At 70.6% G+C, this 49,029-nt stretch carries 40 protein-coding genes and 4 pseudogenes; 34 read left to right on the top strand and 10 right to left on the bottom strand.

Annotation, left to right across the window (positions count from 1 at the left end; genetic code table 11):
• Positions 1-23: 23 nt before the first annotated feature.
• The gene (locus O145_RS10630) at positions 24-347 is read right to left on the bottom strand and encodes a transposase (protein WP_169740348.1); all 324 of its coding nucleotides are present in this window, start codon (positions 345-347) and stop codon (positions 24-26) included.
• A 160-nt stretch (positions 348-507) separates the two neighbouring features.
• Between O145_RS10630 and O145_RS10625 the strand changes: the two genes are divergently transcribed.
• The 4 genes from O145_RS10625 (at position 508) to O145_RS10610 (ending at position 10,501) form a co-directional block, all read left to right on the top strand.
• Positions 508-756, top strand: a complete 249-nt coding sequence (locus tag O145_RS10625) for a hypothetical protein (protein ID WP_052375003.1) — start codon at positions 508-510, stop codon at positions 754-756.
• Positions 757-1,140: 384 nt separating this feature from the next.
• Positions 1,141-4,212, top strand: a complete 3,072-nt coding sequence (locus O145_RS10620; RefSeq protein ID WP_084682545.1) for a DEAD/DEAH box helicase — start codon at positions 1,141-1,143, stop codon at positions 4,210-4,212.
• Entirely contained in the window at positions 4,212-9,560 is a 5,349-nt protein-coding gene (locus O145_RS10615) for a hypothetical protein (protein ID WP_052375001.1), read from the top strand. Before O145_RS10620 ends, O145_RS10615 begins: the two co-directional genes overlap by 1 nt.
• Positions 9,561-9,613: 53 nt before the next feature.
• Entirely contained in the window at positions 9,614-10,501 is an 888-nt protein-coding gene (locus O145_RS10610) for a DNA processing protein DprA (RefSeq protein ID WP_043562813.1), read from the top strand.
• 360 nt (positions 10,502-10,861) lie between these two features.
• On the opposite strand, the gene O145_RS10605 is transcribed toward O145_RS10610, so the two are convergent.
• The gene (locus O145_RS10605; RefSeq protein ID WP_043562812.1) at positions 10,862-11,050 is read right to left on the bottom strand and encodes a hypothetical protein; all 189 of its coding nucleotides are present in this window, start codon (positions 11,048-11,050) and stop codon (positions 10,862-10,864) included.
• A 242-nt stretch (positions 11,051-11,292) separates the two neighbouring features.
• On the opposite strand from O145_RS10605, the gene O145_RS19600 reads away from it, so the two are divergent.
• Together O145_RS19600 and O145_RS10595 are read left to right on the top strand one after the other, a co-directional pair.
• The gene (locus tag O145_RS19600; RefSeq protein ID WP_052374998.1) at positions 11,293-17,829 is read left to right on the top strand and encodes a DEAD/DEAH box helicase; all 6,537 of its coding nucleotides are present in this window, start codon (positions 11,293-11,295) and stop codon (positions 17,827-17,829) included.
• Complete coding sequence (locus O145_RS10595) at positions 17,829-20,009, top strand: UvrD-helicase domain-containing protein (protein ID WP_052374996.1); 2,181 nt, start codon at positions 17,829-17,831, stop codon at positions 20,007-20,009. Before O145_RS19600 ends, O145_RS10595 begins: the two co-directional genes overlap by 1 nt.
• Positions 20,010-20,087: 78 nt before the next feature.
• Here O145_RS10595 and O145_RS18215 read toward each other — a convergent pair whose 3' ends face one another.
• Positions 20,088-20,840, bottom strand: coding sequence for a hypothetical protein (locus O145_RS18215; protein WP_156966720.1), 753 nt, complete (start codon positions 20,838-20,840; stop codon positions 20,088-20,090).
• Between the two features lie 278 nt (positions 20,841-21,118).
• Here O145_RS18215 and O145_RS17405 point away from each other — a divergent pair, with 278 nt between their 5' ends.
• The 3 genes from O145_RS17405 (at position 21,119) to O145_RS10575 (ending at position 24,438) form a co-directional block, all read left to right on the top strand.
• Entirely contained in the window at positions 21,119-21,415 is a 297-nt protein-coding gene (locus O145_RS17405) for a phospholipase D-like domain-containing protein (protein WP_229118501.1), read from the top strand.
• Between the two features lie 96 nt (positions 21,416-21,511).
• A complete protein-coding gene (locus tag O145_RS16580) occupies positions 21,512-22,042 on the top strand; it encodes a helix-turn-helix transcriptional regulator (protein WP_052374993.1) in 531 nt (176 codons plus the stop codon).
• A gap of 428 nt (positions 22,043-22,470) precedes the next feature.
• A complete protein-coding gene (locus tag O145_RS10575) occupies positions 22,471-24,438 on the top strand; it encodes a cation:proton antiporter (RefSeq protein ID WP_043562808.1) in 1,968 nt (655 codons plus the stop codon).
• Positions 24,439-24,510: 72 nt separating this feature from the next.
• Here O145_RS10575 and amrS read toward each other — a convergent pair whose 3' ends face one another.
• The 3 genes from amrS to amrB all read right to left on the bottom strand — a co-directional run bounded on the left by amrS (position 24,511) and on the right by amrB (position 27,815).
• On the bottom strand, positions 24,511-25,617 hold the full coding sequence (gene amrS / locus O145_RS10570) for an AmmeMemoRadiSam system radical SAM enzyme (protein WP_043562806.1): 1,107 nt from the start codon (positions 25,615-25,617) through the stop codon (positions 24,511-24,513).
• Entirely contained in the window at positions 25,614-26,228 is a 615-nt protein-coding gene (amrA, locus tag O145_RS10565) for an AmmeMemoRadiSam system protein A (RefSeq protein WP_043562804.1), read from the bottom strand. The genes amrS and amrA overlap by 4 nt, the downstream gene beginning before the upstream one ends.
• A gap of 750 nt (positions 26,229-26,978) precedes the next feature.
• The gene (gene amrB / locus O145_RS10560; RefSeq protein ID WP_043562802.1) at positions 26,979-27,815 is read right to left on the bottom strand and encodes an AmmeMemoRadiSam system protein B; all 837 of its coding nucleotides are present in this window, start codon (positions 27,813-27,815) and stop codon (positions 26,979-26,981) included.
• Positions 27,816-27,995: 180 nt separating this feature from the next.
• Here amrB and O145_RS10555 point away from each other — a divergent pair, with 180 nt between their 5' ends.
• From O145_RS10555 to O145_RS19235, 4 genes are all read left to right on the top strand, one after another.
• Complete coding sequence (locus tag O145_RS10555; protein ID WP_043562800.1) at positions 27,996-28,295, top strand: substrate-binding domain-containing protein; 300 nt, start codon at positions 27,996-27,998, stop codon at positions 28,293-28,295.
• 79 nt (positions 28,296-28,374) lie between these two features.
• Entirely contained in the window at positions 28,375-29,592 is a 1,218-nt protein-coding gene (locus O145_RS10550; RefSeq protein ID WP_084682544.1) for a histidinol-phosphate transaminase, read from the top strand.
• Entirely contained in the window at positions 29,589-30,188 is a 600-nt protein-coding gene (gene hisB, locus O145_RS10545) for an imidazoleglycerol-phosphate dehydratase HisB (protein WP_043562798.1), read from the top strand. The genes O145_RS10550 and hisB overlap by 4 nt, the downstream gene beginning before the upstream one ends.
• On the top strand, positions 30,188-31,102 hold the full coding sequence (locus O145_RS19235; protein ID WP_043562796.1) for a hypothetical protein: 915 nt from the start codon (positions 30,188-30,190) through the stop codon (positions 31,100-31,102). The genes hisB and O145_RS19235 overlap by 1 nt, the downstream gene beginning before the upstream one ends.
• A 42-nt stretch (positions 31,103-31,144) precedes the next feature.
• Here the strand turns inward: O145_RS19235 and O145_RS10535 are convergent, their stop codons facing one another.
• Positions 31,145-32,074, bottom strand: a complete 930-nt coding sequence (locus O145_RS10535; protein WP_043562794.1) for a polysaccharide deacetylase family protein — start codon at positions 32,072-32,074, stop codon at positions 31,145-31,147.
• 115 nt (positions 32,075-32,189) lie between these two features.
• Here O145_RS10535 and hisH point away from each other — a divergent pair, with 115 nt between their 5' ends.
• The 17 genes and pseudogenes from hisH to O145_RS10470 all read left to right on the top strand — a co-directional run bounded on the left by hisH (position 32,190) and on the right by O145_RS10470 (position 45,062).
• Positions 32,190-32,828, top strand: a complete 639-nt coding sequence (gene hisH / locus O145_RS10530; RefSeq protein ID WP_043562792.1) for an imidazole glycerol phosphate synthase subunit HisH — start codon at positions 32,190-32,192, stop codon at positions 32,826-32,828.
• A gap of 66 nt (positions 32,829-32,894) precedes the next feature.
• Positions 32,895-33,638, top strand: a complete 744-nt coding sequence (gene priA / locus O145_RS10525; RefSeq protein WP_043562790.1) for a bifunctional 1-(5-phosphoribosyl)-5-((5-phosphoribosylamino)methylideneamino)imidazole-4-carboxamide isomerase/phosphoribosylanthranilate isomerase PriA — start codon at positions 32,895-32,897, stop codon at positions 33,636-33,638.
• Between the two features lie 542 nt (positions 33,639-34,180).
• On the top strand, positions 34,181-34,945 hold the full coding sequence (locus O145_RS10520) for an SseB family protein (protein ID WP_229118500.1): 765 nt from the start codon (positions 34,181-34,183) through the stop codon (positions 34,943-34,945).
• A gap of 361 nt (positions 34,946-35,306) precedes the next feature.
• Positions 35,307-35,915, top strand: coding sequence for a translation initiation factor IF-3 (infC, locus tag O145_RS10515; RefSeq protein WP_043562787.1), 609 nt, complete (start codon positions 35,307-35,309; stop codon positions 35,913-35,915).
• An 87-nt stretch (positions 35,916-36,002) separates the two neighbouring features.
• Positions 36,003-36,197, top strand: coding sequence for a 50S ribosomal protein L35 (rpmI, locus tag O145_RS10510; protein ID WP_043562785.1), 195 nt, complete (start codon positions 36,003-36,005; stop codon positions 36,195-36,197).
• A 30-nt stretch (positions 36,198-36,227) separates the two neighbouring features.
• Positions 36,228-36,608 carry a 50S ribosomal protein L20 gene (gene rplT / locus O145_RS10505; RefSeq protein ID WP_043562783.1) on the top strand — a complete coding sequence of 127 codons (381 nt, stop codon included), beginning with the start codon at positions 36,228-36,230 and terminating at the stop codon, positions 36,606-36,608.
• A 273-nt stretch (positions 36,609-36,881) separates the two neighbouring features.
• The gene (locus O145_RS18210) at positions 36,882-37,037 is read left to right on the top strand and encodes a hypothetical protein (RefSeq protein WP_156966718.1); all 156 of its coding nucleotides are present in this window, start codon (positions 36,882-36,884) and stop codon (positions 37,035-37,037) included.
• 244 nt (positions 37,038-37,281) lie between these two features.
• Positions 37,282-38,304 carry a DUF4839 domain-containing protein gene (locus tag O145_RS18205; protein WP_454930648.1) on the top strand — a complete coding sequence of 341 codons (1,023 nt, stop codon included), beginning with the start codon at positions 37,282-37,284 and terminating at the stop codon, positions 38,302-38,304.
• A gap of 139 nt (positions 38,305-38,443) precedes the next feature.
• Entirely contained in the window at positions 38,444-39,355 is a 912-nt protein-coding gene (locus O145_RS10500; RefSeq protein ID WP_043562781.1) for a TrmH family RNA methyltransferase, read from the top strand.
• A 10-nt stretch (positions 39,356-39,365) separates the two neighbouring features.
• A complete protein-coding gene (locus O145_RS19230; RefSeq protein WP_052374991.1) occupies positions 39,366-39,767 on the top strand; it encodes a hypothetical protein in 402 nt (133 codons plus the stop codon).
• 274 nt (positions 39,768-40,041) lie between these two features.
• Positions 40,042-40,209: pseudogene (locus tag O145_RS19755) on the top strand (ATP-binding protein); the annotation flags it as partial.
• Positions 40,210-40,321: 112 nt separating this feature from the next.
• A pseudogene (locus O145_RS19225) lies at positions 40,322-40,396 on the top strand (DNA-binding response regulator); the annotation flags it as partial.
• A gap of 171 nt (positions 40,397-40,567) precedes the next feature.
• Positions 40,568-41,260, top strand: a complete 693-nt coding sequence (locus O145_RS10490; protein ID WP_043562814.1) for a DUF418 domain-containing protein — start codon at positions 40,568-40,570, stop codon at positions 41,258-41,260.
• Positions 41,261-41,577: 317 nt separating this feature from the next.
• Positions 41,578-42,387: an amino acid ABC transporter ATP-binding protein gene (locus tag O145_RS10485; protein ID WP_043562779.1), complete on the top strand. Its 810-nt coding sequence runs from the start codon at positions 41,578-41,580 to the stop codon at positions 42,385-42,387.
• Positions 42,388-42,499: 112 nt separating this feature from the next.
• Entirely contained in the window at positions 42,500-43,480 is a 981-nt protein-coding gene (locus O145_RS10480; protein ID WP_043562777.1) for a glutamate ABC transporter substrate-binding protein, read from the top strand.
• 65 nt (positions 43,481-43,545) lie between these two features.
• On the top strand, positions 43,546-44,199 hold the full coding sequence (locus tag O145_RS10475; RefSeq protein ID WP_043562775.1) for an amino acid ABC transporter permease: 654 nt from the start codon (positions 43,546-43,548) through the stop codon (positions 44,197-44,199).
• On the top strand, positions 44,196-45,062 hold the full coding sequence (locus O145_RS10470; protein ID WP_043562773.1) for an amino acid ABC transporter permease: 867 nt from the start codon (positions 44,196-44,198) through the stop codon (positions 45,060-45,062). Before O145_RS10475 ends, O145_RS10470 begins: the two co-directional genes overlap by 4 nt.
• 113 nt (positions 45,063-45,175) lie before the next feature.
• On the opposite strand, the gene O145_RS19220 is transcribed toward O145_RS10470, so the two are convergent.
• Positions 45,176-45,631 carry an MFS transporter gene (locus tag O145_RS19220; protein WP_052374987.1) on the bottom strand — a complete coding sequence of 152 codons (456 nt, stop codon included), beginning with the start codon at positions 45,629-45,631 and terminating at the stop codon, positions 45,176-45,178.
• A gap of 152 nt (positions 45,632-45,783) precedes the next feature.
• On the opposite strand from O145_RS19220, the gene O145_RS18200 reads away from it, so the two are divergent.
• Both O145_RS18200 and O145_RS10460 read left to right on the top strand, forming a co-directional pair.
• Positions 45,784-46,005 (top strand): hypothetical protein, encoded by a 222-nt coding sequence (locus O145_RS18200; RefSeq protein ID WP_169740345.1) that lies wholly within the window; start codon positions 45,784-45,786, stop codon positions 46,003-46,005.
• A gap of 10 nt (positions 46,006-46,015) precedes the next feature.
• Positions 46,016-47,230 carry an ATP-grasp domain-containing protein gene (locus O145_RS10460; protein ID WP_043562771.1) on the top strand — a complete coding sequence of 405 codons (1,215 nt, stop codon included), beginning with the start codon at positions 46,016-46,018 and terminating at the stop codon, positions 47,228-47,230.
• Here O145_RS10460 and O145_RS19900 read toward each other — a convergent pair.
• Both O145_RS19900 and O145_RS10455 read right to left on the bottom strand, forming a co-directional pair.
• Positions 47,196-47,441 (bottom strand): GrpB family protein, encoded by a 246-nt coding sequence (locus O145_RS19900; protein WP_169740346.1) that lies wholly within the window; start codon positions 47,439-47,441, stop codon positions 47,196-47,198. The two genes, O145_RS10460 and O145_RS19900, sit on opposite strands and share 35 nt — an antisense overlap.
• Positions 47,442-47,609: 168 nt before the next feature.
• Positions 47,610-47,975: pseudogene (locus O145_RS10455) on the bottom strand (Tat pathway signal protein); the annotation flags it as partial.
• Here O145_RS10455 and O145_RS17380 point away from each other — a divergent pair.
• Together O145_RS17380 and O145_RS10450 are read left to right on the top strand one after the other, a co-directional pair.
• A pseudogene (locus O145_RS17380) lies at positions 47,964-48,104 on the top strand (TrmH family RNA methyltransferase); the annotation flags it as partial. The pseudogenes O145_RS10455 and O145_RS17380 sit on opposite strands and share 12 nt — an antisense overlap.
• A 325-nt stretch (positions 48,105-48,429) precedes the next feature.
• Positions 48,430-48,900, top strand: coding sequence for a hypothetical protein (locus O145_RS10450; RefSeq protein WP_043562767.1), 471 nt, complete (start codon positions 48,430-48,432; stop codon positions 48,898-48,900).
• Positions 48,901-49,029: the final 129 nt, after the last annotated feature.

Raw genomic sequence — 49,029 nt, 5'->3', positions numbered from 1 at the left:
ATGGTGATCGGGTAGCTTCCTGTCTACCGCGGTGGACGCAGCGCGTACCGGGCGCCTACCGGGACCCTCTGGGCGAAGGTAAGGAAGCCGCTTTTCTCGGAGCTCGCTTCCCAGCTCCTGGCCTCTCGCAGCCAGGCGCGCAGCCTCCTGCTCTCCGCCGACTGCTCCGCACCGACCTCGGAGTCCACGGACTCCGGGTGGTCCTTCCGCCATTTCTTGACCCAGTTTCCCACCGTCTGAGGAACCAGCCCGTAGGACCTCGCCACCTCGGCTATTGTCCGGTCCTTCTCGACTACCTCAAGGACCACCTGCTCCCCGAGCTCACTACTGAGTCCCTGTGCCGACATAATCAGATTATACCTCATCTCTCAAAACAGTACTCTTTCCACCACTGTCCAAGAAACACCAGGCACCTCACTCCTGCACGCCATGTACGTCTCGGACAGGGCGTGCTCACGACCGGCTCAGAGGAAGGACCTCGATCCCGCTTCTCCGCGTGGCCTTCAGATGATCCACTTCCCTCTCGGAGGGGCCCGGTTCCGCCCCTGCCTGGAGGACGTCATCGAGCTCCTCATCAATGAGTTCGGAGTCGACGCGCAGCCTGGGTGGCAGAACGCGATCAGATGCGGGCGCATTGCGTGGAGGCACATCCAGCTCGCCGCTGCGGTGCGCGATGATCCAGAAACAGCCCGTAGCGCGCTGCAGGAGCTCACTCAGGACGCGCCGACCGCTGAGGACCGGCTGGCTCGGATCTGAACGACCGTGCCGAGCGCGGGATCGCCTGCAGGGCAACCCATCCGGTCACAGGCGGTCCGAACAGAGTCCGACGCTTCCCAACGATGGGACGAAGAGGGCGCCGCGGGGCGGGTGTGAGCCGTGGGGCGGGGCCCCGACCCGGGCCTCCCGAGCGCACTGCACGGTCATCCGCGAACGCACAACACGGGCCCTGTGCCGGGGCGACCCGTCTCCCGACGGCGCCCCGCCCGAGCCCCGTCACTCCGCACCTTAGCCCACCCGCGGTTGTGCGCATCGCGGTATGGTCACGGGCGATGCAGGCGCTGACTGTGGCGCTGGGGCAGTCGAGGCGCGCTGGTAGGGTTCTGCCAGCTGTCACGGCCGGAGCTGGTGGAGGAGCGGGCGATGGAACTTTCGGGCACGGTCCCGGACCCACTCGGCGGACCGTCCGGCCACCCGGCCGCCCGGGCCGACGACGGGCTCTCCTCCTACGCCACCGGCGAGCGGGTGGTCATCCGCGACGAGGAGTGGATCGTCCGTACGGTCTCACCGGCCACCCCGGGCGTGCGGCTGGAGGTCACGGGCGCCTCCGAGCTCGTGCGGGACCACGAGGCCACCTTCTTCTCCGCCATCGACGAGGTCCGGCGCCTCGACCCGCGTCAGGTCCGCCTGGTACCGGACACCTCCGGGGCGTTCCTGAGTACGCGCCTGTGGCTGGACGCCGTCATGCGCCGCAGCCCGGTCCCGGTGGCGGACACCCGCGTGGTCGCCGGTCACCGCGCCCTCCTGGACCACCTGGACTACCAGCTGCGCCCGGCCCGGACCATGCTGTCCAACCTGCGCCCGCGCCTGCTGATCGGCGACGCGGTGGGCCTGGGCAAGACCCTGGAGATCGGCATCGCCCTGTCCGAGCTCATTGCCCGCGGCCGCGGGGACCGCGTCCTCGTGGTCACGCCGCGCGCGGTCCTCAAGCAGTTCCAGTACGAGATGTTCACGCGCTTCGGCATCCCCCTGGTGCGCCTGGACTCCGCCGGCATCCAGCGCGTCCAGCGGGACCTGCCCGCCGGACGCAACCCCTTCGCCTACTTCCACCGGGTGATCGTCTCCATCGACACCTTGAAGAACCCGCACCTGTACCGCCACCACCTGCGCTCCCACCGCTGGGACGCCGTCGTCATCGACGAGTGCCACAACCTCATCAACCGCGGCACCCAGAACAACGAGCTGGCCCGGATCCTGGCGGCGAACTCCGACGCCCTCGTCCTGGCCTCGGCCACGCCCCACAACGGCAGCGCGGAGTCCTTCGCCGAGCTCGTCTCCTTGCTGGACCCCACGGCGATCGCCGACCCCCGCTCCTACTCCTCGGCTGACATCGCCCACCTCTACGTGCGCCGCCACCGCGGCAGCCCGGAGGTGCGCTCCGAGATCGCTGACCGCTGGCGTGAGCGCCTCCAGCCGACCGTCCACCCGGTGGCCCCCGGCGCCGCCGAGCGTGAGGTCATGGCCGAGCTGGACTCCGTGTGGCTCCACCCCGCGGGCGGGTCCGCCCCCGTGACCGGCCGGGGCCGCACGCTCTTCCCCTGGACCCTGTTCAAGGCCTTCCTGTCCTCCCCGCATGCCCTGCGCTCCACCATCGCCAACCGCCTGCGCACCCTGTCGGGCGCCAACGGCGCCGCCCAGACCGCTGAGCGGCGCGCCCTGACCCGTCTGGACTCCCTGACCGCCCAAGTGACTGCCCCGGCCAAGACCAGGGCGCTCACCTCCCTCCTGAAGGAGCTCGGCGTGGGCCGGGACAGCGACACCCGTGTCGTCGTCTTCTCCGAACGCATTGACACCATTGAGATGCTGGCGCGTGAGCTCCCCGGCCGCCTGCACATGCCCAAGGACGCGGTCCGCACCCTCTACGCCAGCCAGTCCGACGACACCATCCAGTCCACTGTGGAGTCCTTCGGCCAGAAGCGCTCCCCGATCCGGGTGCTCCTGGCCTCGGACATGGCCTCCGAGGGCCTCAACCTGCACAAGCAGTGCCACCTGCTCGTGCACTACGACGTCCCCTGGTCCTTTATCCGCCTCCAGCAGCGCAACGGGCGCATCGACCGCTACGGGCAGCGCCACGCCCCCGCGATCCACGCCCTGGCCCTGGCTGACGAGGACGCCACGAGCGAGGTCCGCGTGGTCACCTCCCTGCTCACCAAGGAGCACGAGGCCAACCGCGCACTAGGAGACGCCGGGGTGCTCATGGACCTGGACGTCACCGAGTACGACGGCGGCCTGGAGGAGCGCGCGGTCATGGACGCCCTGGCGCGCGGGCGCACCGTCGAGGACGTCTCCGCGGCCCCCGCCCGGGTCGTCGCCGACAACCCGTTCCTGCGCGTCGCCCTGGGGCTGGCCGGAGACGCGCCCGGTGGCAACGCACCGGCGGGTACACGGCCCCCGGACGCGCAGTCCCCGGACGTGCAGCCCCCGGTGGCGCGCACAGACCACCACCACGACGGCGCACCGAGCGGCACCGCTGAGGTGGCACGCCTCTTCGCCGATGACGACGACTACGTCGCCGCGGTCCTGCGCGGGACGATGACCCCTGCTGAGCGCGAGGAGTTCCAGGTGCGCCGGGACAGCAAGCACGACCTCCTGGAGCTGCGCACGGACTCCGCGGTGGCGCTCCGCTCAGGCCTGCGCACCCGTCTGCGCAACCTGCCACGGGAGCTCGTGCGCGGCGAGGACTCGGTCCTGGACGCCATCGCGGTGACCGGCTCGGGCCCGCTGGCCGAGAGGCGCCTGCAGGCCGCCCAGGAGTCCACCAGCTCCGGTGACGCCTGGCCGGACGTCCAGTTCCTCACCCCCGCCCACCCGGTGGCCGAGTGGGCGGCCGACCGGGGCCTGGGCGTCACCGAGCGCGGCACCGCCCTGGTGGTGACCGGCGAGGTCGACCAGCCCACCTACCTGACGCAGGCGACCTGGGCCAACGGCGCCGGGCAGGTGGTCATTGCGAGCCTGGACGCCGTGGGCGTGGCACTGCCGGACACCGGGCAAGGCTCCCGGGGATCCGGCGTCGAGGACGCGGGGCGCACCAGCTCGGCCGGTCCGTCCGTGGTCGGGATCGAGGACATGGTGACCCTCCTGCGCCGTGCGGGCCTGGACGACCGCGCCATTAACACGGGCGCGCTGGAGGAGGAGCTCCTGGAGCGGCTGCGCCCGGGCGTTCCCGTGGCACTGGAAGCCGCCACCACCGCCTTGCGCAGGCGCCGTGCGGAGTTCGAGGGCGACTTCGACGCGCGCCTGGCGGCCGACCGCGAACGCCTGTCCGTCTGGCACCAGGAGAGCCTGGACCACCTGACCCTGCCATCGGTCTCCCGCGCGAGACGGGAGCGCATTGAACGCACGGCCCAGGGCATTGACGACCTCATCACCTCCATGCAGGTGACAGGGGAGCCCCATGTCCGGTTGCTGGCCGTCATCGTCCCCAGGAGCATGTGATGGACGACGTCATTGTCAACGACACCGAGTTCCTCTCCGCCCACTGGCTCGCCGAGGGCTTCCCGGCACGACTCTCCGGCCTGGTCAAGGGCTGGCGCGCACAGGCCAAGGCAGGCGGCGCCGACCCCCTTCACGGGCTGCTCTCAGTGTCGGGGGACTACCTGCGTGCCGTCCACCAGGCCCTGGACGCCACCGAGGGGACTGGCGGCGCGGTGGCCGGCGGTGTGCGTGACGACGCGGCCAGGCAGACCTCCGCCCGCCTCCTGGCCCCCGCCCACGACCGCCTCCTGGAGGCTCTCGGCCTCCTCCCTGATCCGCCCGGTACCGCCGGTTCCGAGGAGGCCGCTGCCGTCCTGGAGACGAGCCACCGCACCGAGCTGGTCACCCTCCAGGGCGAGCGCGAGCTCGTGGTCCCGGTGCTGCTGGACGTGCGCGGCCCCGGGGGCCACGCCCTCGTGGTGCTGGAGGCCTGCGCGACGGACGGGATCGGGGACCTGCTGGCCGAGGAGCGGGCGCCAGGCGGGGCGGCGGACCAGGCGCCGCCCGGAACCGGGGAGCTCGTGACGCCCCTGAGCCGCACGAGTGCGAGCGGGAAGCCGGAGCCCGTCTTCACCGTGGCCCGGGCCCTGTCCGAGCTCTTCGCCTCCGACGCCGCTGCCCGCTACGCCCTGGTGCTGGCAGGCCGCTGGGCCCTGCTCACCGACGCCCCGCGCTGGTCCGAGGGCCGCTACCTGGCCCTGGACCTGGTGACCGCCATGGAGCGCCGGGAGGCGACGACGTCAGGCGGCCTGGCCCGCGTGGCCGGGCTCATGAGCGGCGAGGTCCTCCTGCCCACACCCGAGGGCACCACCGTCATGGACTCCCTGACCCAGGACTCCACCAACCACGCCGTGGGGGTCTCCGCCGAGCTGCGCGACGGCCTGCGCCGCAGCGTGGAGATCGTCGCCGGCGACGTGGTGCGCTCCATGCGCGAGGCCGGGGAGGACGAGGACCTCCTGGACCCGGACCTTCCGGGCGAGCTGGCCCGCCAGTCCCTGCGCTTCCTGTACCGGCTGCTCTTCCTCCTGTTCGCCGAGGCCCACCCGGAGCTGGGCGTCCTGCCCACGGCGTCGGACGACTACGCCTCGGGCTACGGCCTGGACCGGCTGCGCGACCTGTGCCTGGAGGAGCTGCCCGCCTCCGCCGCGCGCACCCACCACATCCACGCCTCCCTCGACGTCCTCTTCCGCCTGGTGTCCGGTGACGTCCCCGGCGTGCAGGAGATGCCGGTGGAGGACCTGCGCGCGGACCTGTTCGCCCGCTCCCGCACCTCGCTCATTGACGGCACGGACGGCCGGGTGCGCCACTGGCTCTCCGACGCCGCCCTCCACCGGGTGCTCCGCCTCCTGCTGCTGTCCACCCCCACGGGCAAAGGATCACGCGGGGCGCGCAGGCGCGGCGGGTGGATCTCGTACGCGAACCTGGGCATTAACCAGCTCGGCGCCGTCTACGAGGGTCTCATGTCCTACTCCGGGGTCCTCACCACCCAGCCGATGGTGGAGGTCGCCAAGGGCGGGGACGCCTCCAAGGGCTCCTGGCTCGTGCCCGAGGCGAGCTCGGGCCGCTACGCGGACTCCGACATTGTGAGGGTGACGGACCCGACGACGGGGGAGAGACGCATCCGCCGTTACGGCGCGGGGGAGTTCGCCTACCGCCTGTCAGGACGCGACCGTGAGCGCTCCGCCTCCTACTACACCCCCGAGGTCCTCACCCAGTGCGTGGTGCGCCATTCCCTGGCCGAGCTCTTCACTGAGGACACGACCGCCGCAGAGGTCCTGGGCGTGCGCGTGTGCGAACCCGCCCTGGGATCAGGGGCCTTCGCCAACGAGGCCGTCAACCAGCTCGCCGAGGCCTACCTGGAGCGCAGGCAGAAGGAGCTCGGGCAGACGATCGACGCCGACCGGCTGCCCTCCGAGCGGCGCCGCGTCAAGGCATGGATCGCCCTGCACCGGGTCTACGGCGTGGACCTCAACGCCACCGCCGTGGAGCTGGCCGAGGTCTCCATGTGGCTCAACGTCATGCAGCCCCACCTGGCCGCCCCCTGGTTCGGCCTCCACCTCAGGCGCGGCAACTCCCTCATCGGAGCCCGCCGCGCCACCTACGACCTGGTCGCCCTGCGCAAGGCCAGGACCCTGCACAGCAAGGAGGTCCCCACGGACCAGGGACTGGCCGCCGTGCCCCTGGGGACCCTGGGCACCGGGCAGGTCCACCACTTCCTCCTGCCCTCGGCCACCTGGGGCGCCGTGGCCGACGCCAAGCAGGCCAAGGAACTCGACCCGGCGGGTGCCAAGGCCATGAGGACCTGGCGCAAGACCATGCTGAAGCGGCCCGACCACCGCCGCGATGACGTGCTGCGCCGCGACGCCAACGCCGCCCTGGTCGAGGCATTCCTGGAGAACGAAGCTGCTGATCAGCAGACGGCCTGCGCCCCGGTGGCATCGGTCGGCTCAGCCGGTGCCGGGACGGCCATTACCGAGGCGCTCTTCGGCGGCGAGATCCAGCAGATCGACCTGGCCGAGCAGGCACGCAGGGCCGATGAGGACAGACGCCGCAAGGCGGAGAAGGAGCTGCGCAGGCGCACGGTCAGGCGAGCCAGCCAGGAGGAGCGCCTGATCGCCCTGGCCGGGCGTGTGGAGAGGCTCTGGGCTATCGCGGCACGACGCCTGGAGGTCAGTGAGCAGGAGGCCTCCCGCCGCATTGAGGTCTGGGGGGTGCCCGACGCCTTGCAGGCCCCGCCCTCCACAGTGACCCGTGAGCGCATTGAGAACGCGCTCGCGGACCCCGACTCCATGTACCAGCGCCTGCGCACCGTCATGAACGCCTGGTGCGCCCTGTCCTTCTGGCCGCTGGACAGGCGGCACGAACTGCCCGACTGGAGCGAGTGGCTGGCCACCCTGGAGGACATCCTGGGCCTGGACTCTGTGCAGACGGTTGACAGCGAGCGCCTGGTGGATCAGGCGGGGTTCGACGACCTCGACCTCATTGAGCGCACCGAGCGCGCCGAGACCGGTATGCGCTCCTCCGTCGAGTTCCAGGTGCTGCACCCCTGGCTCGCCACCGTCCGGGAGATCACCGAGAAGGAGGGATTCTTCCACTGGGAGCTCGACTTCGCCCAGGTCTTCACCCGCGGCGGCTTCGACCTCCAGGTCGGGAACCCGCCGTGGCTCAAGGTCTCCTGGAAGGACAATGAGCTTCTTGCAGAGGAAGACCCGTGGTTTTGCTTGGAGGACAGGATCCCGGCAGCAGAATTCAAAGAACGCAGGAATGAGGTCCTAAGGGACGAGGGGGCATATAGTCGTTATTTGGCTGAGGTGTCCAGCGCGGCCGGGCAGAGTGTTGTTCTGGGTGATTCAATCGACCACGCTTTGCTGTCTTCACTTCAGCTCAACCTCTACCCTCTCTTCATGGAGAGGACGTGGCGCTCGACGAGTGAGAATGGCATTGTTGGTCTCCTCCATCCTGAAGGTCACTTCATGGACCCCAAGGCGGGAAATCTTCGTGAAGTTGTGTATCGACGGCTCCGTCGGCACTGGTATTTTGAGAATGAGGCGAGCTTGTTTGAAGAGGTGGATCATCACACGTCATTCAGTGTGAATATTTATGGGTCTTCTAGAGAGGTTGCTTTCATTCAAGCTGTTGGTTTGCAGATCATCAGAACCTTGGAGGAATCGCTTGTTGAGTCTCGCTTTGGTGAGAAACCTGGAATTCAGTTGCGAGAGGGTGGGTGGGATAGGCGTCCTCACTCGGCTCGCATTGTGAGAGTTGACAATAGTGTTCTTGGTGTCTGGGGTAGGCTTATCGATGATTCAAGTGTTCCTGCTTCCCAGGCTCGACTCATGCGCCCGCTCCTCCAGGACCACCAAGATGTACTGACCGTTCTGGCGCAGAACTCGGCGATGTCTGGAACTTGGGGCATCAGGGTTTCCCGGTGCTGGGATGAAAAGGGTGCGAAGGTTGACGGCACGATGTCGTGGGAGTCCGCTATTCAATCCTCATGGAACGAGGTGATCCTACAAGGACCTCACTTCTACGTGGGAACTCCTTTTGCTAAGAATCCTCGTGAGGTTGTGAAGCACAACTCTGATTATGATCCATGGGATCTGGAAGAGCTTCCTGAGTTCTGCATCCCTCGCACCAACTATCAACCCGCTGTGGCCCGCGAGCAGTATGAGGCGCGCATTGATCGCTGGAATGGAGTGCCCTCTTGGGGCTATTGGCGTGTCGCGGTGCGGCGGATGACTGTTCCCGGGCTCGTGCGCTCACTGGTCCCTGCCCTCATCCCAGTAGGCGCAGCGCATGTCAACGCCGTACACTCGTGTACGGCGTCGACATGCGCTGCGCCTGTCCACGCATGTCAACGCGAAGAATCGCCGCGAAGCGGCGATTCTTCGGGGAAGCTCTCGGCGGGGTTCTCGCCCCGTCCGGAAGACGCCCTCGCAACCGCCCTCATGTGCGGTGTGTGGTGCTCCCTGCCCGCTGACTACTTCGTCAAGGTAAGCGGTAAGTCGGATCTTCACACCGAGTTCATCGAGAAACTCCCCGCCCCCACCAAGCACCCCGCCTGGCGCTATCTTCTGCTGCGGACGCTTCGCCTCAACTGCCTCACCCGGGACTTTGAGCCCCTGTGGAAGGCCCTCGCTCCTCTGACGGACCCGGAGGATGCGTGGACCCCCGCCTTCGCCGACTGGCCCGCCCTCGCCGTCGGCAAGCGGGCGCGGGCCGAGGCCCCGCACCCCGCTGACCCGGGTGCGGGGGAGGAGCCCATTACCTGGGACCACGCGGGCGACCTCGGCCTGTCCACCTGGACCATGGACACGCCCCTGCGCAGCGACTACGAGCGCCGTGCCGCCCTGGTGGAGACCGACGCCCTGGGCGCCATCATGCTGGGGCTCACCGCCGAGCAGCTCTGCCTCATCTACCGCGCCCAGTTCGGCGTCCTGCGCAAGTACGAGCACACCATGTGGTTCGATGCCCTGGGCCACCAGATCGCCAGGCACCACCAGGCCTACGGCGTCCACCAGGACAAGACCGACTACCCCACCCTCATGTCCTACATCCAGGACATGGAGAAGGCGGGGCTCGACCCCTGCGCCGACCAGCCGCCTGAGACCTGGTACGAGGACGGCCCCTACACCGACTTCCTCTCCCGCTACGAGGCCCCCTTCACCAAGGCCGACCGCGAGGCCGAGATGACCGCCGCCCACGCCGAGTTCTGCCGCCGCCTCGCCGCCGCCGGCCTCACCGACGCCGACGGCCGGCCCCTGGGGGATGGTGGCCAGGGCGCGCAGGAGGGGCGGCCCGGGTCATGACGCTGGAACCAGTGCGCCGAGACCGTGTCGGTGGGGCCGCTTATGATGCGGACGTGGCTGACCTTGATCGTCTTGCGCTCGTCCTGGCGGTGACCCGTGCGCCCGCCCGGGATGTCAGTCAGCCCGAGCGTGTCCTGCGTCTGCTGGAGACCCGCGACCCGCAGGCGGTCCTGGACGAGCTGCGGGGCGGCGCCGTAGAGCTCCCCCTCGGCCCTGACGCCCTGGTGGAGGCCGCCCGGCAGGACATCTCAAAGTGGCTCGCCACCGGCATGACGATCACCAGCATCCTCGACCCCGCCTACCCCTCCACCCTCGCCGAGGTCCGCGAGGCCCCCGCCCTGCTCTACGCCGAAGGATCGCTTCGGCAGCACGACTTGGGGGTGTGCGTCGTCGGCACGCGCCGCCTGGACGACGCGGGGGCGGACGTCGCGCGCACGGTCGCGGCCGCACTGGTCGGCCAGGGCCTGACCGTCGTCTCTGGGCTCGCGGCGGGTACGGACACCGTGGCCCACGAGGAAGCCCTGGCCCGGGGCGGGCGCACCGTGGCCATAATGGGCACCGGGATCGACTCCACCTCCCCGGCGGGGAACAAGGACCTGCGCCGCCGCGTCGTGGCCGCGGGAGGACTGGTCGCCACCCAGTTCCCCCCGGGCGCGCACGGGTCACGCATCACCTTCCCCATGCGCAACGCCGTCATGAGCGGGTACGGGCTGGCCACCGTCGTCGTCGCCGCGGGCGAGCACTCCGGGACCCGCATCCAGGCCCGCAAGGCCCTCGACCACGGCCGCGGCCTCATCCTCACCGAGCGGGTCGTGCGCGAGACCACCTGGGGATCCCACTACGCCCACCGCCCCAGTGTCACAGTAGCCCGACGCAGCCAGGACGTCCTGAACGCAGTGGACACCATCATCCACGAGCGCCAGCTCCTCGGAGTGCAGTGAGAAAACATGAACCGCAACACCGAGGTGCTCAATAGCCAGTTGGGTACCTACACCCGCAATGCCACAGCCGCAGACGTGCCCCTGTGCCCCCTGTGCCGCACCGAACTGGCTCCCAGCTCATCCCACTGCCGTTCGTGCCAACGTCTTCTCGCTGTCCCCGGGGCCGTGCCCGACCAGGTGGGTTTCGGCATCTACGCTGTCGGGGGACAGCAGACCGGGTATATGATGCGGAACTATAAGAATGGAATGCTCAACCGGGACTACGGGCAGGTACGAGCTCTTTTTGCCGAGATGCTTCAGCACAACGCATGCCTGGCAGCACTGAGCGGGACCCCTGTAAGCGCGATCACCTACATCCCCTCACTCAATCACCCTTCTCACCACTACCACGCGCTCGCGCACATTCTTGGAGACATGGTGCGGGCCTTTCCAGCTCTCGCTGTCCTCACCCGTCTCCACCTTCAGCCGACTACTGTCCCGCACCAGGCCCACCAGATAGCCGGCAGCGGCTCCCTCACCGTCAAGGAAGGAAACGGTGAGTGGGGTCATGTCCTTGTCGTTGATGACACCTGGACCACCGGGACATCTGTCGGAGACGCCACCTTGACGCTCCGGGCCGCTGGAGCCGCCATGGTCTCAAGCCTGCTAGTCGCACGCTGGATCAATGAGACGTACAGCCGCGCGCTGACCGCTTCACTGGTTCGACGCAAGACATTCGACTCCCGCACCTGCCCCTGGACGTTCTCAGGACAGTGCCCGCCCCCAGGCCCCCACCCCGCAGGCGGCTGGTAATGGGCACCTCTGCACCGTCCCGGGGCAGGCACGCCGCCTTCACCCCCAGCCTGCCGAGCCTCCTTGCAGAGGACGTCCGCACCGGGCTCGTGGAGTACCTGTCCACCACGTACTCCCTGGCCGACCCGGCCGCGCGCAACGTCCTGGCCGCCTTCCTCGACTCCTCCGAGCACGGCATCTTCCGCGGCCCCTACCTGAGACTGCGCCCGCCCTTCCGCAGCGTTACCCCCACCTGGGCCAGCCCCCTGAGCTGGATGCCCGCCGGGTTCACCCCCTACCTGCACCAGGCCCGCGCCTTTGAGCGCCTGAGCAGCCGCGACCACGCACCACGGCCCACGCTCGTGACCACCGGCACCGGAAGCGGCAAGACCGAGGCCTTCCTTCTGCCCCTGCTGGACCACGCGCGCCGCGCCCACGGCAGGGGCCCCAGCGGCATTACCGCCATCATCCTCTACCCCATGAACGCCCTGGCCACCGACCAGGCCCGTCGCATCGCCCGGACCGTGAGCAGCGCCCCCGAGCTGGACGGGGTGCGCGTCGGCCTCTACATCGGCGGTGACGGGCACCACCGCGTCATGAGTGCCGAGCACGTCATCGACCACCGGGACACCCTGCGCACCCACCCGCCCCACATCCTGCTCACCAACTACAAGATGCTCGACCTGCTCCTCATGGACCCCCGCCACGCGGACCTGTGGCGCGGCGCCGGGCAGGATCTGCAGTACCTCGTCCTGGACGAGTTCCACACCTACGACGGCGCCCAGGGCACCGACGTCGCCATGCTCCTGCGCCGCCTCGGCGCCGCCCTGGGTATCGCCCGACCGGGGCAGCCCCTGGGGGACGTCGTCCCCGTCGCCACCTCCGCGACCCTGGGCGACCTCACCTCCTCTCGCTCCCCGGACGGCCGCCCCGATCCGGGCGGCGCTAACGCAGCCACCGCCCCCATGCGGGACCTCGCCCGGACCGTCTTCGGACGCCCCTTCGAGGCGGACTGCGTCATTACCGAGGACCGTCTCACCCCCGACGAGGCCTTCCCCGGGCCGGGGGAGAACGCCACCCGGATCTTCCCGGACCCGGGTGACATCGCCGCCGTCAGCGCCCCCACGGACGCCGCTGGCTGGAGGCGTCTGGCCCAGTCCGTCCTCGTCACCGACGACGGCAGGCCCGCCACCGACGACCTCTCCGACCCCGTCGCACTGGGCCGGCGGCTCACAGGGCACGCCGTGGGACAGACCCTCCTGAGAGTCCTGGGCACGCGCCCCGTCACCGTCGACGAGGCCCTCATGGCCCTGGGGCGGGCGACCATGCGCCCCTGGTACTCCACCGACCCCGCCACCCGCAGGGTCGGCGTCAGCGCCCTCAGCCGCCTCCTCGCCCTCACCTCCTACGCCCGCACACAGGATCCGGCCACAGGACGCCTCCGTCCCCTCATTGACGTCCAGGTCCAGCTCTGGGTCCGCGACGTCCACCGACTCCTGCGGGAGGTCTCCGCCGAGCCCTCCTTCACCTGGTGGACCCCCACCACCGTGAAGGAGGAAGGCGCCACCTTCCTCCCCGCCGTCTACTGCCGCTCCTGCGGCGCCTCCGGCTGGGCCGCCTTGAGGCCGGGCACCGCCGAGCGCCACACCGAGGGCGCCCTGAACGCCCACCACCTGGCCATCTGGCAGGCGGGCGTCTCCTCGACCGACCACTCCCGCCTGCGCTACCTCATGCGCGCCGCCGACCCTGAAGGCGCTCACCTCCTCGACCCCTCGGGTCCCGCCCTCCTGCGCCCCGCCCTGGAGGAGTCCGAGGCCCACCAGCGCTTCATCCCCGTCCACCAGCCCCTGACCGGGGACGACGCGAGGCGCGACACCTGCCCTGCCTGCGGCACCCGGGACGCCGTCCGCTTCATGGGCACAGCCGCCTCCACCCTCCTGTCCGTCGCCCTGTCCCAGGCCTTCGGCTCCACCTACCTGCCCGACGAGGAGAAAAAGACCCTCGTCTTCACCGACTCCGTCCAGGACGCCGCCCACCGGGCCGCCTTCATCGAGGCCCGCGCCTTCCGTTTCAACCTCCGCTCCGCCCTCTACCGCGCCGCCCGCGCCGCCGGAGGACGGGCCACCCTGGAGGACCTCTCCCACAACCTCGTCCCGGCCACGACACGACGCCACGAGGGCGACCAGGAGCTCTACCTCCTGGCCCCGCCGTCCCTGGTACGACGCATGGGCTGGGACCGGGACAACACCTGGCTCGCCGCGGACAGGGGCGGGGCACGCCACAAGGCCGTCCGGGAGCGCCTCGTCCAGGAGGCCCACCTGGAGGCAGGGCTCTTCGCCCGCCTCGGACGCACCCTGGAGCTGACCGGCTCCTGGAACGTCGACGTCGACCTCACCGGTGAGGACCTCTCCGACGTCGCCGATATCCTGTGCGAGTCCCACCTCAACAGCGCAGGCTACGTCCCCGGGACCCAGGCGCCCCGACGCGCCTACGAGCAGTGGCTGCTCGGGCTCCTGGACCACCTCCGCCTGGCCGGAGGCATCGCCCACCGCTGGTTGAATCCCTACCGCGACCAGGACGGGCGCACCTGGCTCGTCGGAGGCGGCGCCCGCCACCGGGCTATGCACCGCTTCGGCCCGCGTAGTGCCCGCCCCGGGTTCCTCACTACCGGCAGGACCGGCAAGGACAGCGACTTCATCACCCTGAACGGCGCCCCCACCACCTGGGCGGGGGACTGGACCCGACGCTGCCTGGACGTCAGCGACGGCCCGACGGACGGCTCCGCGGGGGCCCTCCTGCGCGAGGCTGCCGAGCTCCTGGCCGGCCGGGGCGTCCTGGACTCCCGGTCAACGCCCACCGGCCGCACCTACGGGCTGAACCCGAAGAGACTGGTCATCGACACCCGTGAGGCCGCCAGGCTCGTGTGCGACCGCTGCCGTCAGGTCCTCACCGTCGCCCCGGAGCGCGAAGCCGCCTGGACGGGTGCCCGGTGCACCCGGTGGCACTGCACCGGGACCCTGGGCCCCGCCCCGGGCCAGGCTGCCTCAGAGGGCGGGGTGGGGCAGGGCGCCGACTACTACCGCGCCCTCTACACCCAGGGGCGCCTGCGCCCCATCAAGGCCCGGGAGCACACCGCCCTCCTGGACCGCCAGCGCCGCGAGGAGCTGGAGGAGGCCTTCGCCCGCTCCGACACCGGCACGGACCCCAACGTCCTGACCTGCACCCCCACCCTCGAGCTCGGCGTGGACATCGGGGACCTTTCCGTGGTCTGCCTCGCCTCCCTGCCCCGCACCACCGCCAGCTACCTCCAGCGCGTGGGTCGCGCCGGCCGTAGTGACGGCAACGCCCTCGTCCTGGCCGTCGTGCGCCCCACCACCCGCACCATGCCCTACCTCGAGGAGCCCGCTGAGCTCCTCGACGGCGTCGTGCGGCCCCCGGCCGCCTACCTGCGCGCCACCGAGCTCCTCACCCGCCAGCTCACCGCCCACGTCCTGGACACCGCCGTCCCCGATTCCGTCCCCGCGCCGCCCGGCAGCATCAGGACGGTCTTCGAGCAGTGGCGCGACGCGCGCCGCCCCGGTCCCAGCGGCACCGGGGAAGAGTCAGCAGACCCAGCGCCCTGCTGGCTCGACACGTTCACCGGCTACGTCTCTACCCACGCCGAGACCCTCGTCGACTCCTTCCTCGCGCTCTTCCCTGGCGAGGTCGCCCCCGCCCGTGACCACCTCATCGCCCACTGCCGCGTCGGCCTGCCCGCCGCCGTGGACAGGATCGCCAGCCGGTGGAACGCCGAGACCCGTGCCCTGCGTGAGCAGAGCAAGCAGACACAAGCCAGTATCAACCGCCTCCTCGCTCTCGGGCACCGCGACGAGGCGGACGAACGCGACCTCGAGCGCCTCCGCGGGGAGGCGAGGGCACTCCGCGGCCGTCAGACGCGCCACCTCAACGACCCCGAGATCAACGAGACCTTCACCGCGCTGGGACGCGAGGGCCTCCTGCCCGGCTACAACCTCCTGGACGACTCCACCACCCTGGAGGCGCACCTGTGGTGGCGCGGCGACAGCCAGGACAGCGCCACCTCGGACATCCAGAACGTCGACTACGAGGTCACCCGCCCCTCGGCCACCGCCCTGAGCGAGCTCGCACCCGGGGCCAGCTTCTACGCCTACGGCCGCAAGGTGGTCGTGGACGCCATTGACCTCAACGCCGACGAGGCCGCCGCGGGCCTCACCTGTGTCTGTCCCGCCTGCGGCTGGTCCGGTCCCAGCCCGCGGGCGGAGGGCTGCCCCCAGTGCCACAGCCTCGGCGTCACCGACGTGGGTCAGCGAGTCACCATGAGGCCTCTGCGACGGGTCTCCTCCGTGGCGAGCATCGAGGACACCACCATCACCGACTCCATGGAGGAGCGCTCCCGGCTCGCCTTCGACATGGCCTGGGGCGTGGACCCCCAGGACTCCGTCACCTCCGCCTGGCGCCTGAGCGACTACACCTTCGGCGTGGAGCACCTGAGCCGGGCAGTCGTCCGCAGCTACAACCTCGGCCCGCTCTCACGCTCCGGACCCGGCCTTGTCGTCGGCGGCACCGAGCACCAGGCCCCGGGCTTCCTCACCTGCACCATGTGCGGCGTCGTCGACCTGCGTGAGGGCAGCAACGCTGGTCAGGCCGTGCGGCACCGCGGCTTCTGCCGCACCCGCCGGGGCGAGAAGGAGAAGTGGACCCGCGTATACCTCAAGCACGAGCTCACCACCCAGGCGCTGCGCGTCCTCCTGCCCGAGACCGCCCTGGACGACCCCGCCGAGCTCGTCGCGCTCGAGGCCGCGCTCATGCTCGGCATCCGACTCGACCTGGGCGGGGACCCGCAGCACCTGGATATCCGCGACGTGCCCGGACGCAGCAAGGGCGTGCCCACCCGCTACCTGGTGGTCGCCGACACCGTTCCCGGCGGCACCGGCTACCTCGACCGCTACGCCGACCCCGAGGTCCTGCGCGGCGTCCTGGACCGGGCCCTCACCCACCTGCGCTCCTGCCGCTGCGCGGGCAGCAGGGACGGCTGCCATCACTGCGTGCTCGGCGTCCTCCCCACCATTCACCTCGAGCTGGCCTCACGCCGTCGCAGCATCGAGGTCCTTGAGAACCTGCTGGAACCGTGGGCCACGGAGAAGATCGACTCCCTGGACGACATCACCGTCCAGGCCCAGCCCGAGTCCGTCCTCGAAGCCCGCTTCCGCCGCTACCTCGCCGCCTGGGCCGAGGCCCACGGCGGCAGGGTGACGCCCGTCGACACCGGTGACGGTTACACCAGCATGCGCCTGACCGTCCCGTCCGCCGACGGCACCGACCTCATCGGGTGGATGGTGCGCGCCCAGCGCCGGGTGCGGGGGACCGTCACCGACTACACCCTCTCCAGGGAGGACCACCGCGGCGCCACCGTCAACGTCTACCTCGACGGACGCGCCTTCCACGCCGGCCAGGGAGGTCTCAACCGGCTCGGCGCCGACGCGCGCCTCCGCCACGACCTGCGCCAGAGCGGGGAGCTGGTCATCTCCCTGACCTGGGACGACGTCGAGGAGGCGCAGCGTGAGCTCGACAACCCCGCCAGGGCGGTGTCGGCGCCGTGGATGAGCTCAACCGTGCGCACCGACGTGGCTGCCCGGCTAGAGGATCCGCGCACCACGGCCCTGTGGTCCAACCCGCTGGACCTGCTCACAGCCATCCTCCAGGACCCCGACAGCGACCTGTGGCAGAAGGCGGCCGCCGCCGTCGCCGTGGCCCTGGCGGGCAGCCACCAGGACCCCTCCCTCCCGCCCTGCTACGTTCCCGCGGACGCCCTGCCGGCGGCCGTTGACTCCCTGGGCGCCGGCACCCCCGTCCCGACCACCGGCCCCCAGGACGTCCTCCTCCTGCCCTGCCGCACCGCAACGGGTCTGCCGATCATCCTGTCCGTGCAGGACCCCACCCGCCCCGAGCACAGCGTGAGCGCCTACCTGCGTCTTCCCGACGCCGACACGGACGTCGTCCGGCCCGGCTTCGCCGAGCTGTGGCACGACTGGCTCCGGTGGGGCAACGTCCTCCAGATGCTCGGCATCTCACCCGCGCAGGGCTCCACACCCCCGCGGGAGGCCTGCGCCTTCACCGCCTCCACCCCCACCATCCTGAAGGCCCCGCCCGCGCCCGCCACCGCGGCACCCGCCCACGCTACCCGGGCGGAGGAGCCGGAGACACCGCCCCCGCCTGGCCCCGGTGGGACGGAGGACGCCGGGCAGGCCGCGGCGTGGGAAGAGGTCCTTGACCTTGTCAGCAGCAAGCTCCGCCTGTGCACGGAGGCACTGCGACACCGCGGGGCGAGGCTTCCCCTCGTGGGGGAGGAGGTCGGGGACGATCGCGTCAGCTGGCCCATTGAGCTCCTCTGGGACGACGAGCGCCTCGCCGTCGTCGTGGACGCGGACCCCGAACGCGACGACTACCTCCGGGCGCGTGGCTTCACCGTCCTCAACGCCTTGGATGCCGCAGACCGTGCTACCGATCTCATTATGGCTCACCTCGCAGGAGAGAACTGATGGTCACCATCTTCATGACACGGCGCTTCACCCGCCAGGTCGACAAACTGGACGGCACCCTCAAGAGCAAGGTCCTGGCCTTTATGGCCAAGATCCAGACCGGGCGCCCGGGCCTGAACATTGAGTCGCTCAAGAACGCCGCGGACCCGCGCGTGCGCACCGCCCGCGTCGACCTCAACCACCGCGCCGTCATGATCCAGGCCGCAGCCGACGTCTACGGCCTGCTCGCCGTGGACACGCACGACAAGGCGAACAAGTACGCCGAGCACGTCACGATCGGCGTCAACACGGCAACCGGTGCCCTGGACATCTTCGACGCCAATGCCGTCCGAGCCTCCCGGGAGCTGGAGGCCGAGGAGGCTGCCGCGAGCCGTCCCGCTGCCGGGCAGGACGCGGATAGAACGGGCTCACCGGATAAAGCCAGGACCGCGAGTACGCAGCGGGTGAATGACACGGACACTGCTGCGGCGCCGACGGCCCCCGCGACGCCGTCGCCCCTTCACGGATGGGATCCCGCTGTACTGGTCGAACTGGGGATACGGCAGGACTCCGCCGAGGAGCTCGTGGCCGCCCGGACCAAGCAGGAGGCGGAGTCCGTCGCAGAGGAGCTGCCCCTCACGCAGGGCGTCATTGTCCTCGACCTCCTGGCGGGCAAGGACGTCCAGGCCGTGCGCGAGGAGTACCTCGCCGTCGGGGAGGTTGACACGGACGACCTCGTTGAGGCCATGCGCCGCCCCATCTCCCAGATCGTCTTCGTCGACGCCGAGGACTCCGCGGCCGTCCAGGCGGCCTTCGAGGGGCCCCTGGCGGCGTGGCGCGTCTGGCTCCACCCGACCCAGGCCTCTCTCGCTCGGCACACGGGCTGGAACGGCCCCTACCGGGTCACCGGCGGCGCCGGGACCGGCAAGACCGTCACCGCCATTCACCGTGCCCGCTTCCTGTGCGAGCAGACCGCCGAGCGGGCCACCGGGCTGATGCCCGCGGTCCTCCTGCTGACCTACACCAAGAACCTCGCCACCACGATCGGCACCCAGCTCGACACACTGGCCGGGCAGAGACTGGCGGGCAGCCGCGTGGGGGTCCTGACCGTGGACGCGCTCGCCCACCGGGTCCTGCGGCAGTCCCCTGAGGGAGAGAAGTGGCTGGACGGACGCCGGGCACTGACTTCCAGTGAGTACAGGGACTACGTCGCGGATGCCGCCGACGGGATGACGGGTCTGCCAGCGGGCCTCGACCTCGCCGAGGAGATCGAGTCCGTCATCCTCACGGGGGCCATAAGCAGCCGGGACGACTACTTCGCGACCCCGCGAGTAGGTCGCGGCTCGCGCCTGTCCCGACGCCAGCGTCTTAGCGTGTGGAAAGCCTATGAGCGGCTTACCAACGCCCTCGATATTGACGGCCGCTACCTGTGGTCGCAGGTCCCGCACCGGGCTGCTCTTCTCCTGGGCCGCGACCCGGATATCGCAGAGCGCCTGGGAATCCGGCACGTCGTGGTTGATGAGGCGCAGGACCTCACCGCCGCGCACTGGCGTCTTCTGCGTGGCGTCGTCCCCCCGGGACAGGATGACCTCTTTATCGTCGGCGACGCCCACCAGCGCATTTACGGGCGCCCCGTCCCGCTGAGTCGTTTCGGCATTAAGACACGAGGGCGTTCGCGCAGGCTTACTGTCAACTACCGCACCTCCAAGGAGATCCTCTCCTGGTCCCTCGGCGTGGCTGACCCCGACGCCGACGACCTCGACGAACAGTCCGACACTCTCCGCGGCGCCCGCTCGGTCTTCTCCGGTCCACCGGTGGACCGGCCTGATGAGGCGGGGCTGCCGCCCGACTCTGACGCCGCCCTGACCGAGTGGCTGCGACGCCTCGTCAGTCCGGACCAGGACAGGCCGATGAGGCGCCAGGAGATCGCCGTCGTGCGTACCAGCCGCAAGGGCGTGGAGGACACTGTGGGGCTGCTCACCGAGGCGGAGATACCCGCCGTCGAGGTCGGACGGACCACCAACGAGGAGACCCTCCCCGACGCCGTCCGCGTCATGACGATGCACCGCGCCAAGGGGCTGGAGTACCGGGCGGTAGCGGTGCGCGACGCCTCCGCCCTGCACGCCAGGGACGACCGTCGCGACCGCAACCTCGTCTACGTCTCCGCCACCCGCGCCCGCGAACGCCTCCTCGTGTGCTGAGCGTCCCGCACATACGAGCACGCCGGCACGTGCTGTCAACGGCGAGATGACGAGAGTAGATCCGGCCTGACGACCGGTCTAATAGTGGTTGAGGTGCTCTCGATCGCTGTTGTCACGTTCAATAGGGTCGTAGGCTGTCTGCTGCGCAGAGTGCAGGATACCTGCGAGGTCTGCTAGGTTGGAGTCCTCCAGCATCGCCGGATTGCGCACCATGCGCTCGATAATCGCAAAGAGCTCCTCCCGAGGGATTTTCGAGAGTATCTGACTGACATCGACCGCGTCCTGTGCGTCGACGATGCGGGCATTGAAGACTTTCCGCATTTGTTCGTCGCTATAGGCGCGGGCCGCAATCGCGGCCAATACGCGGGCTTGAGCTTCGGCGCTTGACATCCGAGGGGGTTCGGGTGCGTCGGTCTCAACGATGGGGTTTCCTCTCTCGATACTTTCCCATGAATTCCCGTGCTCGCGTCGTCGGAGACGGATCTTGGAAGTCTGTATGGATATGAACGGAAAGGCGGTCTCCTTCCACCATCTCTTGACATGCGGCTTAGTTCGTTCAATGCCGATGGTGATCAGATCAGAGAGGACTTCGGCAATCATCTGCGCGCGTTCTTCCTGCTCCTCCGTAAGTTGATGTTCGTCGTTAGAGGCATACGTCGCCTCGGTGGCGTAGTACGTTTCGGATTCTGATTCGTCAACGGGGACGAATCGGGCGTTTCCTTTCAGGCGGCCGTCTGCGTCGTAGAGATTCTGGTGCCACCCGCCCTCCTTCTTCCGTCCTGGAGTTAGTTTGTCGTTGTCCCATTCGTAGTAACCGGCTTGGCGTCCCATGCCTTACATTCTACCGCGTGAAGGGACGGCAAGGTCGTGGAGACAGGCGCGCAGTGGCGGTCCTCGCGTGACGGTCGCGTCGCGCACCCGGTGCAGATAGTCCACGAGTTCGCTGGTGGACTCTGCTGTGCTCAGGTCGCCGCGTGTTGAGTCGGTGCGGTGCTCAGTCCGGGGAGACGATCAGGGCGGACCACCTCACGCATGGTGTTCTCGTCTTGCCTGGCCTTCCTGCCATGTCCCAAGGCGCCCGATGTGCGGATCTTCTACAGCCGAAAGGTATGGCCAACGCAGAGGAGGCCGATCCAGGCGCCAGTGCATGGACGGTCGGTCCTGCGCCTGTCCCGGGCCTGACGGTGTGGTGCGTGCGCAACCACGCCAAGTTCGTGGCGGTGGACGGCCAGATACTCATTGTCACCAGCGCCAACATGTCGATCAGCGCCGAGGAGCGCAATGTCGAGCTCGGCCTGCGCCTGGACGATGCGCTCCTGACCCGCGCCGTCGAGGAGCGCATGCGCGCCCTGGAGCCCCTCCTCTACGAGCGGGTCCGGCCCGGCACAAAGCCTGTTGACGATTGACAACGGCCTGGCGGCAGCGCAGTCTGGTCACCGTACGGCGGAGTTTGTCTGCGTTGTACTGCCCATACGTGGGGCCCTTCGAGAAGGACTTGGACGATGAACCTGTTTGAGATGACCTTCCACGTGGAGCACGTTGACGACGGCCTGATTGACACGCTCATCAACGACTACGAGGCGACGGTCGGCACCGATCACACCGGCCACGAGTTCGTCACCGTGCTGGCAGAGGGAAACGATTTCGACCGCGCCGCCCGCACAATGGTGACCGAGCTCCAGTCCCACGGCCTGCGGATCCTGCGCCTGGTGCCGGACCTCCTCACCCGCTCCGAGATCGCCGCCCGTCTGGGCGTGACGCGCCAGGCCGTCCAGAACTGGACCTCCGGCAGGCGCCGGGACGACTTCCCGCTCGCGGTCAACCCCGTCGGCGGGGGAGTCTGGTCCTGGCACGACGTGTGGGCCTGGGCGCTCTCCTGCGGACGGGCCGCCGACAATGGCGTGCGCTACCCGTCCCAGCCCGAGGCCGACATCATTAACGCCTGGATCGAGGCGTCTCACGAGCGTCTCGCGAGCTCACAAAAGGAGCCGCAACAATCACCGACAAATCCGAGACCGGTAGTCACGCCTTAAGGCCGAGAGCTCGACCCTCCAGACTGCCCAGGCCAAGATCCGCCTCCACCTCGGTGAGCGGGGATGCGGGGATACGCCCGGTACGGACGCCCTCGGCGTCGGCCAGGACGTCGTGCCCCCGGACGAGCGCATCGACGCGCTCCTCGGCCGCCTGACGCAGGTAGAACGACAGCGCGCCGCCAGACCCTCGAGCTTCCGAGCCGTCTCGGGCCGCATCTCAACGGACGCGAGAAGCGCGAACGCAGCATCCACGCAATCGCTGGCTGCCCACCGCCTGCGGGTCATGGCCGGCTCTCTGACGGCGTCAGCCGGGAAGGCTCCGTCAGAACAGATCTCGACGCGGAAGTGAACCGATCTCGGCGAAGGGGACGCGCCGCTCGGTCTGCGGGGCCACAGACCCGCGGCCACCAGGGCCGTAGGCTTGCCCCATGGACCTCCTCATTATCGCCGTGGCGGGCCTGCTGGCGATCGCCGGCGCCACCCAGATCAGCGACCGCGTCCGGGTCGCCCCGGCGCTCCTGCTGCTCGCGGCCGGCATCGTCGTCGGCTTCCTGCCGGCCGTGCCCGCCATCGAGATCGAGCCGGAGATCATCCTCGAAGGAGTCCTCCCGCCCCTCCTGTACGCCACCGCCGTCAATATCTCCACCATCAACTTCCGCCGCGAGCTCGCCTCCGTGGCGGTCCTGGCGGTCCTCCTCGTGGCCGTCTCCGCCGGAGTCATCGGCGCCGTCCTCACCCTCGTGGTCCCGAGCCTGTCCCTGGCGTGGGCCATCGCCATGGGCGCCGTCCTGAGCCCCACCGACGCCGTCGCCATCTCCATAGCCAGGCGCCTGGGCGTCTCCCAGCGCATAATCACCGTCCTGGAGGGCGAGGGCCTCCTCAACGACGCCACCGCCCTGGTGGTCCTGTCCTCCGCCAGCGGCGCCGCAACCGCCGGCACCGTGACCGTGGGGGGAGTCGCGGGCAGCTTCGCCGCCGCCGTCCTCGTGGCCCTGGCCGTGGGATGGGCGGTCGGCGAGCTGACCCTGCACCTGCGGGCCCGCATCACGGACGCATCCGTGGACACGGTCATCTCCTTCACCATCCCCTTCCTCGCCGCCATCCCCGCCGAGCACCTGGGCGGCAGTGGACTCGTAGCCGCCGTCATCGCCGGCCTGGTCACCGGCCACCGGGCCCCGCGCATCCTGCCCCCCGACCACCGGATCGCCGGGCAGGAGACCTGGCACACCGTCGAGCTCGTCCTGGAGGGATTCATCTTCCTCGTCATGGGCCTGCAGTTCTTCGGCATCGTCGAGGACGTCCTGGCCGAGGGCCCCAGCATCGCCATCGCAGCCTGGCTCGCCGCCCTCGCCGGAGGGCTCACGGTGCTGGTGCGGGCCGCCGTCGTGGCCCCCATGCTGGTCTGGCTGCGCCGCCGCGCCGAGCGGCACGCCACCCGCTGGGAGGAGATGAGCGAGTCCGTCCAGGCCTTTGAGAGACGCTGTCAGGCCATCGCCCACGGCGAGGTCCCCGAGGAGATGCAGATCCCCTGGGACCCGCACCGGCGCGGGATCAGGCGCCGCCTCAAGCGGGCGCTCAGGCTGCACCGCCTGCCCACCAGCCCCGAGCGGGCCCAGCGCCGCGCCTCCCGCGCCGTGGGCCGGATCCGCCGTCGCGGCGCGGATGTGGAGTACTACCGCGACGAGCCGCTGGGCCTGAGGGAGGGAGCTGTCATCGTCTGGGCCGGGATGCGCGGCGCCGTCACCCTCGCGGCCGCCCAGACCCTGCCCGCCTCGGCCCCCAACCGCTCCTTCCTCCTCCTGATCGCCATCCTCGTGGCCGCGGGATCCCTCGTCATCCAGGGCCTGACGCTCCCGTGGGTGGTCAGGGCCGTGCGCCCCTCCATAGAGGGGCCCGCCGACGAGGAGGAGCGCGGCGAGCTCATCCGCCTCCTGATCACCGCTGCCAAGGAGGTCATTGCCGAGCGCGACGACGCGGACCTCGGCGGGGCGGACCGCCGGGAGGCGGAGTCCCCCAGCACGGTCATCGAGCACGACGACGGTGATCCCATCGAGCCGTCCGGCCCCGCACCGGAGCCCGACGCCTCCCAGCAGGCCACGGGGACGGTGGTGGGAGTCGTCCCGAGGAGCACCTCGGACCTGACCACTCACATTGTGCGCAAGGACAACGGCGACTACGTCGTCTCGGCCGCCCTGGCCGCGGAGGCGTGGAAGGACCCCGAGGTCCGCCACCGCGAGATCGCCGCCGCTCGGGCCACGACCCTGGACATGGTCCGCGCTCAGCGCGAGGCGCTCCTGGACGCCGGGGAGCTGGGCCTGTACTCGGCGGGCTCCATCGAGTACGCCCTCACCCGCCTGGACTACGAGGAGATCATGCTGACCTCCCAGCCCCAGTGACTCCCGCCGGGCGCCGGGAGCGCCGCCGAGCCCGCGCGACCGTCGGCATCAGGCGCCGTCGGGCCGCCCGGGTCATGCTCCGACGGCGACCCGCCGCGGCCACCACTGGCCCACCGCGGGCGGCGGGCCGGCCGGGTCCCAGATGCCCGCCACCTTGCGGCCGCACTGCGGGCAGGCGCCCTCGGGCGTGATCCGGTAGTCGGTGACCCGGTAGCCGGCGCGGTCCACCAGGAGCGCCCCGCAGCCGGCGCAGCGGGTGGAGGAGCCGCCGCTGGTGCGCACATTGCCGAGGTAGACGTGGGCGATCCCGGCGTCGCGGGCGATCGCCCGGGCCCGCTCCAGGGTTGAGGCCGGGGTGCGCGGCACGTCCAGCATCCGGTGCGCCGGGTGGAAGGCGGAGAAGTGCACGGGCACCTCGCCCCCGAGCTCGGCGACGATCCAGGCGCACTCGGCGGCGATCTCGGCGTCGGAGTCGTTGCGCCCGGGAATGAGCAGGGTGGTGATCTCCAGCCAGGTGCCCAGGGCGCGCACCCGCACGAGCGTGTCGAGCACGTCGGCCAGGCGCGCCCCGGTCACGCGCCGGTAGAAGTCGTCGGTGAAGCCCTTGAGGTCGATGTTGGCGGCGTCGACGGCGCCGAACAGCGCGTCGCACGGCTTGGGGCTGATCCACCCCGCGGACACTGCCACGGTCAGCAGGCCCGCCTCGCGGCAGGCGGCGGCGGTGTCGATGGCGTACTCGGCGAAGACCACCGGGTCGTTGTAGGTGAAGGCCACCCCCGCGGCGCCCACGTCGGCGGCGGTCCGGGCCAGGGCCCGCGGGGTGGCGGGCGCGGCGAGGGTGTCGATGTCTCGGGAGGTGGAGATCTCCCAGTTCTGGCAGTACTTGCACGCCAGGTTGCAGCCCGCCGTCCCGAAGGACAGGATCGTCGAGCCGGGCAGCACGTGCGCCAGGGGCTTCTTCTCGATCGGGTCCAGGACGAAGCCGGAGGAGCGCCCGTAGGTGGTCAGCACGATGGCGTCCCCGACGCGGGCCCGCACGAAGCAGAAGCCGCGCTGGCCGTCGCGCAGGGTGCACTGGCGGGGGCACACCTCGCAGCGCAGCCGCCCGTCCGGCATCGCCCGCCACCACCGGGCGACGTGGGGCTCGGCGGCCGCCGCCCCGGCGGCCTGCGCGCTCATGACGGGTCTCCCCGCGCCTCGCCCGAGGGGATACCGGCCTCGGTCTCCTGCCAGGCGGTCACCGTGTAGGTCTCGATCGTGAGGTCGCGCTCCCAGTGGCCGGCTGGCAGGCCAGCCTTGCGGCGCAGGTGGGCCAGGAAGTCGGCCGGGTCGGGCAGCTGCTCCCACACCTGGGGCAGGAAGGTCGCGCGGTGGCCGGCATCCGACAGGATGACGCCGTCCACGCCGGGGCGCAGCCGGGCCAGGAGCTCGGCCTCGTCGGCCACCGGCAGGGCGGTCGGGGCGGACAGGACGGAGACCTCGACGATGGCGTCCTCCAGTTCGGCCCGGCTCAGGGGTGGGAAACGGGGGTCGCGCGTGGCCGCGGCGACCGCGTTGGCCTCCACGTCGTCGCGCAGCGGGCGGTGGGCCTGGAGGGTGCCGATGCAGCCTCGCAGGGGGCCGCCCGGCAGCCGCCCCGAGGTCAGGGTCACGAAGCTCGCTCCGGGCTCCTCCAGCCAGGCGGCCCTCTCGACGACGGCGGGGTGGTCCAGGCCGAGCCGGTGGGCGATGGCGCTGCGGGCCAGCGGCAGGAGGATGAGACCGGCGTCGGTGGGCAGTTCGAGAGTCATGGCGTGCGCCTCCTCAGTGATGCTCTTCCATAGTGCGTGCCCGAGTGCCGTCGCGTCCACCCCTGGGGCCGCCTCCCCTCACTGAGATCGGTCGATTTCCGCGCCGAGATCGGTTCACTTCCGGCCCAGTGACATGAGGGCTGTTCTCTGGTCGTTGAGATGGACGCACGAGTCGGGTTGTGCGGCCGTGGGGCGGCTCTGCCGGGGGCCTGCGGGTGCTGGGGTGACGGTGTTGCACATTCGCGCGCGCCCCACGTCGGCAGAAACCCTGGAATCATGCGGAAAAACGGTTTCGGTGGCGACCATGACCCTGCTCCCATGTGCGCAGGCCCCCCTCAACGCACATGGGAGCCCGACAACCACACATGACGGCCGATGGGAAAACGCATGATTCTGCCGGAAACCGGCCCCCACCCCGCAAAGGCCCCACTCTCCCATGTGCAACATCGAGGAAGAATCGGAGAAGACCACCTCCACCGCCCCACGCTCACACCCCCGACACAGCCCTAGCGGGAGCGCCGGGGCGCTCTCAAGGCCAGTGCCGCACAGGTCCGGCGTGCGATCCGGATGGTCCTGTCCCTGACGTACTGTCGGGCGCGCCACGGGGCCCGCGGCCACCTACCGATCCCGACACCCCACACCCCGCAGCCGGCGCACTACCCGCCGGGCACTGCCTCAAGTGCGCTGACACACCGCAATCCACACCGAGATCGGTTCACATCCGCGCCGTCGTCGGGGCGGCTGACCAGCTCACGCGCCCGCCTGATCGTAGAGGGCGATGGCGGCGTAGCCCACCACCCGGTCGGGGGTGCCGATGGTGTCGGCGGAGGTCGCCGCCCCGAGCAGCCGCGGGCTCAGACCCTGCTCGGCGGCGGCCAGCAGCAGGGCGTCCACGCCGGTGGCGCCACAGGCCTCCTCGTGGCTGATGTCCGCGCGCAGCGCCAGGATGCGCTCGATGGTCGCGTCGTCCACCCTCCGGGCCTCGGACTGGGGCAGGTAGTGGGACAGGTCCGAGCTGATCACCACCAGGGTGTCCGGGCTGCCCAGGAAGGGGCGGATCGCCTCGGCGGCCCGGTCCGGGGAGACCCAGCCCACGGCCAGGGGCACCACGCTCACCCCGGGCAGGACGACGGCCAGGAAGGGGAGCTGGACCTCCAGGGAGTGCTCGGCGGCGTGGACGTCGGGCCGGGTGACCACCAGCCCGGCGTCGGCCAGCGCCTCGATCTGCGGCGGGACCTCCACGCCCACCGCTCCCAGCGGGGTGTCCATGGCCCGGCAGCCGGGCAGGGCGAGGGCGCGCACGCCCACCCGGTGCGTGGGCCCGAGCATGACGACCCTGCGGACTGCTCCTCGCAGGGTCTCGGCCTGCGCCCAGGCCAGGGCGGCGGTGGGGCCCGAGTAGACATAGCCGGCGTGAGGCACGATCAGCGCCGCCGGGGGAGTATCGCCGACGGCGCCGACTTCGCGGCGCGCCGTCTGAAGCATGGCCTCCACGTCGGCCCGCAGGCGGGCGGGCTCGGCGGGGTAGAACAGGCCCGCCACCGCCGGTGGGCGCACCTGCTGGGACTGGTGTGACGACTGGCTCATGAGGATCGCCCTCCCTGGATCGCCTGGCCCCTCCAGGCTACCTGGCCGTCCCGCCCCGCGGGGCCCCACCGGCGCAGGACCCTGCTTGATCAGGTTCTGACAAGAGTCTTTCCTGCTGCGGGCCCAGGTCTGACAGTCCTGTTATTAAACTCTTAAACGCCCTGTCAGCAGGTGGGATAGATGCCCGAAGCCGTGAAAGTCGGCTGCTTGCCGGTCGGGCCGACGGCTGTCACCGTCGCGGTGCCCGAGGAGGTCTCCGTCACTGGTTTCGATGATGTTCCCGAGGCCCGCCGGGCGCATCCGAGCCTGACGACGGTCCGTCAGTCGATCCGCACCAAGGGCAGGCTCGCGGCGGACCGTCTTGTCGACGCGATCGCCGCGGACCGGTCCGGTCCGGAGGTCCTGGTGCCGGAGTACCAGCTCGTCCACGGATCCTTGATCGTCCGGAAGTCTTCGGGACCGTCTCCGACTGCTCAGTAGCCCAGTAGTACCGTGCGAACCGGCAGGCAGGGCGGCGCCGTGGGAGCGCCCGGGACGCCGGGGCCGTAGACTCCCGTGCGTGAGCACTCTTCCCCTGCGGCCCGGCCTGGAGGGCGCAGAGCCCTACGGGGCCCCCGAGCTCGACGTGCCCGTGCGCCTCAACGTCAACGAGAACCCCTACGCACCCTCCAAGGCCGTCGTCGAGTCCATCGCCCGGGCCGCCGCTGGGGCCGCGGGCGGCCTCAACCGCTACCCGGACCGCGACTTCCCCGCCCTGCGCCGCGCCCTGGCCGACTACCTCGCCGTCGAGTCCGGGGTGCGCCTGGGGCCGGAGAGGATCTGGGCGGCCAACGGCTCCAACGAGGTCATGCTCCATGTGCTCCAGGCCTTCGGCGGCCCGGGGCGCGCCTGCCTGTCCTTCACCCCCACCTACTCCATGTACCCCGAGTACGCGCGCGACACCCTCACCGACTACGTCACCGGGCCGCGCCGGGAGGACTTCACCCTCGACACCGTGGCCGTCGCCGATGCCGTCGAACGCCTTCGCCCCGCCGTCCTCGTCCTCGCCAGCCCCAACAACCCCACCGGCACCGTCCTGCCGCTGGACGACGTGCGCACGATCCTGGAGGCCGCCCGCGGCCGCGGGCCCGCGGGCCCCGGCGGCGCCCCGGCCGACGTCGCCGTCGTCATCGACGAGGCCTACGGCGAGTTCCGCCGCCCCGGTGTGCCCAGCGCCCTGGAACTGCTCGCCGAGCGGGCCGGCGGTGGCGACAGCGGCCCCCGCTACCCGCACCTGGCGGTGGCCCGCACCATGTCCAAGGCCTTCGGGGCGGCCGGGCTGCGCCTGGGCTACCTCGCCGCCTCCCGCGAGCTGATCGACGCCCTGCGCGTCGTCCGCCTGCCCTACCACCTGTCCGCGCTCACCCAGGCGGCCGCCCTGGCCGCTCTCTCCCATCGCGAGGAGCTCATGAGCCAGGTCGCCTCCCTGCGGGCCGAGCGCGACGCCCTGGTGGCCCGGCTGCGAGAGTGGGGCCTGACCGCCCACGACTCGGACGCCAACTTCGTGCTGTTCGGACCCTTCGAGGACCGCGACGCCGTCTGGCGCTCCCTGCTGGAGCGCGGCGTCCTCATCCGTGTGGTCGGCCCGGAGGGGTACCTTCGGGTCAGCATCGGCACGCCCGAGGAGATGGACGCCTTCCGCATCGCCCTCGCCGGCGTTCTGGCGGACGACGCCCACGAGGGCGCGGGCAGGAGCAGCAGGAACAGCAACCAGGACAACCAGGAGAAGAGCGCATGAGCCGCACCGCCCGCATCGAGCGCACCACCAGCGAGTCCGATGTCGTCGTCGAGCTCGACCTCGACGGTACCGGCGCCACCGACATCTCCACCACGGTCCCCTTCTACGACCACATGCTCACAGCCCTGGGCAAGCACTCCCTGATCGACCTGACGGTGCGCGCCACCGGCGACACCCACATCGACGTCCACCACACGGTGGAGGACACGGCCATCTGCATCGGCGAGGCCCTGCGCGCCGCCCTGGGGGACAAGCGCGGCATCCGCCGCTTCGGCGACGCCCTCGTGCCGCTGGACGAGGCCCTGGCCCAGGCCGTCGTCGATGTCTCGGGCCGCCCCTACCTGGTTCACGACGGCGAGTCCGAGGCCTTCGTCCACCACCTCATCGGCGGGCACTTCACCGGTTCGATGGTCCGCCACGCCTTCGAGGCCATCGCCTATCATGCTGGCATCTGCCTGCACGTGCGCGTCGTCTCCGGACGCGACCCCCACCACATCGCCGAGGCGGAGTTCAAGGCCCTTGCCCGCGCCCTGCGCACCGCCGTCGAGCCCGACCCGCGCGTTCACGGCATCCCCTCGACCAAGGGAGCACTGTGATGAACGACTCCAACTCCACACCCCAGCAGAACCCCGAGGACCGCGACCGACCCGAGGGCCCCGACAAGCAGACCGGTGCGGGCAGGGCCGACGACGGCGGGCCCCAGCCCGACATCGACGCCGAGTTCGCCGCGATGATGGAGGGGCTGTCACTGCCCGACGAGATGCAGGCGGACCTGGAGTCCCTCGACGAGACCGGGCCGTCGGTCATCTCCGTGGACGACGTGCCCCACAACACCTACACGGCGCCGCGAGAGCCGCTGGCCGGCGCCCGGGGCCCGGCCGACCGGGAGCCGGACCACCACGACGACCCGGACGGGCTGACCCCGGAGCAGGCCGCCGAGGCGGACTCCTTGGCGGCCGCGCTGAATGCCGAGGCGCCCCAGACGCCGCAGGCGGTCAAGGTTGCCGTCGTCCTGACGCCCCTGGCGAGCGCCGAGGCCCTGGCGTCCCTGTGCGCCATGAGCGACCTGGACTGCACGGTCGTGCCCTCGCGCTCCGGCGCCTTCGCGGTCAAGGAGTTCGTGTCCGCCCACGCCGAGTGGGACGTCTCCGAGCTGCTCGGGGGAGCGGACACCGAGCCCGCCGAGGCCGCCGAGCTCGCCTCGGCCCTCTCCCGCCTCAGCCGCGCGGGCGTCGTGCTGATGACCGCCGACCTGGCCACTGACGTCGGCATTGAGTCGGGCCTGTCGGGCACCATCACCGCCCGCCGCTACACGGGCGGCGAGGCCGGCGAGGACGCCGCCGCGGGACTGCTGCTCGCCTCGATGGACCAGGAGGTCGAGGACGTCCTGCTGGGCGTCACCCGCGCCGAGGACATCAAGGGGGCGGTCAAGTCCTCCGAGGTCAAGCCCGGCCGGGCCATGCGCTGGTTCGGACGCGGGCTGCGCCGCCCCCGCGGCGGCAAGAGCTGAGCCGAGGACGCTGGCGGGCCTGAATCTGTCGTCGGGCCCCGCTCACCCCGCGGCCAGGGCGTCGGAGAGCGTGAGGAAGGCGGTGCCCGCCGCCAGCATGGCGGGGACGGCTGCCAGGTAGCCCGCACCGGTGTCCGCGGCGGGCTGGTTCATGTGGGAGATGACGACGTCGCCCGCACCGGCCCGCCCCACCTCCGCCTCGACGGTGCCGGCGGGGAAGGTGGCGCCGCCGTCGCCATTGATTGAGAAGCCCGCGGCGCTCAGCCCCAGGCGGGTGGCGATGGCCAGGGCGACGTCGTCCCAGTGGGCGGTGCCGGGGCGGAAGAAGCGCGGTGCCCGGCCGGTGCGCTCGGTCAGGGCGGTCTGGTTGCCCATGATCTCGTCCCACACCTCGCCCGCGTCCCGCGTGCCGGGGATGCCGTATGCGGAGGCGCCGGTCACCGACATCGGCAGGTGGTTGGTGCCGTGGTTGCCGATCTCCACGGTCGGGCAGGCGGCGAGGCGGTCGGTCAGGTCCGGGTTGGCCTCGACCCACCGGGAGTTGAGGAAGGCGGTGAAGGGCACAGAGTCGCCGATGAGCATATCGATCAGCGCGGTGTCCGCGCCCGACCCTCCCGGGCCGCCGCAGGCGTCCAGCGTCAGGCACACGCCGGAGGACGGTGTGGACGAGACGATGCCCTCGCCGACCAGGTCGAACCAGGTGGGCTCGCCTCCGGCGAACTCGGCGACGATCTCCTCGCGCGATGGGGTCTCGGGCGTAGGGGAGGGGGAGGCGGGTGCGGCCCCGGGAGCCGTCGGGGCCTGCAAGGCGTCCGGGGTCGGTGAGGAGGGCCCCGCCGTGGACGACGGGCCGGTCGGGGAGGGGGATGCGGGGGCCCTGCGGCCGCACGCGCCGAGGGCGGTCAGCCCCGCGGCGGCCAGCAGGCCGTGCACGACGGCGCGGCGTGCGGGGCCGGATGGTGAGACGGGCATGTGCAGATACTGCCACCGTCGGCGCCGGCCCTTCGCCGCCGGCCGGAGGAGTCCGGCGGGGACCGGCCTCCGAGACGGGGACTGAGCGGCGTGTTTTCCCCGGTAGGCTGGCTCCATGAGTCAGCCCAGCGTGGTGGTCCTGTCCTATGGCAGCGGCAACGTCCGCTCCGCTGTGCGCGCCCTGGAACGAGTCGGCGCCGACGTCGAGCTGACCGCCGACCGGGCCGCCGTCGAGGCCGCCGCCGGACTCGTGGTGCCCGGCGTGGGGGCCTTCGGCGCCGTCATGGACCAGCTGCGGGCCGTGGACGCCCCCCGGCTCATCGACCGCAGGCTGGCCGGGGGCCGGCCCGTGCTCGGCATCTGCGTGGGTATGCAGGTCATGTTCGAGCGCTCCGAGGAGCACGGGACCACCAGCGAGGGGCTCGGCCAGTGGCCCGGGGTCGTGACGCGGCTGCGGGCCGACGTCGTCCCCCACATGGGCTGGAGCGAGGTCCGTCCGCCCCGCGGCACCGTGCTCTTCGACGGCGTGGCCGACCAGCGCTTCTACTTCGTCCACTCCTACGCGGCCACGACCGATCCCGCCGCGCTCCTGGGGCCCGGCCCCATGCGGCCTCCGGCCGCCACCTGGGCCACTCACGGCGAGGACTTCGTGGCCGCCGTCGAGAACGGTGCCCTGTGCGCCACCCAGTTCCATCCCGAGAAGTCCGGCGACGCCGGTGCCCGGCTGCTCCGCAACTGGCTGACCACTCTGTAACCAGCCTGGAATCAGGCAAACGGCAGCATCTCGCCTGCGCCCACCGCACCACTGAAGGGATCCGCTATGTTCACTCTCCTGCCGGCCGTCGATGTCGCCGACGGAAAGGCCGTCCGACTGCTCAAGGGGGAGGCCGGCAGCGAGACCGACTACGGCAGTCCCGTCGACGCCGCCCGCGACTGGGTGAGGGCCGGCGCCGAGTGGATCCACCTGGTCGACCTCGACGCCGCCTTCGGCCGCGGCTCCAACGCACCGCTGCTGGCCCGGATCGTGGGCGAGGTCGGCATCAAGGTCGAGCTGTCCGGCGGCATCCGCGACGACGCCTCGCTGCGCCGTGCCCTGAACGCGGGGGCCGCCCGGGTCAACCTGGGCACCGCCGCCCTGGAGGACCCTGAGTGGACCGAGCGCGTCATCGCCGAGCACGGCGAGAGGATCGCCGTGGGGCTCGACGTGCGAGGCACGACCCTGGCCGCCCGCGGCTGGACCAGGGAGGGTGGCGACCTGTGGGAGACGCTGGCGCGCCTGGACTCCGCCGGGTGCTCCCGCTACGTGGTCACCGACGTCGCCAGGGACGGCACGCTGTCCGGTCCCAGCATCGGGCTCCTGCGTCAGGTCTGCGCCCGCACGAGCGCCCCCGTGGTCGCCTCCGGCGGCATCGCTCAGCTCGACGACCTGCGCGCCCTGGTGCGGCTCGTGCCCGAGGGCATCGAGGGGGCGATCGTCGGCAAGGCGCTGTACAACGGCAACTTCACCCTTGAGGAGGCGCTGGCGGTGGCCGACGGCGAGGATCACGACCGCCTGGCCGGCTGACGCCAGCGCTACCTCCTTCACCTTCGCGCGGCCTCCCGGTCGGTCCCGACCGCGGCCACGAGCCCGCGCCCGCGAACCGGCCGCACCGCCAGGCGCCGGGGCTGCCCCCGGTCCTGCTGCGACAAGGCCTGCGATTGCGTGCGCCTGCTCGGCCCGTGCTCGGGTGCGGCCGCCAGAATGAGGCCGCCCGTCCCTGTCGCCGCAGAAAGTGATCATCCCACGCAGCCTTAAGACGATCGGCGGCCTCGGGCCCGATGGGAATCGGCATGATTCCGCGTCGGGCACGACCGGCGCCCTCGGAATCAATCATCTGGGCGCCGGGGCGCGGACGCGCTACCGTGAGACGCGTGAGTGAGTCCCGCCCAGCTTCCCGGTCTGACGACGGGACAGGCCCCCGGCCCGGCAGCCGTCCGGGCATGCCGCCACGACAGGTGTCCGTCCCCGCTTCTGCAGGTTCCGCGGATGCGCCTGCGGAAGAACGCGCAGGACGCTCATCTTCCTCCCGGGCATCCGCAGTCACCGGTCCTCAGCTGGCCGCGGCCATGGCGGCTCGGTCCAAGCTGGAACGGCTCCTCGCCGCGCCCACCCCTTTCGCCGCCGATGACGGCGCCGCCGACCCCGCCGTCGTCGCCGCCCTGGAGGCCGATGACCGCCCGCGTCACGAGTACCTCGACTCCCTGTGGGGAGCGCTGGTGGCCTCGCGCGTCATTGTGCCCGTGGCGGCCCACGCCCTTTCCGGTCCGCGCACCGCTCTGCACCTGGCGGCACCCGGCGTGAAGCCGCGGGCTCCCGGCCACGAGGTCCACACCAATGACGCCGCCCAGGACGCCGCGACCCTGGCCGTCGACCTGCCTGACGGGCACGTCGCCATGCCGGTCTTCACGTCCGCGCAGGCCATGTCCGCCTGGCGGACCGATGTGCGCCCGGTTCCGGTCGAGCCCAGGCGCGCCGCGCAGGTGGCCTGCCTGTCCACCGACCAGCTGTGGGTCCTGGACCCCGGCAGCCGGGACCTGCGCCTGCCCCGGCCCGCCGTCGTTGCCCTGGCTGGAGGAGAGGACTGGGTGCCCTCATGGCGCAACGAGCCCGTCCAGGCCGAGGTCCGCACCCAGCTGGAGGAGATCGGCGGCGTCACCGGGGTGGCCTTCGCCCCCGGGCAGGACGCCGAGCTGCGGGTCTTCATCCGTATCGACGCCTCCCACGGACGCAGCGCCGTGGCCCGGACCCTGGAGATCTGCCAGCACATCATGGTCAATCCCGCCTGGGGAGACCTGATCGACGCCGTCGAGCTCTGCCCCCTGCCCGCCTGACTCCCGTCCGGCCCATTTCTCCGAGACCGGTTCGGTGGCGGGGGTCACCACTTCGGCGTCCTGGTGATCCTGGGCAAAAGATGGGCGACCTGGTAGTGTCTTCCCGACCGGCCGGGGTTCCTGCCCCGGCGCGCAAGCGGAGAAATCCCACCTGGGTCCCTCATGGGGCCGGGTCATGCGAGGAGAGATCCTCGGCGGTCGCGGGCGCCTCAGCGCCGGTGGCCGCGCTCGGACGAGCACATGTACGGCCTTCGCGCGCATTCGCGGCGAAGGCTTTTTTCGTTGCGGCGGTCATCATCACCGAGAGTGAGGAAAAGCCATCAGCGAGCCCCGTATCAACGAACGGATCCGCGTCCCGGAGGTGCGCCTCGTCGGCCCCAGCGGCGAGCAGGTCGGCGTCGTCCGCGTCGAGGACGCTCTGCGCCTGGCCGAGGAGGCGAGTCTCGACCTGGTTGAGGTGGCGCCTGACGCACGCCCCCCGGTGTGCAAGCTCATGGACTACGGCAAGTTCAAGTACGAGTCGGCCATGAAGGCGCGTGACGCCCGCCGCAACCAGGCGAACACACAGCTCAAGGAGATCCAGTTCCGTCCCAAGATCGACCAGCACGACTACGCCACCAAGATGGGGCACATCGAGCGGTTCCTCAAGGGCGGGGACAAGGTCAAGTGCATCGTCCGCTTCCGCGGCCGCGAGCAGTCCCGTCCCGAGCTGGGCATCCGGCTGCTTCAACGGGTCGCGGAGGAGATGGACGAGCTGGGCAACGTCGAGTCCCAGCCCCGTCAGGACGGCCGCAATATGGTCATGGTCCTGGCGCCGACCCGCAAGAAGGCCGAGGTCAAGTCCGACCAGCGCCGTCGCCGCGAGGAGGCCCGCGCGAACCGGCGCGCTGAGAAGCACGCGAGCAGGGCCAGGAAGGCGTCCGCCGCCGGCTCCGGCGGGCGGGCGCGGGGCCGGGCCGGCCAGGCCTGACAAGAGCCCGTCACCCATCCCTGCGGCAGTCCGCCAGGGATCCGCAGCCCGGGCCACCCGGCCAGGGCCGAGAAGAGGATATCTACAATGCCGAAGAACAAGACGCACTCCGGTGCCAAGAAGCGCTTCCGGGTCACCGGTAGTGGCAAGCTCATGCGTGAGCAGACCAACAAGCGCCACCTGCTCGAGGTCAAGTCCTCCCGTCGCAAGCGCAAGCTCGCCCAGGACCAGCCTGTTGCCAAGGCTGACACCCGTCAGGTCAAGAAGCTGCTCGGTCGCTGACCGGTCCCACCACGTAGAAGGAGTCATCACATGGCACGTGTGAAGCGGGCTGTCAACGCCCAGAAGAAGCGTCGTACCGTTCTCAAGAAGGCCTCGGGCTACCGGGGCCAGCGCTCCCGCCTCTACCGCAAGGCCAAGGAGCAGGTCACCCACTCAGGCGTCTACGCCTTCCGCGACCGTCGCGCCCGCAAGGGCGACTTCCGCCGCCTGTGGATCCAGCGCATCAATGCCGCGGCCCGCGCCGAGGGCATGACCTACAACCGGTTCATCCAGGGGCTCGGTCTGGCTGGCGTCGAGGTCGATCGCCGCATGCTGGCCGAGCTGGCCGTCAACGAGCCCGACGTCTTCAAGTCCCTCGTGGAGACAGCCCGAGGCGCCCTGCCCGAGGACGTCAACGCCCCCGGGGCCTGATCGCTCGGTCGCGTCTCCGCACCGGCGACAATTATCCTGGTCGAGTCCTCGCAAACGCTGCCTGTGCCTGTCGTTTGCGAGGACTCGCTGTTGCGTGCGTAAGACGAGGAAGTCGGAGACTGCTTCAACGTTAATGTGAAGCAAATCACATCAACGTAAGCCTGCGGTGACCGTTCTCAGGCGTAACATTCGGCCTGCGGGCAGTTGGACGAGCAATTGCCTTGAGATGGGCGCGGCATTCTGCTTCGCTAATTTTCTTCCAGGAGACGTATCATGGAGGGTATACGGCTGCGTCCCAACGAGGTTCTCCTTCTGGGAACCGGTGACGTGGTGCGCGGGAGCGGTCGTTACGACAGCGTGCTGATTCTGGCGAGCCTCAACATGCGCTTCGCGGCAAAGAGCGTTCTTGAAGACGGTGAAGCGACTTGACTGCTACCCGTTGAGCCAAGTAAAGATCTACAACAGTCAGGCTCGGGCGCAGCCCGAAGGAAACGGTGGGCTCGCCGCCTCTTTGAGGGGGGCGACGAAAAATCCAGCTTCATGCACGAGGGCGGGCGTGGGTCAGGGGCTCGGGCGTCGAAAAACAATGAGGTGAGTACGGGAGTGTCCGCCCGGCCTGCTTCTGACGCCAGCATAGTGACTCATGATCTCGGCCAAGTAGGAGATGCCGTCGGTGGATCTGCTGGTTCCTGTGCCTCCAATAAAATGGATGTCAGCGCTTACGATGGTGTCTCGCAGAGCTGGCGGCGCAGCAAATGAGCTGCTGGGTGCGGGGGTGCCGGCGCAGACGGAGCCTGACGCTAAAAAATCATGGGCACCCAGTCTGCGTGCCCGACTCATGCTCAATGTCATGATAAGGAGAGCTAAGGTGCGAGTTATTCGTGCTGCCGTTGCGCTGCTGTCGCTCACGATGTGCTTGGTTGCGGTAACCGCTTGCGGTGGGGGCAACGAAATTGCAATGCCATCGTCTTCCAAGGACTTCGAGGGGAGCCAATATGAGGATGTCGTCGCAACTTTGAATGACGCCGGATTCACCAATGTCACCGCGGAGGCCGATCGTGACCTGATAGTCGGTTGGCTCCATGATGAGGGTGAGGTCGAGGAAGTTGTCGCAGATGGCGACAAGTCCTTCTCAAAGAATAAGTACTTCCCGGCCGATGCGACTATCATCGTGAAATATCATGCCTTTCCTGAGGGGGCTACCCCTGATGGGGATTCTAAGCCGACTCCCCGCCCAGTAGAGACACCTTCCGAGGCTACTACCTCGGAAGAGTCTCCCACGGCGGTACCGTCTCAGGCGCCGGAGCCGTCCGACAGCCTCCTGCTCACTCCGGACAACAATGAAGAGTTTGCTGCGCTTCTGCAGGTCAAGGACCCTGGGGACGCCTCGGTAAAGGACTTTTCCGAAAAATATCGTGGTCAGACGATCGAGTTTGACGGGAATGTCGCCTCTTTGAACCCGTCCGCGGGATCTGCGGCAGATGTTCTTGTTGGCGCGGGCGACTACAGTAGTGACGAGGCCCACGGGCCCTCGTTCAAGTTCGAGAACCTGAATACCGACGACCCTAGTATCGTGAGCCCTTCAGGTGCCTCGCTGTCAGTCGGAGACAATATTCATGTGGTTGCCAAGGTCGGGGAGTACAAGGGCGCGTCGCAGCTCTTTGTTCTGCAGGCTGTCTCTATAGCGCGTCGCTGACCCGCACAGTCTGTTGCATGTTCTGCGTGCGGGGCGGCGGCGCGAGATGCGGGCAGTAATGTGGCTGCAACGCTGATGGTTCCATCGGCTTGTTCGCGGGCCGTGGTAGGAGGCCATGGCCCGCTCGTAGACTGCCCCCATGAGCCCCGCTGCCTCTGATGACGCCCTCGCCGCGCTTCCGCGCAAGGACGCGGCACGGCCCGCCCCGCGCCGGCCGGGACGGCCCGCCGACGCCGGGGTTGCGGGCCGCGACGTGCTCGCCAACCCGGCGTCGGACCGTGTCTCCCGGGTGGCCGGCCTGGCCCGCAAGAACGTGCGGGCCAAGTACCGCAGGTTCCTGGTGGAGGGTCCCCAGGGGGTGCGCGAGGCGGTGAGGTGCGCCGCCGACCGGGTCCTGGACGTCTACCTCACCGAGACCGCCCGCAACCGACACAGCGGCATCTGGGAGGAGGCCCGGGCCGCGGGCCTGTACGTCCACCTCACCAGCGAGCGGGTCATGGCGGCCATGAGCGCCGACTCCCAGGGGGTGCTCGCCGTCGTCGCCATGGATGAGGCCGCGGGCCCCAGGGCCCTGGCCGCCGCCCTGTCGGGGGCGATGCTCGTCGTCGTGCTCACCGAGGCCCAGGACCCCGGCAACGCGGGCGCCATCATCCGTGCCGCCGATGCCGCCGGCGCCGACGCGGTCGTGCTGTTGCGCGGCAGCGTGGACGCCACGTCCCCGAAGGTGGTGCGCTCGAGCGCGGGCAGCCTGTTCCATCTGCCCGTGATCACCGGCGTGACCCTCGACGACGCCGTTGCCGCCCTGCACGAGGCCGACCTCGCGGTGGTGGCCGCCGACTCCCGGGGCGCCCTCGACCTGTTCGATGCCGACGTGGTGCTCGAGGGGCCGATCGCCTGGCTGCTGGGCAACGAGGCGCGCGGGCTGCCGCCCGAGGCTCTGAGCCGCGCCGACGCCGTCATCTCCATCCCCGTCCGCGGCAGGGCCGAGTCCCTCAACGTGGCCGCCGCGGCGGCCGTCTGCCTCTACGCCTCGGCCCGGGCGCAGCACTGAGCGTCCCGCGATGAGTGCCGGGAAAGGCATCCTCATCGACCCGGACCTGCGGCTGCTGCGCTGGATGGTGCGGACGGGGATCATGCTGCTGGTCCTGGTCGGCGCCGTCCTCCCAGGTGCGGGACGCCGCGCGCCCGGTCGCGGTGGCGGCGCTGCTCATCGCCTGGGCGGCCACCTGGTGGCGCCGTCTGGACGCCAATGCAGCCGGTGCCGTGTGGTCTTCCTCGTCGGCGGCCTGCAGGTCGCACTGCTCGACGGCGCGCTGATGGCCGACGTCATTGTCCTGCTCGCCCTGTTCCGGCTGGGGGAGCACGGGCGCAGACGGCTTCGACCAGTCTGGCTGCTGCTCCTGACTGTCGGATGCATCGCGGCGGCCGTGAGCTGGACGCGGGGCGAGGAGACCTACCAGTAGAGCTTTCTCACGATCCTCCTGCTGACCTCGACCATGGGCCTGCTCGCGTGGGCCGGATGATCGGGCAGGGCCGCAATATCGCTCGGGCCCGACGACGCCTCCCCGGCCTCGGCCGCCCCGCTGCGCCCGACCCCGAGGCTCGCCGATCTGCCCGCCCTGGTGCGTCGGCCGCCGACGCCGGGGCGCCCGTGGTGCTGGTGCCCCGGCCGGTCCCGGCGGCCACTCCGATGCCGTGGTCGGCCTCGGAGCCTAGGCCCAGCTGGCCCTCTACCGGGTGGCGCAGGAGGGGATCACCAACGCCGTCAAGCACGCCTCCGATGCCGGCGGCATCCTCGTGGAGCTCGCCTGCGCCGCCGACGGCGTCGTCCTGCGGGTGAGCGACGACGACCCGCACGGCCGCCTCCCCGAGGGCGAGACCGGGGTCCAGGGGCTGCGCAGCCTGCGGCGCCGGGTCGAGGCCGCCGGAGGAGACCTGCGGATCGGCTCGCGCCTCAGGGGAGGCCGAGGACGGCGATCGGGTCCTCGCGGCCGCTCGCGCCTGCGACTCCGACGTCGTCCTCATGGATGCGCGCATGCCGCGTATGGACGGGATCGCGGCCATGCGTGCGCTCGCCCGCCTCCAGCCGCGGGTGCGGGTCCTCGTCCTGACCACCTTCGACCTGGACGACTACGTCGTCGAGGCGCTGGTGCTGGCGGAGTCCACGGTCAAGACCCATATCAACCAGCTCCTGCGCAGGCTCTCCACGAGGGACCGCACCGGACTGATCGTGCTCGCCTACGAGACGGGCCTCATCCGGCTCATGTTCGGTATGAGCATGCGATTCGTCTCCGACTCGGCGCTCAGGCGCGGTGCCTCGCCGTGGAAGGTGGTGGGAGGGCGGATGATCGACCTGCTGGCGATCGGGCTGCTCCACTCCCTGGTGTACCCGGGCGAGGTGCTCAAGGAGTACGCCGTGGCCGGGCTCCTCATGCTGCCCATTGCGCTGAAGGCGCCGCGCCTGCTGGCGGCCGCCGCCGCCCTGGCGGTGGCCACGGTCCTGGCCCTCATCGCCCAGACGCACGAAGGCGGTGACCCCCGGTTCGGGCACGTCGGCGGCATCGCCGGCGGGGTGCAGGCCATGCTCTACATCTGCCTGATGGCGCTGGCCTGCTCCTGTCGGATCCGCAAGCCCCTCATCGCCTTCTTCGAGCCCCTGGGGAGGACGGCGCTGACCTGCTATGCGAGTGCCAGCCTCATCATGGCTCCCATCGGCCTGGCGCTGCACTGGAAGGACAGCCGCGACGTCGCGCCGCTCCTGGCCGTGGCCGCACTGGTGCTGGTCGTCCAGTCCACTGCCGCGCGCCTGTGGCTCAAGCACTTCCGCTACGGCCTCCTGGAGTGGGCGTGGAGGTGCCTGACCTGGTGGACACCGGTGGACATCCGCCGGCCGGCGGCTGCCGGCGGCCCTCGGTGCGCAGGTGCGGCCGGGGCCCGCCTCCGCCGACTGTGCTGATCCGCCTCGGGCGCGTCAGAGCAGCTCGCAGACGGCGACCGCCGTCCGGCCGGGGCCGTCCAGGCCCTCCATGAGGCGGGCCACACGGAGGCGTGGAGGCACGGAGACTACGTCAGGCCCGGGCCCGCGTCTCAGCCTGCGGGCGCTCCTTGGCCCGATGCGTGACTGCGGTGTTATCGTCCTCGCGTCGCGGAGCCGCCCCGGGGCCGCAGTCGAATGACGTCAGGAGGAATGCAGTGCGCATGTGGATGTGTTGCTGTCAGTGTCGCTGAGACACCTCTGCACCCATCCGCATCTCTGACCGAGACGAGGTCCTCGTGTCCGCTTCCGCGCTCTCCTCCGACCAGCCCGCCTCCAGCACCGACGGCGCAGACGACGTCAAGAACGGCGCCCGCCCGCTCGTGCGCATCGACCATGTGAGCAAGTACTACGGCGACTTCAAGGCGCTCAACGACGTCTCCCTCGACATCCTCCCCGGCCAGGTCGTCGCCGTCATCGGGGCCTCCGGCTCGGGCAAGTCGACCCTGTGCCGCACCATCAACCGCCTGGAGACGATCCAGGAGGGCTCCATCGAGATCGACGGCGAGCGGCTGCCCGAGGAGGGGCGCGAACTGGCCCGCCTGAGGGCCGAGGTCGGCATGGTCTTCCAGTCCTTCAACCTCTTCCCGCACCGCACGGTCCTGGACAACATCACGCTCGCCCCTGTCAAGGTGCGCGGCATCTCCCGCGGCGAGGCGGAGGCGACCGCCCGCGCACTTCTGGAGCGAGTGGGTCTGGCCGACCAGGCGGGCAAGCGTCCGTCCCAGCTCTCCGGCGGCCAGCAGCAGCGCGTCGCCATCGCCCGCGCCCTGGCCATGGACCCCAAGATCATGCTCTTCGACGAGCCCACCTCCGCCCTGGACCCGGAGATGATCACCGAGGTCCTCGACGTCATCAAGGACCTGGCCACCTCTGGCATGACCATGCTCGTGGTCACCCACGAAATGGGTTTCGCCCGGTCCGTGGCCGACCGCGTCGTCTTCATGGACTCCGGCCAGATCGTCGAGTCCGGTGCGCCGGCCGAGTTCTTCTCCGCCCCCGTCACCGACCGCGCTCGCGACTTCCTGTCCAAGGTGCTGAGCCACTGAGCTCGGCCTCGGAGACCTCCGTACACCGCCCCTCGACCGGGACGCCTCCAATCATCGTCTCGGGGCCGCCGGCCCCGCCGACACAACCCGTTGTGACGAAAGGAACTCCATCATGACGACTCTCTCCCGCCGCACACTGCTACAGACCGCAGGCGCCGTCTCCCTGGCGTCGGTCCTGGCAGCCTGCGCCGACACTGGTGCCGACGGCCGGGCCGTCTCCAGCAGCGGAGGGGATGCCGACTACGACGCGGTCATCAGCTCCGGCCCCGTCGCCGCCGACGATGTCGTAGCCGCCTCCACCTGGGCGTCGGCCATCAAGGAGGCCGGTGTCTTCAAGATCGGAGGGACGAAGACCGCACCGGTCTTCTCCTCCGAGGACGCGACCACCGGCAGGGTCTCCGGCTTCGACGCCGCCCTCGGCCAGATACTGGCCCGCTACATCATCGGCGGCGACGACGCCCGCACCCTGCTGGCCATTACGCAGGTCACTCCGGACACGCGCGAGACTGTGCTTGAGAACGGCAGCGTGCAGGCCGTGATCGCCACCTACTCGATCACCCCCGAGCGCGACAAGAAGATCGATTTCGCCGGCCCCTACTACTCCTCGGGCCAGGCGGTGCTCGTGCGGGCCGACGATGAGACGATCACCGGCGTGGGCGACCTGGCGGGCGTCAAGGTCGCCGTCCAGTCCGGCTCCTCCTCGATCGCAGCGCTCCAGAAGGCGGCGCCCAAGGCCCAGCAGAAGCCGTTCGACGACCACAATGGCTGCCTGTCCGCGCTCAAGACGAAGCAGGTAGACGCCTACGTCGTCGACTACACGCTCCTGCTCAGCGCGATGCAGGCCAATGACGACATCAAGATCGTCGGCGACCCCTTCACGGAGGACCCCTACGGCATCGGCCTGCCCCAGGGATCGGACGCCAAGGCCTTCGTCGACGCCTTCCTCCAGACGATCTACGACGACGGCACCTGGGAGGCGATCTGGAAGGCGACCATTGGCGCCGTCACGGGAGGCGATGCTCCCCGGCCGCCCGCCCTCGGCTCGGTGCCGGGCTCCGAGACCGCCGGCGCCTCCTCCTCTCCGGGGGCCTGACTCGGCTCGCTGCGGGAGTCGTGTCTGGCGGCGTCCCATGCGCATAATCACCTGAGGAGACGGCCATGTCGATCATTACACACAACCTCGGAGCGATCGGGGCCGGTCTGGCGACCACCCTCGTCATCGCCCTGCTCGCCTACCTCGGCGCGCTCGTCGTCGGCACGCTCATCGCCGTGTGCCGCGTCAGCCCGATCCCGCCCCTGCGGGCCGTGGCCGTCGCCTGGGTGACGCTGGCCTGCAATATCCCGACCCTGTGCCTCATGATCCTGCTGGCCTTCGCCGCGCCGCAGGCGGGCGTGCACTTCTCCCTGTTCGCGGCGGCCGTGGGCGCGATCCTCTTCGTGGGCTCCGGATATGTCTGCGAGACGGTCCGCTCGGGCATCAACTCCGTCGCCAGGGGGCAGATCGAGGCCGCCCGCGCGCTGGGCATGCCCTTCGGGCTCATTATCCGTGCGGTCGTGCTGCCCCAGGCCCTCGCCCGTACCGTCCAGCCGCTGGTCAATATCTTCATCTCCTGCCTTATCGGCTCCGCCCTGGCCGCGGCCATCGGGGTGCGCGAGCTCACCAGCATCACCCAGCAGCTCAACTTGGAGTCCGGGGAGGCCGTTGTCATGTTCCTGGTGTCGGGCCTGATCTATCTGGCACTCGCCTTCGGCGCGACCAAGCTCGGGGGCCTGCTCGAGCTCCGCCTTGCGAGCGGGGAGGCACGAGCATGAGCTCCACTCCCGACATCGTTCGCACGGCGCGGCGCGTTCGGCCCCGACGGGCCGCGGACGCCGATCTTCTCTTCGACGCTCCCGGTCCCGGGGGACGACGGCGCATCGCCATCATCTCCGGCATCGCGACCCTTGTCGTCGTGGCGCTGGTCGCCGCGGCGCTCCACCAGCTCGCCCTCGAGGGCCAGCTCGCCTATCCCAAGTGGCGCTTCTTCCTGGGACGGTCGATCGTCCTGTTCCTGGGAAGGGCGCTGGAAGGAACGCTGGCCGTCACCGCGGTCTCCGCGCTCCTGTCCTTCCCCCTGGGGATTCTCCTGGGCTGGGCGAGAATGGGCGCCGGCCCGGTCGGGCGCGCGGTCGTGGGGACGTGGATCGACATGATGCGGGCCGTGCCCATGCTCCTGCTCATCTACTTCTTCCTGCTGGCGGTGCCCCGCTTCGGCCCCGCGCTGCCGTCCTTCTGGATGCTCACCATCCCCATTGTCATGTGCACCTCGGCGACGACGGCGGAGGTCTTCCGCTCCGGGGTCCTGGCGCTGGACCGGGGGCAGACCGAGGCGGCCCAGGCCCTGGGGCTCAGCCGGGGGCAGACGATGCGCCTCATCCTCGCCCCGCAGGCCCTGCGGCTCATGCTGCCTACTCTGGTCACTCAGCTCGTGACGATCCTCAAGGACTCCTCACTGGGCTACGCCGTCTCCTACGCCGAGCTCATGTACGCCGGGAAGGTCCTCATCACCAGCACCGCGCAGAACTACAAGCTGGATGTCTACGTGCCCGCCTACATCATTATCGCCCTGCTCTACGTGGTCATGAACTGGTCGCTGGGCGCGCTGGCCCGCAGCATCGAGGCGCGCACGCGCTGACCACCCACCGCGTCGAGATCGGTCCGGTGGCTCACCGCCCTGAGCCGAGCGCCTTCATCGGGGCGCCCGGCGCGGGGTCCGGGGCGAGGCTCATGACCGGCTGCAACAGCCGGTCATGAGCGCCGGGAGCCCGAGGCCGCCCACGGGCCGAGTGTCACGAGGGTCGTCCCCAGCGCCAGCAGGCTGACGCCCCAAGACGAGGGCAGGGCCGCGAGCAACGGGCCGCCCACAATGCCCGTCAGGGTCGAGCCCGCGTACATGAGGACACTGGCGAGTGCCGACACCCTCCCACGCGTCGAGACGGTCAGCTCCTGAAACAAACTCATCATGACTGGGAAGAGCGCTCCGCCGCCGACGAAGGCCCCAGCGAGCAGACCGATCCTCGCCCAGCGGACCGGACTGGCCGCGACCACGGCGTAGACGAGGACGTAGCAGGCCGAGCCGCCCAGCAGCGTGTGCCCCTGCCCCACGCGCCGCACGATCCGGGGCCCCACCAGGGCGCCGACGGTCCCGACGACGACGAACGGGTCGGAGGTCGAGCGTACCGCCAGCAGGCTCCCGGCCGGCACGCCGAGGATGGACGATCGTCAGGCCCGTCGTCGCCGTCGCCATGGCCGGCACCGCCCGCTCCTAGGGCACGATCTGGGCGGTCGCCGCCCAGGCCTGCGGGGCGGCAACCGCCGCGGCGACGCCGGTCGCCAGGCGCAGCACCAGCATGGAGGTGAACGACCATGTTCACCCCGGCAGCAGCAGGGCGACCAGGAATGCGTCCGTGCCCACCAGGGGCATGACGGCGAAGGACAGGACGGGAACGCGTATCATATGGGTCTTTCTGCCGGGCCGGGCGGCCCGGCTGGGCAACGGCTACCGCGACTACGACCAGGTCGGTATCGAGCAGTCCCGCCGTGTGCACGCCCTCGTCGCACCGGCGGCGGGCTGCTAGGCTCCCTTCCATGGGCCATGAGCGGGTGCTGCTGTCGGAGGGGTCGAGCCTGACGGCCCGCGAGACCGTGACGGTGCTGGGCTCCCGCGGGGTCGGCGTGGAGGTGGCCTCCGCGATCGGTCGGCCGCTGGCCTCCTTCAGCGTGTGGTGCCGGGCGGTGCGCAGGGTCCCCGCCCCAGGCTGTGACCCCGTGGGGTATCTGCACGCCGTCGACGCCCTCCTGGCCTCAGGCAGGTACCGGGCCCTGCTGGCCACGCACGAGCAGGCGTGGCTGCTGGCCGCCGGCAGGAGGTACCTTCCTCACGCCTCCGGCCGGCTCGCCGTCGCCGAGGCGTCAGCATTCGAGCAGGTGCAGTCCAAGATCGCCTTCGCCGGCGTGTGCGACGAGCTCGGTATTCCCCAGCCGGCCTGGCACGAGGTGCACTGCGAGGCGGACCTGGACCGGATCGGCTACCCGGTGTGGGTCAAGACCGCCTACTCCACGGCCGGTCGCGGAGTGGTCCGGGCCGGAACGCGTGCCGAGGCGCTCTCGGCATGGCGGGTCCTGAGGCCCGACGGCGCCGCGGTCATGGTTCAGGCTCCGGCGAGGGGCACCTACCGGCAGGTGGCCGCGCTGTTCGACCACGGTCGGCTCATCGCGGCCGCGTGCAGCGAGCGTATCGGCCTTGGCGCGGGCGGGTCCGCGGCGGCGCGTCTGTCAGTGAGCGACCCGGCCGCGGTCGACGTCGTCTCCCGTCTCGGCCGGCGACTGGCCTGGCACGGCGGCCTCACCTGCGACTACTTCGCCGAGGGCCCTGGACGGAACATGTTCATCGAGTGCAACCCGCGCACCACCGAGCCCGGCAACGCCGCCGCGGCCGGGGTCAATCTGCCGATGCTGACCATCGCGCTCGCCACGGGCGGACGGCTGCCCCGCACGCCGCTCATCGCCAGGGCCGGGGTGCGCACCCGCTCGACCATGGCCCTCGCCCTGGGCGCCGCCGAGCAGCAGGGGAGCCGCCGTGCCGTGCTCGGCGTGCTGGGCCGCGCCCTGGGAGGCTGTCCGCCTCTTCAGTGCAGCCGCGAGGTCCTCACCCCCGTGGGCCGGGACCCCCTCAGCCTCGCCCCGGCCCTGGCCGTCGTCGGTGCCCTCCTCGCGCGGCCCCGCACCGTGACCGCCCTGGCCGACGGCGCCGTCAGCGCCTACGTGGTCACGCCTCGCACCATCGACCGGCTGACTCGCTGACGCCGCTGACCGCGGCGGCGCCCTGACGAGACCCTGCGCTCCCCGCCTTCTCCGCCTGCAGCCAGTCGCGGAACAGCAGGGCATAGCGCCAGCTCGCGGCCCCTGTCCGCCTCACGTGAATGATCGCGTGCTGCGCCTCGTCGACGCCAGCGCAGAGCCGTTTCCGCCACTGATCCGGGGACGTACTCGTCCCGCGCGCCCTGTCGCGCACCGGGCGCCGGTGCGCGCTGCCGTCGGGGCCCAGGCGGGCGACCAGGGCAGGACGGCGGGGGCGATGTCGGGCGGAAGCCGGTGGGTACGACGTCGCCTCTCAAAGCCGTCGGGTGGTCAGGATACGGACCTGCGGCACAGAGGGCCGCCGTCTACAGGCCACCTCGCATCAGGCCCCCAGGTCCCGGTGCCGCCAGGCCACCAGGCCCACCAGGATCCCAGCGGCCCCCACCACCGCCTGCACCACCAGGGGCCACCAGTCCACCGGGCCGACGACGTCCAGGTGGTGGCCGAGCACGCTCAGGTCCCGCGCCCAGCGGGGAAGCCTGACCAGGCCCCCGAAGAACTGGGCGAAGACGCTCCAGGCCACCACCGCCCACACCAGGCTGACGTACCGGGGCGCCAGCCCCACCAGCGCCAGGGCCAGGCCGACCGCCGCGAGCAGCCCCGGCAGCTGGCTGAGGGTGAAGACCAGGGCCCGCCCCACCGCGTGGTCCACGGTGACCTGGGTGGCCACCGCCGCGAGGCCCGCGGCCTGGGCCCCCGGGTCCTCCAGGAGGCCGACGCCGTGGTCCGCGTCCCCGTGTTCGGCCACGCGGAGTCCCTCAACGTGGCCAGCGCCGCGGCGGTCTGCCTCTACGCCTCCGCCCGCGCCCAGCGCTGAGGGGCGGCCCCTGGCGCCGCCGCCCCGGCCCTGCGCCAGTGCCGCTAACCGCGGGCACGGACCCGGGAGCCGTGGGGCTCGCTTGCTGGCCGTTGACGGCGGGCACCGCCTTGCACGGCCTCCCGCCGGTCCTGCCGGTGGCGGGGTGCTACTGCTCCTGGCCTTCGCCCGGGCACCGGGGCCCTCGTCTGTCCCCGGGTCGTCGCGGGGCCCAGAAGGCGCGAGTACGGTGCCCCGGCGGCACTGCCATATTAGGATGTCCTTAGTCGAGGCGTGCTGGTCCTGGGCCCGCATGGCCCCGGGAGACCTATGAGAGGAACCGCAGGTGCCACTGTCCACCACCCTCCTCGTCTGCGACGTGCTCGCCACGGGCATGGTCGCCGGCTTCCTCACCATGTACTGCCTCACGATCGGCGGCTACTTCACCTTCATGGTGCGCACCGGGCGGGCGGAGGAGCTCCAGCGCACCTACCCCGAGTTCCGGCGTCGCACCCACCTGAAGCCGGTCTACGGCTCGGCAATGCTCCTGCAGCTCCTCGTCGCCCTCGTGACGCTGGTCGCGGGCAGGGGAACCGGGGTCCTCCACCTCCTGCCAGCCACCTGCTGTCTGCCGTTCCTCCTCCTCGTGCACGGGCTCACGGGTTTCACCCGCCCCGAGGAGCGCCTGGTGAGCGGCCAGCGCCTCACCGACGCGGAGCTCGCCCGCTATGCGCGCCTCAACCTCCCCCTGCACGCGGTCTACTCCTGCCTCTACGCGGCCTCCACGCTCCTCCTGCTCGTCCCGGCACTCACCTGACCGCCCCTGACCGCCCGCCGCCAGGGCCCGGGTCCCGGCGGCGGGCTGCTAGGCTCCCTTCCATGGGCCATGAGCGGGTGCTGCTGTCGGAGGGGTCGAGCCTGACGGCCCGCGAGACCGTGACGGTGC

It is taken from the genome of Actinomyces israelii DSM 43320 (genome assembly GCF_000711965.1).
Classification (GTDB): domain Bacteria; phylum Actinomycetota; class Actinomycetes; order Actinomycetales; family Actinomycetaceae; genus Actinomyces; species Actinomyces israelii.
Note: the sequence above shows the minus strand (reverse complement) of the source record. Positions and strands in the feature narration are given on the sequence as shown.

Excerpts from the sequence above, each read along its gene's own strand:
- O145_RS10605 (WP_043562812.1), bottom strand. The coding sequence starts at position 11,050 with ATGACCCCACTCACCGTTTCCTTCCTTGACGGTGAGGGAGCCGCTGCC.
- O145_RS10620 (WP_084682545.1), top strand. The coding sequence starts at position 1,141 with ATGGAACTTTCGGGCACGGTCCCGGACCCACTCGGCGGACCGTCCGGC.
- O145_RS10490 (WP_043562814.1), top strand. The coding sequence starts at position 40,568 with ATGTTCGGTATGAGCATGCGATTCGTCTCCGACTCGGCGCTCAGGCGC.
- O145_RS10460 (WP_043562771.1), top strand. The coding sequence starts at position 46,016 with ATGGGCCATGAGCGGGTGCTGCTGTCGGAGGGGTCGAGCCTGACGGCC.
- O145_RS18215 (WP_156966720.1), bottom strand. The coding sequence starts at position 20,840 with ATGGGACGCCAAGCCGGTTACTACGAATGGGACAACGACAAACTAACT.
- rplT (WP_043562783.1), top strand. The coding sequence starts at position 36,228 with ATGGCACGTGTGAAGCGGGCTGTCAACGCCCAGAAGAAGCGTCGTACC.
- O145_RS10595 (WP_052374996.1), top strand. The coding sequence starts at position 17,829 with ATGGTCACCATCTTCATGACACGGCGCTTCACCCGCCAGGTCGACAAA.
- hisB (WP_043562798.1), top strand. The coding sequence starts at position 29,589 with ATGAGCCGCACCGCCCGCATCGAGCGCACCACCAGCGAGTCCGATGTC.
- amrA (WP_043562804.1), bottom strand. The coding sequence starts at position 26,228 with ATGACTCTCGAACTGCCCACCGACGCCGGTCTCATCCTCCTGCCGCTG.
- rpmI (WP_043562785.1), top strand. The coding sequence starts at position 36,003 with ATGCCGAAGAACAAGACGCACTCCGGTGCCAAGAAGCGCTTCCGGGTC.
- amrB (WP_043562802.1), bottom strand. The coding sequence starts at position 27,815 with ATGAGCCAGTCGTCACACCAGTCCCAGCAGGTGCGCCCACCGGCGGTG.
- O145_RS17405 (WP_229118501.1), top strand. The coding sequence starts at position 21,119 with ATGGCCAACGCAGAGGAGGCCGATCCAGGCGCCAGTGCATGGACGGTC.
- O145_RS10555 (WP_043562800.1), top strand. The coding sequence starts at position 27,996 with ATGCCCGAAGCCGTGAAAGTCGGCTGCTTGCCGGTCGGGCCGACGGCT.
- O145_RS10575 (WP_043562808.1), top strand. The coding sequence starts at position 22,471 with ATGGACCTCCTCATTATCGCCGTGGCGGGCCTGCTGGCGATCGCCGGC.
- O145_RS16580 (WP_052374993.1), top strand. The coding sequence starts at position 21,512 with ATGAACCTGTTTGAGATGACCTTCCACGTGGAGCACGTTGACGACGGC.
- O145_RS10615 (WP_052375001.1), top strand. The coding sequence starts at position 4,212 with ATGGACGACGTCATTGTCAACGACACCGAGTTCCTCTCCGCCCACTGG.
- O145_RS10520 (WP_229118500.1), top strand. The coding sequence starts at position 34,181 with ATGGCGGCTCGGTCCAAGCTGGAACGGCTCCTCGCCGCGCCCACCCCT.
- O145_RS19230 (WP_052374991.1), top strand. The coding sequence starts at position 39,366 with ATGAGTGCCGGGAAAGGCATCCTCATCGACCCGGACCTGCGGCTGCTG.
- O145_RS10500 (WP_043562781.1), top strand. The coding sequence starts at position 38,444 with ATGAGCCCCGCTGCCTCTGATGACGCCCTCGCCGCGCTTCCGCGCAAG.
- amrS (WP_043562806.1), bottom strand. The coding sequence starts at position 25,617 with ATGAGCGCGCAGGCCGCCGGGGCGGCGGCCGCCGAGCCCCACGTCGCC.
- O145_RS10625 (WP_052375003.1), top strand. The coding sequence starts at position 508 with ATGATCCACTTCCCTCTCGGAGGGGCCCGGTTCCGCCCCTGCCTGGAG.
- O145_RS19600 (WP_052374998.1), top strand. The coding sequence starts at position 11,293 with ATGGGCACCTCTGCACCGTCCCGGGGCAGGCACGCCGCCTTCACCCCC.
- O145_RS19235 (WP_043562796.1), top strand. The coding sequence starts at position 30,188 with ATGAACGACTCCAACTCCACACCCCAGCAGAACCCCGAGGACCGCGAC.
- O145_RS10470 (WP_043562773.1), top strand. The coding sequence starts at position 44,196 with ATGAGCTCCACTCCCGACATCGTTCGCACGGCGCGGCGCGTTCGGCCC.
- hisH (WP_043562792.1), top strand. The coding sequence starts at position 32,190 with ATGAGTCAGCCCAGCGTGGTGGTCCTGTCCTATGGCAGCGGCAACGTC.
- O145_RS18210 (WP_156966718.1), top strand. The coding sequence starts at position 36,882 with ATGGAGGGTATACGGCTGCGTCCCAACGAGGTTCTCCTTCTGGGAACC.
- O145_RS10630 (WP_169740348.1), bottom strand. The coding sequence starts at position 347 with ATGTCGGCACAGGGACTCAGTAGTGAGCTCGGGGAGCAGGTGGTCCTT.
- O145_RS10475 (WP_043562775.1), top strand. The coding sequence starts at position 43,546 with ATGTCGATCATTACACACAACCTCGGAGCGATCGGGGCCGGTCTGGCG.
- priA (WP_043562790.1), top strand. The coding sequence starts at position 32,895 with ATGTTCACTCTCCTGCCGGCCGTCGATGTCGCCGACGGAAAGGCCGTC.
- O145_RS10535 (WP_043562794.1), bottom strand. The coding sequence starts at position 32,074 with ATGCCCGTCTCACCATCCGGCCCCGCACGCCGCGCCGTCGTGCACGGC.
- O145_RS10480 (WP_043562777.1), top strand. The coding sequence starts at position 42,500 with ATGACGACTCTCTCCCGCCGCACACTGCTACAGACCGCAGGCGCCGTC.